This is a genomic window from Hungatella effluvii (assembly GCF_003201875.1).
Taxonomy (GTDB): domain Bacteria; phylum Bacillota; class Clostridia; order Lachnospirales; family Lachnospiraceae; genus Hungatella; species Hungatella effluvii.
This window is the reverse complement of sequence record NZ_QJKD01000026.1, coordinates 1-57671: the sequence shown is the minus strand read 5'-3', so window position 1 is coordinate 57671 and position 57671 is coordinate 1. Positions and strand designations below refer to the sequence as shown.

52 protein-coding genes, 6 tRNA genes and 2 pseudogenes (1 of these 60 running past the window's edge) are annotated in these 57671 nt (G+C 49.5%); 16 read left to right on the top strand and 44 right to left on the bottom strand.

Annotation, left to right across the window (positions count from 1 at the left end; translation table 11 throughout):
- The 4 genes and pseudogenes from DFR60_RS28315 to DFR60_RS31070 all read right to left on the bottom strand — a co-directional run.
- Positions 1-10 carry the 5' portion of a carboxymuconolactone decarboxylase family protein gene (locus DFR60_RS28315; protein WP_110326391.1) on the bottom strand. Its footprint begins 302 nt before the window's first position, so only the first 10 of its 312 coding nucleotides appear in the window; the start codon lies at positions 8-10; its stop codon lies off the left edge, out of view.
- 15 nt (positions 11-25) lie between these two features.
- Positions 26-223 (bottom strand): hypothetical protein, encoded by a 198-nt coding sequence (locus DFR60_RS28310; RefSeq protein WP_110326389.1) that lies wholly within the window; start codon positions 221-223, stop codon positions 26-28.
- Positions 224-284: 61 nt separating this feature from the next.
- Complete coding sequence (locus DFR60_RS28305) at positions 285-1040, bottom strand: RNA polymerase sigma factor (RefSeq protein WP_278321404.1); 756 nt, start codon at positions 1038-1040, stop codon at positions 285-287.
- Between the two features lie 15 nt (positions 1041-1055).
- Positions 1056-1229: pseudogene (locus DFR60_RS31070) on the bottom strand (helix-turn-helix domain-containing protein); the annotation flags it as partial.
- A 171-nt stretch (positions 1230-1400) separates the two neighbouring features.
- On the opposite strand from DFR60_RS31070, the gene DFR60_RS28300 reads away from it, so the two are divergent.
- The 4 genes from DFR60_RS28300 (at position 1401) to DFR60_RS28285 (ending at position 4217) form a co-directional block, all read left to right on the top strand.
- Positions 1401-1760: a helix-turn-helix transcriptional regulator gene (locus tag DFR60_RS28300; RefSeq protein WP_110326387.1), complete on the top strand. Its 360-nt coding sequence runs from the start codon at positions 1401-1403 to the stop codon at positions 1758-1760.
- A 243-nt stretch (positions 1761-2003) separates the two neighbouring features.
- Entirely contained in the window at positions 2004-2333 is a 330-nt protein-coding gene (locus tag DFR60_RS28295) for a plasmid mobilization protein (RefSeq protein ID WP_110326385.1), read from the top strand.
- Positions 2294-3646, top strand: coding sequence for a relaxase/mobilization nuclease domain-containing protein (locus DFR60_RS28290; RefSeq protein ID WP_110326383.1), 1353 nt, complete (start codon positions 2294-2296; stop codon positions 3644-3646). The genes DFR60_RS28295 and DFR60_RS28290 overlap by 40 nt, the downstream gene beginning before the upstream one ends.
- A gap of 97 nt (positions 3647-3743) precedes the next feature.
- Positions 3744-4217 carry an AraC family transcriptional regulator gene (locus DFR60_RS28285; protein ID WP_110326381.1) on the top strand — a complete coding sequence of 158 codons (474 nt, stop codon included), beginning with the start codon at positions 3744-3746 and terminating at the stop codon, positions 4215-4217.
- Positions 4218-4407: 190 nt separating this feature from the next.
- On the opposite strand, the gene DFR60_RS28280 is transcribed toward DFR60_RS28285, so the two are convergent.
- The 26 genes from DFR60_RS28280 to glgB all read right to left on the bottom strand — a co-directional run bounded on the left by DFR60_RS28280 (position 4408) and on the right by glgB (position 33278).
- The gene (locus DFR60_RS28280; RefSeq protein WP_110326379.1) at positions 4408-4794 is read right to left on the bottom strand and encodes a cysteine-rich VLP domain-containing protein; all 387 of its coding nucleotides are present in this window, start codon (positions 4792-4794) and stop codon (positions 4408-4410) included.
- Positions 4791-5003 carry a transposon-transfer assisting family protein gene (locus tag DFR60_RS28275; protein WP_490393327.1) on the bottom strand — a complete coding sequence of 71 codons (213 nt, stop codon included), beginning with the start codon at positions 5001-5003 and terminating at the stop codon, positions 4791-4793. The genes DFR60_RS28280 and DFR60_RS28275 overlap by 4 nt, the downstream gene beginning before the upstream one ends.
- A complete protein-coding gene (locus DFR60_RS28270) occupies positions 5000-5938 on the bottom strand; it encodes a hypothetical protein (protein ID WP_110326375.1) in 939 nt (312 codons plus the stop codon). Before DFR60_RS28270 ends, DFR60_RS28275 begins: the two co-directional genes overlap by 4 nt.
- Before the next feature lie 4 nt (positions 5939-5942).
- On the bottom strand, positions 5943-9803 hold the full coding sequence (locus DFR60_RS28265) for a YodL domain-containing protein (protein ID WP_432764133.1): 3861 nt from the start codon (positions 9801-9803) through the stop codon (positions 5943-5945).
- A 140-nt stretch (positions 9804-9943) separates the two neighbouring features.
- Positions 9944-12028, bottom strand: a complete 2085-nt coding sequence (locus tag DFR60_RS28260) for a DNA topoisomerase 3 (RefSeq protein ID WP_110326373.1) — start codon at positions 12026-12028, stop codon at positions 9944-9946.
- A gap of 15 nt (positions 12029-12043) precedes the next feature.
- Positions 12044-12232: a hypothetical protein gene (locus DFR60_RS31065; RefSeq protein ID WP_054345481.1), complete on the bottom strand. Its 189-nt coding sequence runs from the start codon at positions 12230-12232 to the stop codon at positions 12044-12046.
- Entirely contained in the window at positions 12229-12942 is a 714-nt protein-coding gene (locus tag DFR60_RS28250) for a DUF4366 domain-containing protein (RefSeq protein ID WP_110326371.1), read from the bottom strand. The genes DFR60_RS31065 and DFR60_RS28250 overlap by 4 nt, the downstream gene beginning before the upstream one ends.
- Positions 12932-13189 (bottom strand): DUF4315 family protein, encoded by a 258-nt coding sequence (locus DFR60_RS28245; protein WP_110326368.1) that lies wholly within the window; start codon positions 13187-13189, stop codon positions 12932-12934. The genes DFR60_RS28250 and DFR60_RS28245 overlap by 11 nt, the downstream gene beginning before the upstream one ends.
- Before the next feature lie 32 nt (positions 13190-13221).
- Positions 13222-15267, bottom strand: a complete 2046-nt coding sequence (locus tag DFR60_RS28240) for a C40 family peptidase (protein WP_110326417.1) — start codon at positions 15265-15267, stop codon at positions 13222-13224.
- A 35-nt stretch (positions 15268-15302) separates the two neighbouring features.
- Positions 15303-16127 carry a Mom family adenine methylcarbamoylation protein gene (locus DFR60_RS28235; RefSeq protein WP_110326366.1) on the bottom strand — a complete coding sequence of 275 codons (825 nt, stop codon included), beginning with the start codon at positions 16125-16127 and terminating at the stop codon, positions 15303-15305.
- On the bottom strand, positions 16124-18478 hold the full coding sequence (locus DFR60_RS28230; RefSeq protein ID WP_110326415.1) for a VirB4-like conjugal transfer ATPase, CD1110 family: 2355 nt from the start codon (positions 18476-18478) through the stop codon (positions 16124-16126). The genes DFR60_RS28235 and DFR60_RS28230 overlap by 4 nt, the downstream gene beginning before the upstream one ends.
- Positions 18479-18485: 7 nt before the next feature.
- On the bottom strand, positions 18486-18902 hold the full coding sequence (locus DFR60_RS28225; RefSeq protein WP_110326364.1) for a PrgI family protein: 417 nt from the start codon (positions 18900-18902) through the stop codon (positions 18486-18488).
- A 165-nt stretch (positions 18903-19067) separates the two neighbouring features.
- Entirely contained in the window at positions 19068-19937 is an 870-nt protein-coding gene (locus DFR60_RS28220; protein ID WP_110326362.1) for a VirB6/TrbL-like conjugal transfer protein, CD1112 family, read from the bottom strand.
- 16 nt (positions 19938-19953) lie between these two features.
- Entirely contained in the window at positions 19954-20172 is a 219-nt protein-coding gene (locus tag DFR60_RS28215; RefSeq protein ID WP_110326360.1) for a Maff2 family mobile element protein, read from the bottom strand.
- Positions 20173-20497: 325 nt separating this feature from the next.
- Positions 20498-20692 (bottom strand): hypothetical protein, encoded by a 195-nt coding sequence (locus DFR60_RS28210; RefSeq protein ID WP_110326358.1) that lies wholly within the window; start codon positions 20690-20692, stop codon positions 20498-20500.
- The gene (locus DFR60_RS28205; protein WP_110326356.1) at positions 20685-22475 is read right to left on the bottom strand and encodes a VirD4-like conjugal transfer protein, CD1115 family; all 1791 of its coding nucleotides are present in this window, start codon (positions 22473-22475) and stop codon (positions 20685-20687) included. Before DFR60_RS28205 ends, DFR60_RS28210 begins: the two co-directional genes overlap by 8 nt.
- Positions 22472-22954 carry a PcfB family protein gene (locus DFR60_RS28200; RefSeq protein ID WP_110326354.1) on the bottom strand — a complete coding sequence of 161 codons (483 nt, stop codon included), beginning with the start codon at positions 22952-22954 and terminating at the stop codon, positions 22472-22474. Before DFR60_RS28200 ends, DFR60_RS28205 begins: the two co-directional genes overlap by 4 nt.
- Before the next feature lie 114 nt (positions 22955-23068).
- Positions 23069-23287, bottom strand: coding sequence for a DUF5348 domain-containing protein (locus DFR60_RS28195; protein ID WP_110326352.1), 219 nt, complete (start codon positions 23285-23287; stop codon positions 23069-23071).
- Between the two features lie 14 nt (positions 23288-23301).
- The gene (locus tag DFR60_RS28190; protein WP_110326350.1) at positions 23302-24222 is read right to left on the bottom strand and encodes a DUF6017 domain-containing protein; all 921 of its coding nucleotides are present in this window, start codon (positions 24220-24222) and stop codon (positions 23302-23304) included.
- 370 nt (positions 24223-24592) lie between these two features.
- The gene (locus DFR60_RS28185; protein WP_110326348.1) at positions 24593-25204 is read right to left on the bottom strand and encodes a hypothetical protein; all 612 of its coding nucleotides are present in this window, start codon (positions 25202-25204) and stop codon (positions 24593-24595) included.
- Positions 25205-25225: 21 nt separating this feature from the next.
- Positions 25226-26335 (bottom strand): glycoside hydrolase family 88 protein, encoded by a 1110-nt coding sequence (locus DFR60_RS28180; RefSeq protein ID WP_110326346.1) that lies wholly within the window; start codon positions 26333-26335, stop codon positions 25226-25228.
- Positions 26322-27737 (bottom strand): sulfatase-like hydrolase/transferase, encoded by a 1416-nt coding sequence (locus DFR60_RS28175; RefSeq protein WP_110326344.1) that lies wholly within the window; start codon positions 27735-27737, stop codon positions 26322-26324. Before DFR60_RS28175 ends, DFR60_RS28180 begins: the two co-directional genes overlap by 14 nt.
- On the bottom strand, positions 27734-28591 hold the full coding sequence (locus tag DFR60_RS28170) for a carbohydrate ABC transporter permease (protein WP_110326342.1): 858 nt from the start codon (positions 28589-28591) through the stop codon (positions 27734-27736). Before DFR60_RS28170 ends, DFR60_RS28175 begins: the two co-directional genes overlap by 4 nt.
- Positions 28588-29499, bottom strand: coding sequence for an ABC transporter permease (locus DFR60_RS28165; protein WP_243005205.1), 912 nt, complete (start codon positions 29497-29499; stop codon positions 28588-28590). Before DFR60_RS28165 ends, DFR60_RS28170 begins: the two co-directional genes overlap by 4 nt.
- A 19-nt stretch (positions 29500-29518) precedes the next feature.
- Positions 29519-31081 (bottom strand): extracellular solute-binding protein, encoded by a 1563-nt coding sequence (locus tag DFR60_RS28160; RefSeq protein ID WP_110326340.1) that lies wholly within the window; start codon positions 31079-31081, stop codon positions 29519-29521.
- 364 nt (positions 31082-31445) lie between these two features.
- Positions 31446-33278, bottom strand: a complete 1833-nt coding sequence (gene glgB, locus DFR60_RS28155) for a 1,4-alpha-glucan branching protein GlgB (protein ID WP_110326338.1) — start codon at positions 33276-33278, stop codon at positions 31446-31448.
- A gap of 222 nt (positions 33279-33500) precedes the next feature.
- Here glgB and DFR60_RS28150 point away from each other — a divergent pair, with 222 nt between their 5' ends.
- Both DFR60_RS28150 and DFR60_RS28145 read left to right on the top strand, forming a co-directional pair.
- The gene (locus tag DFR60_RS28150) at positions 33501-34034 is read left to right on the top strand and encodes a TetR/AcrR family transcriptional regulator (RefSeq protein ID WP_110326336.1); all 534 of its coding nucleotides are present in this window, start codon (positions 33501-33503) and stop codon (positions 34032-34034) included.
- A 296-nt stretch (positions 34035-34330) separates the two neighbouring features.
- The gene (locus DFR60_RS28145) at positions 34331-35245 is read left to right on the top strand and encodes a calcium/sodium antiporter (RefSeq protein WP_110326334.1); all 915 of its coding nucleotides are present in this window, start codon (positions 34331-34333) and stop codon (positions 35243-35245) included.
- Between the two features lie 118 nt (positions 35246-35363).
- Here DFR60_RS28145 and DFR60_RS28140 read toward each other — a convergent pair whose 3' ends face one another.
- The 4 genes from DFR60_RS28140 to DFR60_RS28125 are packed head-to-tail and all read right to left on the bottom strand — an operon-like array spanning position 35364 to position 41384.
- The gene (locus DFR60_RS28140; RefSeq protein WP_110326332.1) at positions 35364-38276 is read right to left on the bottom strand and encodes an MGH1-like glycoside hydrolase domain-containing protein; all 2913 of its coding nucleotides are present in this window, start codon (positions 38274-38276) and stop codon (positions 35364-35366) included.
- Positions 38277-38289: 13 nt separating this feature from the next.
- Positions 38290-39120 (bottom strand): carbohydrate ABC transporter permease, encoded by an 831-nt coding sequence (locus DFR60_RS28135; protein ID WP_207659585.1) that lies wholly within the window; start codon positions 39118-39120, stop codon positions 38290-38292.
- Between the two features lie 6 nt (positions 39121-39126).
- Complete coding sequence (locus DFR60_RS28130) at positions 39127-40005, bottom strand: carbohydrate ABC transporter permease (protein ID WP_110326328.1); 879 nt, start codon at positions 40003-40005, stop codon at positions 39127-39129.
- A 53-nt stretch (positions 40006-40058) separates the two neighbouring features.
- Positions 40059-41384, bottom strand: a complete 1326-nt coding sequence (locus DFR60_RS28125) for an ABC transporter substrate-binding protein (RefSeq protein WP_167437751.1) — start codon at positions 41382-41384, stop codon at positions 40059-40061.
- A gap of 265 nt (positions 41385-41649) precedes the next feature.
- On the opposite strand from DFR60_RS28125, the gene DFR60_RS28120 reads away from it, so the two are divergent.
- Positions 41650-42657 carry a LacI family DNA-binding transcriptional regulator gene (locus DFR60_RS28120; protein ID WP_110326324.1) on the top strand — a complete coding sequence of 336 codons (1008 nt, stop codon included), beginning with the start codon at positions 41650-41652 and terminating at the stop codon, positions 42655-42657.
- Positions 42658-42896: 239 nt separating this feature from the next.
- On the opposite strand, the pseudogene rhuM reads toward DFR60_RS28120, so the two are convergent.
- From rhuM to DFR60_RS28085, 7 genes and pseudogenes are all read right to left on the bottom strand, one after another.
- A pseudogene (gene rhuM / locus DFR60_RS31540) lies at positions 42897-43124 on the bottom strand (RhuM family protein); the annotation flags it as partial.
- 77 nt (positions 43125-43201) lie between these two features.
- Complete coding sequence (locus DFR60_RS28110; protein WP_110326320.1) at positions 43202-44653, bottom strand: 4Fe-4S dicluster domain-containing protein; 1452 nt, start codon at positions 44651-44653, stop codon at positions 43202-43204.
- A 61-nt stretch (positions 44654-44714) separates the two neighbouring features.
- On the bottom strand, positions 44715-45896 hold the full coding sequence (locus tag DFR60_RS28105) for a SpoIIE family protein phosphatase (RefSeq protein ID WP_002604582.1): 1182 nt from the start codon (positions 45894-45896) through the stop codon (positions 44715-44717).
- The gene (locus DFR60_RS28100) at positions 45896-47629 is read right to left on the bottom strand and encodes a [Fe-Fe] hydrogenase large subunit C-terminal domain-containing protein (RefSeq protein WP_110326318.1); all 1734 of its coding nucleotides are present in this window, start codon (positions 47627-47629) and stop codon (positions 45896-45898) included. Before DFR60_RS28100 ends, DFR60_RS28105 begins: the two co-directional genes overlap by 1 nt.
- Positions 47630-47631: 2 nt before the next feature.
- Positions 47632-47871, bottom strand: coding sequence for a (2Fe-2S) ferredoxin domain-containing protein (locus DFR60_RS28095; RefSeq protein WP_002604584.1), 240 nt, complete (start codon positions 47869-47871; stop codon positions 47632-47634).
- Between the two features lie 321 nt (positions 47872-48192).
- On the bottom strand, positions 48193-49944 hold the full coding sequence (gene ade / locus DFR60_RS28090; protein ID WP_110326316.1) for an adenine deaminase: 1752 nt from the start codon (positions 49942-49944) through the stop codon (positions 48193-48195).
- Positions 49945-49972: 28 nt separating this feature from the next.
- Entirely contained in the window at positions 49973-50803 is an 831-nt protein-coding gene (locus DFR60_RS28085) for a purine-nucleoside phosphorylase (protein WP_110326314.1), read from the bottom strand.
- Positions 50804-51104: 301 nt separating this feature from the next.
- On the opposite strand from DFR60_RS28085, the gene DFR60_RS28080 reads away from it, so the two are divergent.
- From DFR60_RS28080 to DFR60_RS28070, 3 genes are all read left to right on the top strand, one after another.
- Positions 51105-52202 carry an ABC transporter substrate-binding protein gene (locus DFR60_RS28080; RefSeq protein ID WP_110326312.1) on the top strand — a complete coding sequence of 366 codons (1098 nt, stop codon included), beginning with the start codon at positions 51105-51107 and terminating at the stop codon, positions 52200-52202.
- A gap of 128 nt (positions 52203-52330) precedes the next feature.
- Positions 52331-53098: an ABC transporter permease gene (locus DFR60_RS28075; RefSeq protein WP_110326310.1), complete on the top strand. Its 768-nt coding sequence runs from the start codon at positions 52331-52333 to the stop codon at positions 53096-53098.
- A gap of 10 nt (positions 53099-53108) precedes the next feature.
- Positions 53109-53708 carry an ABC transporter ATP-binding protein gene (locus tag DFR60_RS28070; protein ID WP_110326308.1) on the top strand — a complete coding sequence of 200 codons (600 nt, stop codon included), beginning with the start codon at positions 53109-53111 and terminating at the stop codon, positions 53706-53708.
- Between the two features lie 217 nt (positions 53709-53925).
- On the opposite strand, the gene DFR60_RS28065 is transcribed toward DFR60_RS28070, so the two are convergent.
- The 3 genes from DFR60_RS28065 to DFR60_RS28055 form a co-directional block, all read right to left on the bottom strand.
- Positions 53926-54639: a hypothetical protein gene (locus tag DFR60_RS28065; protein ID WP_110326306.1), complete on the bottom strand. Its 714-nt coding sequence runs from the start codon at positions 54637-54639 to the stop codon at positions 53926-53928.
- A 205-nt stretch (positions 54640-54844) separates the two neighbouring features.
- On the bottom strand, positions 54845-55651 hold the full coding sequence (locus DFR60_RS28060) for a glycosyltransferase family 2 protein (RefSeq protein WP_110326304.1): 807 nt from the start codon (positions 55649-55651) through the stop codon (positions 54845-54847).
- Between the two features lies 1 nt (position 55652).
- Complete coding sequence (locus DFR60_RS28055) at positions 55653-56117, bottom strand: methylated-DNA--[protein]-cysteine S-methyltransferase (RefSeq protein WP_110326302.1); 465 nt, start codon at positions 56115-56117, stop codon at positions 55653-55655.
- Between the two features lie 494 nt (positions 56118-56611).
- On the opposite strand from DFR60_RS28055, the gene DFR60_RS28050 reads away from it, so the two are divergent.
- From DFR60_RS28050 to DFR60_RS28025, 6 genes are all read left to right on the top strand, one after another.
- A tRNA-Pro gene (locus DFR60_RS28050) sits at positions 56612-56686 on the top strand.
- 55 nt (positions 56687-56741) lie between these two features.
- Positions 56742-56812: transfer RNA gene (locus tag DFR60_RS28045), tRNA-Gly, on the top strand.
- Between the two features lie 3 nt (positions 56813-56815).
- Positions 56816-56889: transfer RNA gene (locus DFR60_RS28040), tRNA-Arg, on the top strand.
- A 40-nt stretch (positions 56890-56929) separates the two neighbouring features.
- Positions 56930-57005, top strand: a tRNA-His gene (locus DFR60_RS28035).
- Between the two features lie 46 nt (positions 57006-57051).
- Positions 57052-57123, top strand: a tRNA-Gln gene (locus DFR60_RS28030).
- A gap of 4 nt (positions 57124-57127) precedes the next feature.
- A tRNA-Lys gene (locus DFR60_RS28025) sits at positions 57128-57200 on the top strand.
- The last annotated feature ends 471 nt before the right edge of the window (positions 57201-57671 follow it).

Sequence of the window (57671 nt, the reverse complement as noted above, 5' to 3'; positions counted from 1 at the left end):
CATTTGCCATAATTTGACCTCCGTATTATTTGATTACTACTGGTAAATTCAGACCTATCTTTTTAAAATTCTCTTCTCCTTTTTGGGTCATTATGTAAGTAGTAGAAGTTCCATCTTTCAATTCAATCCATTTTTGCTCAATTAGAAAATTGAAAATGGCAACCCCTAATTTTCCACCCAAATGATCATAACATTTTCTTCCTGTTAATTCATAACTTCGCATGTTTTACCTCCTCATAATATAAGATGCTTACTATTTTCAAAAGTCACGGGTAAGAAATAATTTATTTGTAAAAATTTCTTACAAGCAGTATCACCTTATCAAACCACTCTTGAGATGGCTTTTGACTGGGCATATCGGTATAATAATGCAATATTTTTTGCCTAACTTTCGGGTCGAATACATATCCTGCTTTCTTATAATCAAGAGTTTGTTCCATTACTTCCTGTAACGAATTTCTTGTCTGTAAAAAGTCTATCCATGCTGTACATTTACAGGGATTATTTATATCAAGAAAGCTACAATGCCCTTGAAAAAATGAATCCAAATTCATTCTCGCTCTATATAATAAACCCTTAACCGCTTTAGGGGTTAATTCTAATATTTCTGCGACATCTTTTAATGACATTCCAAACATATCAATCAACGAAAAGGCAAGTCTTTGATTTAATGAAAGTTTTTGTGTCATTGCTAAAAAACAACCATCACGTAATTTACCCACTTCTTCCGTAGTTTGAATTTCATCAAGAGCCAAAGGCTGAACATCTACTAGTAACATACTGTCGCTTTCCAAGTCCTCTATATTTTCTACAAAGCAGACATTTTCGCGCTTTTCTTTTCTTAACATCATACGAAATTCATTAATACAGATTGTGCGTAACCAGTTCTTGATTGCAGAAGTATCGTTTATATCTTGCAGATGTTTCCATGCTTTTATCAAGGTTTCCTGTGCCAAATCCTCGGCATTTTCGGGATTTGCTGACAGTTTCAATGCTAAATTGTAAACATATTGTCCATATTGGCTTACGACACTTTCAATGGTAATAGATTTACTATTAACTTTGTTTTTTAATCTGCCATCTTTGGGTTTTTCAGCGTCCTTTGGTATTAGCCACATACGGCTGATACGGGTAATACCTGGTATCCTATTTTCCTCACAAAGTTTCTGTACTCGCCGTTCTGAAATGCCCCATTTTTTCGCGGCTTCCGGGGTTGAAATATATTCCATTTTGTAACCGTCCTTTCATTTCAAACTCGTATCATAATAAGTATATACGGTCGAACGAATAATAGCAATATAAACGTATAAATAATATGCTCTATTACTATCAATACTATGATATATGTAATCATATCCAAAGCAGAAAGATGAACGGTAAAATGTAATAGGGTGAAAAATATGAAGCAGGACAAAGTGAAGTATGATTTTAAGGCTTTCGGGCAAGCCATAAAAGAAGCAAGAAAGGCAAAGGGCATATCGCGTAACCAGTTAGCGGACAGGCTGAACATTGCGCCGCGCTATATCGCGTCCATTGAGAACAGCGGACAGCACCCAAGCCTACAAATCTTTTATGAGCTTGTCACCTTTTTAGATGTGTCGGTAGACCAGTTCTTTTTTCCGAATGAGGAAACAGACAAATCTACCCAACAGCGGCAGCTCGACAGTCTGCTTGCCGATATGAGCAGCCGGGATTTAATAATTATGACGGCAACTGCAAAGGGAATACAGGAAGCGAACAGCAAGGAAACGGGGGAATAAAATCCTCCGTTTTTTTCATGTGTGCCGCTATTGGAAACGTCGCAAATCGCGGCGTTTTTCTTTTTTTCGGGGAATGTTTGGCAAATCTACATTTTAGGTGTGGAAGTATGTGAAAAGAAGAATAGCAAGCATAGGAAGTGTAGCCACACTTCCGTATTTTGCCCGCCCTCGCCCTGCGGCTTGTCGGCAAAATGCTTGTTGGGAAGTGTCCCAAACCCTCTGAAAACGGAAAGGAGCGATACAATGGCAAACAGGACAAGACCGCTTATACTGCGCGTCCCGGTCAATGAACAGGAACGGGAATTGATAGAGCAGAAAATGAAGCTGATACCCACGAAAAACTTTTCGGCATACGCCCGGAAAATGCTGATTGACGGTTATATCATTCAGATAGACCATAGCGACATTAAGGCTATGACGGCAGAGATACAGAAAATCGGGGTCAACGTCAACCAGATAGCGCGGCGGGCGAACGCCACGGGCAGCGTCTACCAAGAGGACATAGACGAGATTAAGGGGGTGCTTGCGGAGATATGGCGGTTACAAAGATTAAGCCTATTAAAAGCACTCTAAGCAAAGCCCTTGATTATATCCAAAATCCCGAAAAGACAGACGGGAAAATGCTTGTGTCGTCGTTCGGCTGTTCCTATGAAACGGCAGACATTGAATTTGAATATACCTTGTCCCAATCATTGGATAAGGGCAGCAATTTAGCCCACCACCTCATACAGTCCTTTGAGCCGGGGGAAACAACGCCGGAACAAGCCCATGAAATCGGGCGGCAGCTTGCCGACGCTGTAACCAAAGGGCAGCATGAGTATGTTTTGACGACGCACATAGACAAGGGGCATATCCATAACCACATCATTTTCTGTGCTGCTAACTTCGTAGACCACCACAAGTACGTTTCCAACAAACGGACATATTACGGCATACGGAACATGAGCGACAAGCTGTGCCGGGAACATGGCTTGTCCGTCGTCGTTCCGGGCAAAGGCAGCAAGGGGAAAAGCTATGCAGAGTACCAAGCGGAAAAGACGGGGACGAGTTGGAAAGGCAAGCTAAAGATTGCCGTTGACGCGCTCATTCCCCAAGTGGCAGATTTTGAGGAATTATTGCGGCGGTTGGAAGCGTCAGGCTATGAAATCAAGCGGGGCAAATACATATCCTGCCGCGCTCCCGGACAAGAACGGTTTACCCGTTTGAAAACCCTCGGCGCGGACTATACAGAGGAAGCTATCACCGAACGGATAAGCGGCAAGCGCATACGCGCCGCCAAAGCTCCACGGGCAGAGAAAAAGGGCGTGTCCCTGCTGATAGATATTGAAAACAGTATCAAGGCGGGAAAGAGCCGGGGCTATGAGCAATGGGCGAAAATCCACAATCTGAAACAGGCGGCAAAGACGCTCAACTTCCTTACGGAACATCAGATTGAACAGTATTCGGATTTAGTCAGCCGGATTGAGGAAGTCACGGCGGCAAGTGAACAGGCTTCCGACGCACTAAAGAGCATGGAAAAGCGGCTTGCTGATATGGCGTTGCTGATTAAAAATATCACGACATACCAAAAGACAAAGCCCGTTTATGACGCATACCGCAAGGCAAAGAACAAAGGACAGCACCGCGCCGCCTATGAGGGCAGTATCATTCTTCATGAAGCGGCAGCAAAGGCGTTGAAAGCGGCGGGCATATCCGGCAAGCTCCCAAGCGTCGCCGCCCTGCAAGCCGAATATGCAAAGTTCCAAGAACAGCGGGAAACCCTGTACGCTGATTACGGCAAGCTGAAAAAACAGGTCGGGGAATATGACGTTATCAAGAGGAACATTGACAGCATTTTGCGCCAGGACAGAGAGCCGGAACGGGGAAAGGAAGCAGAGCGCGGATAATCGGGACATAGACATTTAGCCTATGGTATGATATGATATTTCCCACAAGATGATTTTACTGTGACATACAAATTAGAAGTTGGAGGAAGAAATAATAATGTCAAATTTAGAAGTGAACATAGAATATATCGAACAACAAACAATATACGGATTGTGGCAAAAGTCAAATGACAGAACTATTTCCAAAGATATAAATGCTCTGTCTAAACAGTATCATGACGTGGTTTCCATGCCGGAGGGAAAGGTGTTACCCTATTTTGTCCTGTCCAGAAATTACAATGAGCAAAGCCACGATTTTGAATTGTTTATTGGCAGTGTGATTGACAAAAGCGGTTTAGAAAGCTACGTCCTTTCAGCCAGCGAGTACGCCAAAATCACAGTAAAGCCTAAATTGGGATTTTTGTGGGGTGCTTCTATTGGAGAGGCAAAACAATATTTCTATACAAAATGGTTGCCCACAAGTTCCTTTGAAGCATTGAATTTGGAATATGAGTATCACACCGAAAAAAGTACAAAAAAGCAACCGACGATTGATATTATCTTTGCCATTCGACGAAAAGCTATCAATTAAAATTAGACAAATTTCAGTTTGTAGAACTGAATAAAACAAAAAGAACCGGGCGCGGCAGCCAATCACTGGCCACCGCGCCCGGTCTTGTTTTGGGTGCTGTTTCCTGCGTCCTGTCACGCGATAGAACGCTGATTTTGAGGGGAAAGGTATCAATCCCTTACCGCTTAATTTTCACACTCGGAAAGCCCCATTATACAAGGGCTTTTTCGCCCCTATTGCGTGACAATAGCCGCTGTTTCCGCTTGCGTTCTGCGGCTTGTCTGCGCTGTATTCGTTTCCGACAGTCCGGGCAGTATTTGACGCTGTTTGAACTTGACGCAAAGGGCGCGCCGCACACTTCACAACGCCGCCTGTCCTCCGGGGCGTAGAGATCTGCATACAGTTCTTTATCAAGGGGCAGGACAGCGGCGCGGAACCACTTGCAGAGCAGGGAAAAGGAAATGGTCTGCGGGCAAACGCACTCGTCGCCGTCGTCCAGAAGAATACAGTTGCCGCAATCATAGTTGCAGCACTCCCGGCGTACAAGGGCGTTCACCCTGCGGCTTTGGGGCGGCGCAAGCCGCCTTACCCCGGTCATACCTCGTCAGCGGCATAAACGGCAAGCTCCGCGTACTCCGCTTCGGTCAGCGCGTCGATTTTGGCAAGGGTGCGGGCGGCAAGCCCCCGCATATCCGGTTCCATGAACGGCAGCGCGGCGTTAATGTTGCCGACAAGTTCCTGTCTGCTGCTGTCGTGGTAGATGTGTAAAAGGTTCATTTCCTCAACGGTAAATCTGTTCATGCTCATACCTCCATATCGTGATGTTTTGATTTTGCCGCCGCCTTTTTCGGGGCGGCTTTGTCTGCGGCAAGCTGCGCCCGGATTGACTGGCGGGGCTTGCGTAAGCCCTTGTCCCGGTTCTCGTCCTTTGGGAGAAAGGCATAAATGCCATGACGTTCTTTCAAGTTGGAAAGGGACAGCTTTTTGAATGGCAGCATGGATAACAGGCGGTCGGTGTCTTTGCTTGACGCAATCGCCGTAAAATACGGCGACAGCTCCACCATGAAATGTGTCTTGTCCGGGCTGTTCGGCTCTTTGAGGTCTTGCAGTTCCGATAAAACGCGCCCGGCTTCCCGCCTTATCCGGCTGTCATGCAGGGCGGCGGTATGTTCCTTAAAGTTCCCCGGCTTCAGCCGTTCCCGGCTGCGCTGCTCCTGCTGAAGCAGGAAGCGCAAAGCGTCGGGGTCATTGGGCTTCGCTTCATAGCGTTCAAACTCCCCAAGCTGCGGGTCGGGATTGCCGTCAAAATACTGCTTCGCGGGCTGTTTCCGTTCCCCCTGTTCATAGATAAGGGTATAGGTGTCTGCGGGCAACGCCTGTTTCATGACGTGCTGAAAATGTTGCCGGAAATCAAGTTCGTAAAGGTTGCCCCTAATTGTCCCGTCCTCTGTGCCGGTAATAGTCACGGCATAGGCAAGGATATGGTCGCGGGTCTGCTCTCCGAAATACCGCCATGTATTGTGCGGGGCGGTGTCTTTCAAAAGAACGTCGCGCTCCCGGCTGCATTGCGTCCCGGACGGGCGGGAAAACCAAAGAAGCGTTTTATCCCCGGCATTTTGGCTTGCCGCTGCTCTTTGTATCATCTCTTTGTCAATCTCAAAATCGCTCTGGTAAAATGCGGTGTTCTCCCGCATGATAGCGTCAAGGGAAGCGATTATATCCACGTTTTCAAACTTGTTCATGCGGTCAGCTCCTTTCCAAGTCCTGTGACTTGTTCTTTGTGGGTTTCTTCTTTGCCCGTTCCTTGTCGGCTTTAAGCTGCGCCCGGATAGAGGGCTTCTTTCCCGGCTCCGCTTCCTTTCCTTTCTCCCGGTCTGTCTTGATAGCGGCGGCAAGGTCGGTTAAGGAAATCTGCTCCCCGGCTTTTACCTTTGCTTCCAGTTCGTCCACGGTGGGCGTGTTGTTTATCTGCCCGTCAATCATGTCATAACTTTGTTCGGTGGTTTGCTCGGCGGTTTTTAAGTAGTTTTCCGGCTGCTCTGCGGCGACTGCAAACGCCTGTGTGCCGTTCCCCATGATGAAATGTTTCCCGTCCTCCGACTGGTGATGAAAGCCATATCCGGCGGCTTCCATTTGCTCCCGGCTCATGGAAGTTAAGCGGAAGCTGCCCCTCGGCGTTGTGACTTTCTCCCCGGTCAGATAGTTGTCGGGGGCAAGTTCTTTCTGCGGCTCCCGCAAAAACTCCGGCACTTGACGGAAGCCCGCTCCACTGTCTACATAGTGGGCGGTGTCCTGCCCGTTCTGATGAAGCACTATCACGTCGGAAATGGATAGGCTGTGTCCCTTAAAGTCTTTCGGGTGGTCGAGATTGAATTTTTCAAATATGCCCTCTAAGTTCATGTCCGGCGTAAGGGGTGCGGTATAGACAAGCTGATAATTTCCCTTGTCCACGGCAAGCCCCGCCGCCTGTAAGCGGTCGTAAGGCTCAAAGCGGAAGTCCCGCGTTTTGTCGCCGCCCGTTAGCTGATAAATGCCGTAGGTGTCATTTTTACCGTAGAACAGCAGGGCTTCTTTTGCCGCTTCGCTTTCATTTAGCCCCTGCCGCATTGCCCTGTATTCCGAAAGGGCGTTCCAGTCATCTTTCTCAACGCCGAAAATGCCGTTTTTTTCTGCATGGCTGTGAAGCTCCACGGCACTTTCAACGGCTGTTTCGCTTCCGTCCTCATACAGACAATAAACCTGCATATCCTCTTTTTCAAAAAGTTCCCATGCAGCAGCTTCCCGTAAGGGCAGCATACCAGTATAGGAATAACCGTATCCCTGCATTTCTTCCATGCTGATAGTCGGGTCTGGCATATCAAAAGCGTGGGCGGTCTGCTCCGGCTCCTGTGCTTTTGCATACAGTTCCTTGATTTGCCCCTGTGTCAGCTCTCCGGTTTCCAGTTTCCCCATTAGCTCACGGCATTTCTCCGGCGTACCCGTAAACAGTACGTCGCCCATTTTTGCCCTGCCGTTTTCCTGCGTCACATAGGCTTGCAGGAGATAACTGTTTTCCCGGCGGTCGCTGTACGGGTCTTTCCGTACCCGGTAAATGGTTTCGGGGGAAAAGGCGGGTTTCTCCGACGCGGCGGCGGTTTCCCGTATGGGCGTTTTCTGCTCCGGGGCGTTCTCCGGCGCGGGTACTTCCTGTCCGGCGGTCTGCTCCCTGTCCTGTGTCTTTTGAAGCTCGGCTAAATGCCCGTCCACGCTGCCTATAATCTCGGCGGCGGTGCGGCGGATTGTTTCAAGGGAATTTTTCAGTTCCGTAAGCTCCTTGCCGCTGCTCCACCCGGCGACGTACCCAAAGGAATAGTCCGACGTGTCAAGCCCGTAGTGCTGGCAGACGGTGTAGGCGATACTTTCCGCTTCGACTTCGCGTGTGCGGCGGTCGGGGCGGTTCGGCTGCTCGTCAAGAGGGATATTCAAGTCAATGCTGTGCAGCTTCGCATGGGCGATTTCATGTATCAAGGTTTTAAGGCTCTGCAACTGGCTTTCGCCCTCGTTCAGCGCAATGCGTTCTTCCTCCAAATGATAATATCCGTGTGCGCCGCCCACGATTTTCTCAAAGCCAACAGGAACAGGGGAAGTCTTTTCAAGGGCGGCGAAAAAGTCCCTGTATTTATCCACGTCGCCCGTCAGCGCGTCCACGGCAAGGTTGGGAAGCTCCCTGCCCTCGGTCTGCGACACGTCAAAGACAGATACCACCTTAAAGGCGGGGATTGTGACTTCCTTTTCCTCGGTGACGGGTTTCCCGTCCCTGCCGATAATGGGGCGCTGTGTTTTCGGGTCGATTTTCTCCATTTGCTTCTTTACCTTGAACGGCGACGGGGCAATGATTTTAATGCCCTTTTCATCTTTTTTAACGTGCCGCCCAATCGCTTTATCTTTCCATGCGTTATAGCCCATAACAAGCGTTGCGTCCGGCTTCTGCATGGCGATCAGCACGGTGTTGTTGAAACTGTAATTATGGAATTTTGACATGACGCTTAGATACTCTTTGTAACGGTCGCTTTCAAAGAGTTCTGAAATGCCCTGCTCCAAACGGTCGGTAATCTCTTTAAGTTTTTCGGCGGGTTTCTCCGCGTTCAGGATAATCGGGGTGACGGGCTTCGGCTCCGGCGGTTCGGCGGTCAGTGCCGCCTGTCCTGCGGGGGCGGCTTCAAGGTCTGCCTTTTCCGGGTCGGGTCGCTGTGGGGGCTGTGGGTAGCTCATAATGCGGTATTCCTCCGGCACGTCCCGCCCGCCGTACCATTCGGTAAAGGTGTTTTCATTTTGATAGATATAGCCCTGTCCGGTGAAAATCCCCTTGTCCCTGCTAACCGCGTCATGCCCGTATTCCTCATACTTGAAATACTTTTTTGCTTCCTCTGGCAGTTCCAGTTCGTCCAGTTCATCAATAAGGTAAACGCCGTAGTCTGCTTCACTGTGGACGGTGGGATATAACCAGTAGCAGTCAAGGTTCTGTGCAAGGTTGATTAAGTCTTTTAAGTTCCCGGCATACGCGCCGTGTGTAACCGCCGCCGTGAATTTCTCCCGGTCGCCGTCGCCCTGCATTTCCAAGAGCTTCCCTAAATAGTTCAGCTCGTCCACGCTTCCGCGCTGTATCACTTCAAGCGGCACATCAAAGGGGCAGTCCTCACTACTCGCAATCCCATTGATGAAAAAATCCTGCGGGTTGTCTGCGGTAACGCCGATGCTTTCCATAGCGTTGTGAAGCTGCCCCGCTGTGGCGGGCATGGGAAGCCACACGCCGCCCGGTTCGCCTGTTTCAAAGCGGGTACGGCTGTCAATCAATATTTCAAAGGGCTTGTTCATTTCCTCACGCTCCTTTCTCTGCCCGGTGTCCGGCTCCGCTGCCTGTTCTGCCGGGGTTGTTTCTGCCTGTCTGGTGTTCTGTCCGGGCTGCTCTGGTTCCTCGCCCTCCACGGTGTAGCCGGGGAGAAGTACCCCGTTCACCCGGAAATGCTGCGCGTACTCCGGCGGGATAGGCGGGGACAGCTCCGTAAACAAATGGCTGTATGCCTTAATGCGCCCGTTCAGATACTTTTCCATAGCTGCCTTGTCCGCAAAGACTTTTTTATCCTGCCCTGCGATTTTCGCCTGATTATATCCGTCCGGGCTGTTGGTGCGGACGCTCCAAGACAGGGTGTAAGAGTAAGGAATGGATTGCCCCGACGCTTTGTCGTACCGGGTATTTTCGGATATGCGGTAATCCATTTTGTAAACCATGTTGCTCCGTACATGGCGGTATTCGTCCGGCTGCTCCCACTGGTTCGCCGTATGCTCGGCGGCGGGTGTCCTCGCGTATTCAATCGCCTTGTCAAGAAACAGGGTCTTTCCTGCCTGTTCCTCCCATGCGGCGGCTTGCGCTTGCAGGTTTTCAAAAATTGCCTGTTCAGCCGCCGCGCTTTCCTCGCGCATTGCCTGTAACTGTTCCACGGTCAAGGCGGTAAATGTGGAAATATCCGTTTTTTTGGCTTCAAAGTATATCGTGCGTTCTATCCTCATGGTGTCGGCGGCTTCCAGTTTGTCGCGGTCGTATCTGGAATATGACATAGGTTTCATCACGTCCTTTCTTCAATCGTTTTGGTTCGGTTTTATAGAGGGTTTGGGAAACTTCCCAACAAGCAAAATCCCCGCATTTCCCAACGGGAAAGTACGGGGGTTTTACGGAAGTGTAGCCACACTTCCTATGCTTGCTGCGTAACTTATTTTTTCTTCGGTATCTCAATGCGGTAATTGACGTACTTCCCGCCTGTGTCGGCTAAAAGCACCGTCCCGTCGTAGGTTTTGCCCGTTTTCGGGGAATAGAGCTTCTTCACGTTCGCCTTGCCGCTTTTCAGCAGGGCGGCGGCAATCTTCGGGGTAAAGGCGGTTTTGCGTTCCTCGAAAAAGCGGTCGTTCTTCCACATGACAAAGGCGCAATCCCGGTTCCCGCAATAGTAGTTTTTCTTGCCCTCGTACACGTCGCCGCCGCAACGGGGACACTTGCCAAGTATGGGCTTTTCCTCCCGGAACAGGTCTTTCTTATCGTCCAGAACGGCAGAGTAGGTTTCCACAAGCACCCGCGTCATTTCTTCAATCCCCTGCATGAAGCCCTCCGGGTCGGCGGCTCCCTTTGCTATCTGCGTCAGGGCGTTTTCCCATTCGGCGGTAAGCTGCGGGGAAGTGAGCGTTTCCGGCAGGACGCATACAAGGTTGTTCCCGTCTTTGGTGGGAAGTAGCTGCTTTCCCCTGCGCTCGGCAAATCCGGCAGACACTAACTTTTCAATGACGGCGGCGCGGGTGGCGGGAGTGCCAAGCCCCCGGCGTTCCGCGTCCGGGTCGGTTTCCGCGTTCCCGGCTCGTTCCATAGCAGATAAAAGACTTGCTTCCGTGTGGGGCTTTGGCGGGGTGGTGTCATGCTCCGTCACCCTTGCGGCAGGGCGTTCAAAGGTCTGCCCCTCCGTAAAGGGCGGCAGGGTGTTTTCTCCGTCCCCGTCCTCCGGGTCTGGCTTTGCTTTCAGCGTTGCCCGGTAGCGTTGTTCAAGGTCTTTCCACCCGGCGCATAGTACCGTCTTTCCCCTTGCGGTAAACTCGGTATCGGCGCATGAAAAAACCGCCGTGACTGCTTCAAAGGTGTGCGGCTCGGCGGCGGCAAAGAGCAGACGCGCCCCGGCAAGGGTGAGGATATTCCTTTCACTTTCCGGCAGCGCGGAAAGGTCGATCTTTGCAAGCTCGGTGGTGGGTATGATTGCGTGGTGGTCTGATACCTTTTTGCTGTCAAGGGTGCGGGCGATCTCCGGGGTAAAGTCCGCGCCCGCCATGAACGGCAGCTTGCCGCAAAGCAGGGCGGCGGTATTCGTCGCCGTGTCGCCCATGTCGTCGGTGAGGAATTGGCTGTCTGTCCGGGGATAGGTCAGCAGCCGTTTTTCATACAGGGCTTGTGCAAGGTCAAGGGTCTGCTTCGCGGTGTAGCCATAAATTTTGTTGGCTTCCCGCTGCAAGCTCGTCAGGTCAAAGAGCTTCGGCGGGGCAACAGTCTTTTTCTCTTTTGCAACGGAAACGCATACCGCCTGTGCGCTTTCACAAGCCGCTTTGAGTGTTTCCGCTTCTTCGGCGGCAGGCAGCTTCCCGCTTGCCGCTTCCGCGCCGTCAAGGGCAAGGCGCACATGGTAGTATTTTTCTTTCTGGAATGAAGTGATTGCCGCGTCCCGGTCGGCAAGCATTTTCAGTGTGGGGGTCTGCACCCGCCCCACATTCAAGGTCTTGCCATACAGGACAGAGAAAAGCCGGGTTGCATTGATACCAATTATCCAGTCAGCCTTTGCCCTGCATAGCGCGGACGCAAAGAGCGCGTCATATTCGTTCCCGTCTTTGAGGGAAGCAAAGCCCTGTCTGATTGCGTCGTCCTCCATTGAGGAAATCCAAAGGCGGCGCATGGGCTTTTCGCACTTCGCCACTTCATAGACAAAGCGGAAAATCAGTTCTCCCTCGCGCCCTGCGTCGCAAGCGTTGACGACTTCGGAAACGTCGCCCCGGTGCATGAGGTCTTTTAGGATTTTGAATTGCTTGCCCTTGTCGGCGGCAACGGTGTACTGCCAGTCATGGGGCAGGATAGGTAAGGCTTCATAGCTCCACTTCTTGTACTGTTCCCCGTAAGCGTCAGCCTGTGCAAGCCCTATCAAATGCCCGACACACCATGATACAAGACAGCCGCCGCCCTCCATATATCCGTCTTTCTTTTCCTTTGCGCCCAACACGGCGGCGATACTCTGGGCGACGCTCGGTTTTTCTGCGATTACTAACTGCATAGAATTGTCCTCCTTTTATCGTTCCGGCTCTGTGTGTTTCGTTTCCTTTAGCTGTTTGATACAGTAGCCCACACAAGGGGCTTGCCCCTTGTAGGGACAGCCCTTGCAAGCCGGGGAATGGGGAACGGGCGGCGCACTGTCACGCCGCCCGTTCGGTCTTTGGGTCATCATTTTTTCATAAACGCTGTCGGTGAACCATGTCATAGGGTGTCCTCCGCTTCGTCCTCCTGTTCGCCGGGGCTTCCGTCGCTGTCGGCTTCCGGCTGCTCGTCCTCACCGTATTCGTCAAAGTCGAAATCTTCAAGGTCAGTGCCGCCCTTGACGCTCTGCTTCGGCTTTAGGATTTTGAAATAATAAAACGCCCCGCCGCCAAGTCCGGCAACGAGAAGCACCACAAGCAGCATACCCGCCGGGCTGCTTTTCTTTTCCGGTTGTTCTTCCTCCGGCTCCGGCTCGACGGGGGCGGCTTCCCTGCCTGTGCAGCCGCTTGTGTCGGTTTTGCAGAGAGGGCAGGAAAGGTTGACTTTCCCGGTTTCGCATTTGTCGGTACAGTTGCAGACAGCGGGCGGCGTTTCGGTCTTGCCGTCCCCGTCCTCCATGAGTGCCATAAGGTCGGCTTCGTCTACCTGATTTAAGAAATGGACGGTGTTTTCGCCCTCGGCGGCGCGGTCTACCAAGATATAAAAGTAGTTGCCGCTTTTGGTGGTGACGGTGATAAGCTGCTTGTTGCCGCCGTAATCGTCAACAAGGGTCGCGTTGCCCTCTGGCGTTAAAGGCGGCGTGTCCGGCTCTGCGGTGGTTTCGGGCGGGGTTTCCTCCGGGGTCTGCGCGTAGGCGGTGACGGAAAAGCCGCCCATGAGGATAAGGGCGGCGCAAAGTACGGTGAGCGTTCTAAAAATCTTCTTATTCTTCATCTTCGGTTTCCTCCTGTCCGTTGTGATCGGCGGGTACGGTGGCAATGCCGGGGATAGGCTCTTTCCCAAGCATGGCGGTAAGCTCCTGCGGGGACAGCCGCATGGAACGCACAAGCTGAACGATTTGCAGGTTTTCCGCTTCGGTTTTCTGCGCTTCAAGCCCTTTCAGCCTGTTCTGGTATTCGGTAATTTTCTCGCGGGTCTTTTGGATTTCCCGGTCGATACGGTCAATTTTCTTGTTTTCCATTCTGTGATACTCCTTTCAGTTTTCAATGCCTGTCAGTTCCAGTTCATCAGCCCGTAGCCCTTGATACAGGCATAGTCAAGGGAATAGCTCTTTACCTTGCAAGCGTCGCCGGAATTGCCCTCGACGGTGTAGACACGGCTCCCGTCTGTGCCTATGACAATCCCTACATGGTCTGCGCTTCCGTCTAAATCCCAGTCAAAAAAGATAGCGTCGCCGGGGGCTATGTTTGGATAGCTGCGGTCGCCCCATTGCCCGTGTGACTGGAACCACGGAATACCCTGCGACTGGCAGGCGGCAAAGCGGGGTTCGCTTTTCCCCATCTGGTTATAGCACCATGACACGAAACAGGCGCACCATTCCACGCGGCTGTTGAAGCCGTACCAGCTCCAATAGGGATAGCCGCCCACGTTGCCGACTTGCGCTTTCGCTATGTCTACAACGGCGGTATTGCCGGGGCGTGTGCCGTTTACAAAGTCCACGCCGCTTAAATCCTCCGACGGGGTTCCGTCTGGAGAGCCGCCGCCGAATATCAGCGGCTTGTTGCCGCTTGTTTCCAGATAGACACGGAACATTTCAAGCTGTTCCGGGGTAAGCAGCTCCGGCGCAAGGGACGATATGGGCTTATTTGTCAGCTTCACATTGAGAATGTAATACTCGTAAGGGACTTCCTCGGTGGTGGTGTTCCCGTCCTCGTCAGTGCTTGTTTCGGTGCGGTAGCGGATTTCCACGGTTTCCGTTATGGTAAGGGTGTACTGCTTATCAAAGACGCGGTTTAGTTCTGCCTGTGCGCTTTCCGGGGTGTAGGTCTGTAAAAGGGCGGTGAGGTAGGACGCTAATTCATGGGGGTTATGCCCGATTGCCGCAAGGTCATAGCGGTACTCGTCATAGCCGGGATAGTCGCGCTCGATATTGTCTATCCGGCTTTGCAGCTCGTTTTCTTTGGAAACATAGGCGTTTTCCACGGCTACAAGGTCGCTGTCCTCCGACGTGTAGGACGTTCCCAACACGCCGTTTAACGTGCCGGAAAACATAGAGGAACAAGAGGACAGCCCCGCAAATACCATGATGAATAAGAGCAACGCGGCAATGGCAATGATTACCCCCGCCGGGTGGCGGGCAACGAACGCTGCCGTCTGCCTTGTTTTTTCAGCGGTTTTCTTTGCCGTCCTGCGGACGTTCTCGGCTGCGCCGCGTATGCCCTTTGCGCCGCCCGCCCTTGCCGCCTTTGCATACTGCCGCTTGATTTGCTGCTTCTGCCATAGGCGGGAAACGGGGTTGCTTGCAAGCTGCGGGTTATTGGTAAGTGCCTTGTGGTACTGGAAATTGACGTTTGCATTTGCCGCCGCTTTTTCCGCTTTCGCCGCCGCCCGGTAGGGTTTCAGCTTGTGGCTGCGGTAGCCCTGTTTGATTTTGCGGGTCGTGTACTTCCCTAAACGCTCGGCGGCTTCCTCGGATTTGTGCGCCCCCTCCACGCCGGAATTATCCTTTTCGACGCTGTGGATTTTGTTGTGTACGAAAATGCCCGCTTCCTGCGCGGGGCGGGACAGCGGGTTTTTGGCGGGCTTTCCGGGCATGGGCTTTTCCTTTTCCTCAAAGTGAAGCCGGGTCTTGCCCCTGCCTGTGGCTTCGTCAAAGGTGCGTTCTGCGGCAAGGGTTTTCTTTTTGGGGATAGCCGCCTTTGCCGCGTCCAGACGGTCGGCGGCTTTGTCGAATTTCTTGATATACGTTTCAAGCTCCGGGGTGGCGCGTTCCTCGTCGGTGAATTGCAGACGGGACGACTTCGTTCGTGCGGTGGCTTCCTGCTGTGCTTTCCGCGCTGCTTTTTTTGCCGCCTTGCGGGTGTGCCGCCCGTCGATATGTTCAAAAACCTGTTCGGCGGTTCCCGTGTCCGGCTTCATGGCAAGCCCCGGCGCATGGGGCGGCGACGTGCCGGACGATAAGGGGTTAAGCTGCACCGCCGCGTCCTGTGCCGCTTGCTGCTCCGGGGTTTTCTGAAAGTCCGCGTCCTGTTCCCGGCGGCTGATACGCTCGGCGGTCTGCTGCGCTTCGTTGACTTCCACCAAGCCGTCGCGGGTCATTTTCTGCGTGATTTTATCGCGGGGTTTGTATTGCTTCAAAAGTTCACACCTCCTTGTGCGCCGCCGCACTTCTGCGGGTTATAACAGCACGCTTCCCGGTTGAAGCGCGGCGGCGGTATTTCTGTGTACTGTCTGCGCCCGGTGCGGACGGCAAAGGAAAGGTCTTTCTCCTTTGGATAGGTCATGTGTCGGTACTGCGGGTAGCTTTGCAGGATTTTCAAGGCTTCCTTTGTCAGCGGGTAGATGTAGCGGAACATTCGCCCGTTGATTTTCTCAATGCCTTTCATGCTGCAAAATTCATGGGTCAGCCAGTGCCGCTTTGCCACGCCGTCAAAGGCGGCGTTTTCCGCCAAAAGCTGCCCTGCGCTGCGGGGGTGTATCTTTTCCCCGGTTGCGGTATGGCGGTAAACGCTTGTGGTGAAGCTCCCAAGATAGCGGAAGTTCGCCGCCTGATAGACATAGCCGCATTTTCCCATTATGCCGTCCGCAAGGGTGTAAAGAAAAAGACAGCCCGTATGCTCCCGTAACCACCCGATAAGGGCAGAGAGGGCAAGGCTGCCGAAATACTGGTTGCCGTTCTCGGACGGCAGGAAGCACATTTTCCCGATTTCCAAGTAGTCAGCGGTCAAAAGGGTGTGGCGCGGGAAAATCTTTTTTATGGTCTGTAACGGCTGCGTCCCCCACCCAAGCGATACCACGCCGGAAAGCTCCCCGCCCCTGTAAAATCCCAAGTAGCAGCGGGTCAGACGGGGCAGCACCTTTGAATAGTGGTATGCCCGGATAAAGGAAACTGCCGTTTCCGGGTCAAGTTCCTTTACCGTAAGACGGGGGCTGCTGTTTGCTCCTTTCCGGCTGCTCATACGCCTGTTTCCTCCGGCTTTGTCGTCATTACCCTGTAAAGCTCCGTGTTGGTCGGGAAGCGGTCTACAAAGGGCAGCACCACGTTACCAAAGAAAATCAAGCCCTCGCCCGCTTCGGTGTGGGTGACATACTTCATCTGCTGCGGCGAAATGGAAAGCTGCTTCGCAAGGATAGCCCGGTCGCCGGCGGCTTGATTGAGCATTAACACAAAGTCGCTGTTTTCAAAGATGTTCTCCACCTCGCGGCTGCTCAATAAGTCTTTGACATTCTGCGTGATTGCTGTCGGAATACCGCCCCATTTACGAAAACGCTTCCAGATTTCCACGCTGTAAGCAGCGGTCTGTTCCTCTTTGAGCAGCAAGTGAAATTCGTCCATGTAGTAGCGGGTCGCCTTTTTCTCGGCGCGGTTGATTGTTACCCGGTTCCAAGTCTGGTCTTGCACGATAAGCATACCTAACTTTTTGAGCTGCTTCCCAAGCTGCTTAATGTCAAAGCAGACAAGGCGGTTTTCAAGCTCCACGTTGGTTCTATGATTAAAGACGTTCAGAGAGCCGGAAACATAAAGCTCCAACGCCGCCGCAATCCGCGCCGCTTCCGGCTCCGGCTGCTTCAACAGCTCGTCGTACAGGTCGCCCAATATCGGCATTTTCGCCGGGTCGGGGTCTGCCAAAAACAGGCGGTACACGTTCCTCACGGCGCGGTCAATGACGGTCTTTTCTACGGGCTGCAAGCCCTCCTTGCCGCCAATCACAAGCTCGCAAAGGGAAAGGATAAAATCGCTTTTCAGAGCAAGGGGGTTGTCGTCCTCGCTGTAATTGAGGTTTATGTCCATAGGGTTTACATACTGTGTGCTTGTGGGCGAAATGCGGATAACCTGTCCGTGTAGCCGCTGCACAAGGGGGTAATACTCGGCTTCCGGGTCACAAATGATAATGTCGTCGTCGGTAATGAGGAACGCATTTGTCATTTCCCGCTTTGCCGCAAAGGATTTACCGCTTCCGGGGGTTCCCAAGATAAGCCCGTTCGGGTTTTTGAGCTGCTTGCGGTCGCATAAAATCATGTTGTTGCTTAAAGCGTTCAGCCCGTAGTAGAGGGCTTCGCCCTGCTGAAAAAGCTCCTGCGTGATAAAAGGAATGAAAATTGCGGTGCTGCTCGTCGTCAAGCCCCTTTGAATGGGGATAAGGTTCTCACCGATAGGGACGCTTGACATAAGCCCCGCTTCCTGCTGATAGTCAAGGCGGGTCAGCGCACAATTATATTTCTGCGCGATACCTGCCGCCGCGAACACGTCATTTTCAAGTTTCTGCTTCGTGTCTGCCATGTTCACCACAAGGAACGTCAAGAGGAACATTCTTTCATTGCGGCTCTGTAAGTCCTGCAAGAGATTTTTTGCTTCTGCGCCGAACGTGGCAAGGTCAGAGGGGATAATATCCATGTCGTACCCGCTGCGGACGGCTTTTTTCTGTTCTTCAATCTTCATCTTGTCAAGGTCGGTTATCTTGCGCTTAATGGTCTTGATTGCTTCGGTCTGGTCGATACTCTTGATATGCAGATTGACAATCACGCCTGTTTCAAGGTCGAGAATGTCCGCAAGCATACGGTCGTTCAGCTCCGGCGCAAGTATCTGTAAGAACGATACCGCGCCGACTTTGCGCCCCATGCGGAACGTGCGCCCCTCGCCAAAGCGGAAAGAGGACGGGGCGATAAAGTCCTTTGTGGTAAGCCCGGACGGGGCAAGCCAAGCCCAATCAAACGTGAACGGTTCGCCCTCCGGGTGGAATACGCCGTGTAGGGTCTGCAAGCGGTCATAGCCCGTCATGGGGCGGGCAGACACGCCAAGCACTTTGAAATTGTTCAGTATGTCGGTTTCAATGCGGGCAAGCCGCGCCTTTGCCGCGTTCAGATTGTCGGCTTCGATAGAAAATGTGATGTATTTGTGCTTTTCAAGCCCGTTGTTGCCCTTTGCAAGCTGATTTTTCAGCATATCCGCGTATTCGGTGCGGATAGAGTTGAAAGCGTCGTCCTGCGGGGCAATGTCAATCGCCTTTTGCGCCTTGTCGTGCTGCGTCCCCTGATTGATGAAAGAGAGCTGCACCGACACGGAAGCGTCAAAGTAATTGAGGAAGTCGCACCAGTTTTCAAAGATAGCCGTTTTATCATCAGCCTGTGCAAGCTGATAGTTAATGTCGTCGTACTCCAAACACTTGCTGTATTTCTTTTCCGACACCTTGCAGATACCGTCCGGGTACATCTGCAAGTAGGGGATAGTCTGCTGCGCGGTGTGCGCCTTTCCGTCGCCCTTTGCTTTTTGGATAAGGGCGGTGATCTGTTTCTTTTCGGCGCGGGTCAGTTTGCGTTTAGCCTTTGCGGGGCTTGCTTCCTGCGCCGCGCCTTGTTTCTTTGTGTGCTGTGCCTTTGACAATCGCTGATACCTCCTTTTCAAGTTTTCGCTGCCGTTCGATAACGGCGTATAGGTTTTCTGTCTGGTAGGGGCGTTCCTTTGGTCGGGCAAACTTTGTCTGAATGATGTTTTTTACCACCACTTCAAGGGGCTGTCCGTGTTTCTCATACATGGCAATGAGGAAACAGGGCAGCATGACAAGTATCATCACGAACGCCGCAAGGCTCGTCCCTGCGCTGTCTTTGAGTAAAAAGAAAAGCGGCAGTCCGATAAGGAGAGCCGCGCTGAAACATATAAGCTGCCGTTTGGTAAGGTTTAATGCAACCTTTGTTTTGACTTTTGTTAAGTCTTTGGGTACGGGTACATACGCCATTGAATACCTCCTTTCGCTGTTGGCTGTTGATAGTTCCCCATAGGGTAATCAAGGGCAACGGTCAAGTGTGCCGTCTGCCCTGTCCATAGGGTGTTTAGGTGTTAGCGCGTCAAGGTCGGGTCGTATTTTGCCCTGCAAAATCTCCACCCTGCCCTTGACACGCGGCTAATGCGCGGAAAATACCGACTTTGCAAGCGCGCCGGATTTGAACAGGGAAAAGCAGAGGATAACGGTATAGGCTGCAAGGGAAAAAATCGCGCTGTGCAGATTGTCCGCTATTATCATGTCATTCACCAGTACCGCATAAATGCCGACGCATATCATAATCAGGAAGCCTTGAAAGCCGAGTGCTATTAAGCCTTTGAGGTAGTTGTTCCCAATCTGCCCCCACTCCCGGTTTGTCATAGTTGCGAACGGGATAGGGGAAACGGAACAGTACAGGTATATTTCTATCATTCTGCCGTACAGGATAACCGTTATCAGCACCGACATGATTTTCATGCAAAGGCTGACAAGGCTTGTTTCCATGACGAGCAGTAAAAGTTCGGGGATTTCCATTGCGTCAAGCCCCTGCTGCATGGCTTCAAGGGCGGCGGCAACGTCTATGTTCGTGTTGCCGCCGATTACCCCCGCCGCGCCCGATACGACGTGCTGCGCCATATCGAACACCGCCATTGTTATATCAAAGGTGTGGGTGACGAGGAATACCGCCACCCACGCCTTGAAAAACCACTTAAAGAACATGGACGTGTCAACGTCGTGCATATTGTTCTTTTCCGTTACCATGCTGATTAGCTCGTAGCATAGGACGTAGGTAATGACAAGCCCCGCAATGGGTACGATTACATTTTCGGAAAGGGTCTGTATCATGGAAAAGATATTACCATTCCACCCCTGCGGGGTCTGCCCTACCTGCCCTGCGATTGTGCCGACTTTCTCGTTTACGTCCCCGAACATAGTTGACAGATTACCGTTTATCGCTCCGATTAGGATTTCTTTTATCCATTCGTTAATCGCGTCAAGTATGCTCTGCATAGGCTGTTACCCGCGCTTATACAGTGAACAGGCCGGACAGCAGCGGTACAAGCACCATGCCGATAAGGGCAACCCCGCCCCCCGCCATGAGCTGTTTCATGCCCTGTGATTTAGCCCCCGGATTGTCGTTGCCGTAGCCCTCCAAAAGATTGATAACGCCCCAGATACCCAAGCCCGCGCCAAGCGCGATTACCAAAGTCTGCAAAACGCCGATTGCCGAAGTAAAAAATGCCATATAGTCCTCACTTTCTGCCGCTGTGCGGCTGTCAAATTGTTTGATTGTGTTTTGGGGTATGAAAAAAGCCGCCGTTTTCTTATCCGGCGGCTGTCCCCGCGCTGCGTCAAGTGCTGCGGCGCGGCGGTATTCAGTTGTATATGTGTAAATGCGGTGTGTGATAGCACTTTGCCGCCCTACCAAGTAGGGGCGCGTACCATGTAACCAATGTTTACAGCTTTGATTTCAAACCACCTCCTTTAAGGTTTTGCTTTTCTAATGACAGGCAGAAAAGGGGCTGTTTCCGTCGTAGCAGGCGTTGTGGGAATGTGGGTAACTGGCTGTCTTATGGAACTGTGGGAAACGCTGTTTGCAGGACGTGGGAAAGCTGTTCCTGCTTTTCCATGTGCTGTGAATGGCGTTTTCCATAGTGCAATAGCCTGTTATCCACATTTCCATGACGCAAGGTTTCTGTGACAAGCTCCCGGATAGTCCATGCAAGCTGCTGTTTCTCTTTTTTCTTTCTGATACGCTTATTCATTTTCGGTGTCCTCCTGCAACTCTGCCGTGTCGATTTCGTAGTAGTCAAATGTTTCGTCCGGCTTCACGATTGCGGGGCGGCGGCGCAAGTGCTTTTCCATGTCAAAGGCGTTCTTCTTGTCAAAGTCGGACAGGTACTTGTATTTCGGGTGCTTCGTTATGTCGTACTTGTCACTGAAAAAGGGGCGTACCCCTCTAAGCTGCATGATACATTTCCCGCCGTCCATGACCGCGATTTCGTCCTGCGTCATTAACTCCTTTCCCAATTTCTGATAGTTCAGCCCGTGGGAAACCTCCCGCCCCCGGTTCTCGCTTGTATTGAAGCTGTCTATCGTTTCTTTCCCCAAGATTTCCGATATTTCTTTGAGGGTGGTTTTCTCCTTGCCGCCCAAGAAAAGGGTCGTGTCGCAATTCCCTACTATGGTGTCGGCGTTGTCCTTGTAAATTGCTTTTAGCTGTGACTGTGATTGCAGAATGATACAGGCTGATATTTCCCGGCTCCGTATGGTGGCTATGAGCTTTTCAAACTTCGGTATCTGCCCGATATTGGCGAACTCGTCAAGCAGACAGCGCACATGGACGGGAAGCCGCCCGCCGTACACGTCGTCGGCTTTGTCGCATAACAGGTTGAAAAGCTGCGTGTAGAGGATTGAAACAACAAAGTTAAAGGTGTCGTCGGTGTCGCTGATAATGACAAACAGGGCGGTCTTTCGGTCGCCTATGGTGTCAAGCTCCATTTCGTCGTTTTCCATTAGCTCCCGCAATTCCCGAATGTCAAAAGGGGCTAACCTTGCGCCGCAACTGACAAGGATTGAGGAACGGGTCTTGCCCGCGCTTAACAGGAATTTTTTATACTGCTTCACGGCAAAGTGTTCCGGGTCTTTTTCCTCCAAGCGTTCAAACATGAGGTCAACAGGGCTTTGAAATTCCGGGTCGTCCTCGCGGGCTTCACTGGCGTTTATCATGTCAAGCAGGGTCGTGAAGTTCTTTTCTTCTTCCGGGGCTTCATACCAGATATAGCCGATTAGGGCGCAATAAAAGAGCCGTTCCGCTTTCACCCAAAAATCCTCGCCGGATTTCTCCCCGTCGCCTTTGGTGTTGGCGATTAGGGTATTGACGAGCTTCAAAATGTCCTTTTCGCTGCGGAGATAGGCAAAGGGGTTGTAGCGCATACTCTTTTTGAAATTGATGGTGTTCAGCACTTTTATCTTGTAGCCGCCCCGCTGTAAGAGCTTGCCGCACTCGACTAAAACCGTCCCTTTGGGGTCGGTCACTACATAGCTGCTGTGCATTTGCATGAGGTTAGGCTTCACGAAAAACCGGGTCTTGCCGCTGCCGGAACCGCCGATCACAAGGACGTTCTTGTTCCTCGCGTACTTTGGCAGCTTCGGGCGGCTGCTCATCATCAGCCGTTCGGTCTGCGTCAAGAGGATATTGTTTTCAAATACCGGGTCTACATAGGGGCGTATATCCTCGGCGTTTCCCCAACGGGCAGAACCGTACTCTACATTCTTGCGGTACTTCTTCGCGTTCTTGCCCTTGAAGTAGACAATCAGCCGGATAAGGACAGCCCCGGCAACGCCGACAAGCATATCCACGGGGTTAAGGCTCGGCGCGAATGAGGAAAAGGCAGCGGTGAAGCCCTCCCCAATGGACAAAACCTTTGCGGAAAAGTCCGCGCCCGGTGCAAGCCGCGCCGCCTGTGCCGCCTTGTCAAAGAGATAGACAAAGAGCAGATAGGGCAGATTGGGAAGTATCAGCTTTTTCAGATTGACGTTGCTCATAATTCGCGCCCCCTGTCCTTGTCCTTCACCTTTTCCCGGCTGGCGTTCAGCAGCTTTGCCTTTTCCTTAAAGGCGGCTAATGCCTTGCGGATTGAGGGCTTTTGCTCCTGCGTCAGCTTCTTTGCGGAAAACTCTTTAAAGGCGGCGGTCAGAACGTCCGCGTCCCTGCCTTTGAAAAACACAAGGTAACGGGGCGGGGTTTCCGTCGCGTCCTTTTTCAGCGCAAAATCAACGCCGTACTTCTTCGCCGTACTCTCAAAGGCTTTGATATTGCTGTCGGTGATTTCGATATTCGACACGCCCGCGTTCTGCTTCATAAGCTGCTTTAGGGTCTGCTTGCCGTGGGGCGTTGCCTGTTTGTCAAGCTGCTTTTTCGCCTGTGCAAGCAGCTTTTTCATGGCAGCTTGTAAGAGTGCCGCCGTCAGTTTGGTTGCCTTTATGGATATAGCAACGGTCTTTTCGTTTACTTCATCTTGCATTTACCGTCCTCCTTTCCCGGTATTGGTCTGCTTTAGGGTGGTACGCCGCTTTGCGGCATGAAAAAAAGACAGCCGCTTTTCTGGCTGTCCCAGTCTGTGCTGCGGCGCATGGGCTTACAGCCGCACCCGTAAGCCGTTCAAGTCCCCGGCGCGTACCCCCACAAGATACCATTCCTGTTCCATGTTCATTTCAATGCGGGTCGGCTTCCATTTGCCGCCAATCATCACGTCGAAACAGTCCCCGCAATGCAAGCCGCCGTAGTAATCGGCAAGGTCAAAGCGAATGTCGTAGCGGTCGGTGGTTTCGTCAAAAATCAAGGCTCCCTGTTTCATGGTCGTATCTCCTTTCAAACTTTTCCGCTTGCCATGTCGTGAGCGACAAGGGCGGTGTAATAGCTGTCAATGGTGGTCGGGGCGTTAAAGAGTACCGCCCGTAAATACTGCTTGATGTTGCGGATTTTGGTGGTGTTCTCCCGCATACAGTCAAACACAAATTGAATGTGTGAGCTGTTCAGCTTCATAAACTTTGCTTTCACAAGCTCGGCGGGGTAGTCGTCCCCGGCAATACGGATTGTCTTTCTTGCGGTGCATACCGTTTCAAGCATGAGGTCTACAATCTCATTCAGGCGGTCGCTGTCAATGCTGCTGTCCTGCAAGAGAAAGTCATACTCGATATTGTCCTTGATGATTTCCTCATAGATTTTGTATGCGTCGTTCTTTCCCGTTCCTTTCCATTCCGGCGGCTCTGCCGCGTCCTGTCCCAAAGGTGAGGGGGCAGGGGAAAGGATAGGAATGGAATGGGTACTTGATAAATCCGTAGTTGATAAATCTGTTTTGGGTAAGTCAGTTCTTTGTATCTCTTTATTTAATTGCATTGGATTTTCCGTCGTCGGTTTATCCGTTGTCGGATTTTCCAATACCGGGTTAGCCGCTGTTGGATTTTCCAATATCGGACAATCCAATTCCGGCGGGGGCTGCGGCTGCTCGTATATGGTGTACTCGATAGCGGTCATTTTGCCTTTGTCGTCGCGTCCCTGCCGCCTTGTGATATATCCGGCTTTTTCAAGCTCCCATATGGCGGTACGGATAGCGTCTATGCTTTCCCGGTTGATGTAGGACAGCCCCGCAAGGGTATAGTCCCAATCCTCCGGCAAGGACAGCATTTGCGACAACAAGCCCTTTGCCTTTAGCGTCAGCTCCTTGTTGCGTAGGTGGTGGTTGCTCATTACGGTATAGCCCTTGTTTCGCTCCACGCGGAAAACTGCCATAGCTTCATCACTCCTTTGCTGTGGGGTTGTCACGCGGTAGAATGGCGTTTTTGAGGGATTAGGTATATTTCCCTTGCCCGGTCAAAACTGCGCCCGCAAAGCCCCATGATACAAGGCTTCCTTTGCCCCTACTGCGTGACATGAGGGCATAAAAAAAGCGGCGTTCCTGTTTTCCCGTGTGGGAATAGGTAACGCCGCCTGTCTGGTGGTGTGTTGTGCTTCTCTATTTGATTGTTGATGTGCCACGCCATTTCCAAACGGCGGTATGGGGTCTATCTTCAAAAGGATTTCGGCGGCATATCAAAGCTAACTCCGTAAGTAGTAAATTGGTAGTAAAATCAGCCTACAATCCTTTGAAAACGCCCGTAAATCAAGGGCTTTCCGAGATAATCATTGAATTTTTAGAAAATAAGTTATCTTTGAGGGCTGCCTGATTGACCGTAAGGATAATACTAAGCTTCTTATTATTCTGAACCGGATTTAATTTCTTGATATACCGCACTTTAATCTCCCCATCCTCTTCCAGAAAAAACAGGGGATCGGTATTTATAAAATTCCGGGATTCCAGCTCACTCAGTGGGAATTTCGTGCGGTTTGTTATCACGATTCCACGGTCATAATCCACTATGCTTATCTCGTCGACAATGCTGTAGTTGGAACAAATCTCCTTCAGGCTCCCAATAATATTCATCATTTTAAGTGAAGAGTAATACTGATTGGAATCTGCCAGAATTAGCCGGATGACATCGTCATCCGCCACTGCCGCATCCGCCACTTCATTGAGCTGCCGGATTTTATCATCCAGAATATCTCTTCTGCCATCGATTATCTTCTGGTTAAAATCTGTTATATTATTTAAAATGAATTTAGAACTGTATTTTGTACAGGTAAAGGAAAGCACGCTGATGAAGCATATCATCAGTGCGATATTGATGATATACATCTTATAAAATGTTTTACTTTTTGGTCTCAGCTTCAGCATGCTTTTTCATTCCCCCGTTTTTTAAAAAACTGTAATCCCGCTTCTCACCCTCATCAATGCTTCTATAAAGAAGTAATCCCCATAGATAATCGGCACATTGATATGTCTCCGGTCAGGATAAGAAACCGTCCCCTTCATCAGAATTCCCTGCTCCCTGTCTGAAAAATCAGTATACTCCTCATACAGACCCTTTAAAATTATCAGTGCATTATCACGATACCTCTTCTTTTCCGCCTCGTTTTCAAGCAGGTCCGAGAGAAGCAGCATTCCGCTGGCTGCGCACGCCGCGGCGGAGGAATCTTTTGCACCGCGTTCCTCACCACAGGCACAGTAGTCCCAGCACGGTACCTTGTCCTCTCCCATAAGCTGTACGACCTTATCTGCGGTTCTTTTGGCTGTCTCTGCATACATCTCGAGCCCTGTTTCCCGGTATCCTGCCGCAAAGCCGTACAGAGCCCACGACTGACCTCTCGCCCACACGGAGTCCGGCGTTTTCCCCTGACCTGCCAGATTTTCAATCTTTGCACCGCTTTCAGGATCGAAAGATACAATATGAGGAAACGTGCAGTCCTGCCGCATGAAATGTTTCAGGACCGTGTCCGAGTGTCTGACCGCTATATTTTTAAATCTCGCGTCACCAGTCTCATTTGAAGCCCAATAAAGTAACGGTAGATTCATCAAACAGTCGATAATCGCCCATCCCTGAGAATCCGGTTTAATACTGTCGTTCCATGCCCGTATAAAATTTCCCGCGGGATTAAAACGACCTGCCAGAAGGCTGGCGGCTTTCAATCCCCTTAACCGTGACTGGAGATTTCCGTCCGCTTTATAGTGCATTACCGCGGTTGGCAGCCACATGAAACCTACATCGTGGTGAAGATTTTCAAATTCCTCCATCACCTGATCCAATCGTTTCTCCAGCTTACCTGCCAGGCCAACAGATTTCTCATCCCCCGTATTTAGATAGCGGAGCCACAAAATCCCCGGCCAGAAACCAGCGGTCCAGAAACCGGGCTCCTCATGATTATAAACTCCCCCAATTGAAACGTGTGGAAAATGCTCTCCGATCAGTTCAATATTCTTCTCTACTTTCTCCATGCACTGAAGAAGCGCCTGGTCAAACCACTCCATTCCCAACTCTCCTCTCTTCTGCTTTTTCCCATTGGAAATAATCGCCGCGTGCCTGATGATACGATTTGCACATTTCATGCAGCCGTTTTGTCTCTTTCCTGTAAATAGGATCGCCGGCCAGATTCTTCCTCTCGCACGGATCTTCATCCAGACGGTAATACTCCTCCTGTCCATATTCGTCGAACACGTATTTTTTTGTTTCCGTAATCACCGCCCTGCGGATAAAACCGTAGCCGTAGGTGCCGGAATACTGTGAGAACACCGCATGCCGGTCTATGCTTCGCCCTGGCTTTAAAAATTCATACAGCGAGATCCCCTCCAGTCCGCTGCACTGCACACCGGCTATCTGACATACGGTGGGAACAATATCCAGGTGAGAGACCAGTTCTTTTATGGTTCCGCTCCCCTGTCCCGGCAAATGCAGAATAAGTGGAATATGAATACACTCCTCGTACATCTCCATTTTCTGATACATCCGGTGCTGTCCTAAATTATCCCCGTGGTCAGCGGTAAAGATGACAGCTGTCTCTTCCTTTACCCCCATCTCCTCTATTTTTTCCATAAGTTTTCCTATCACATCGTCGGCCAGCGAGGTCAGCCCTAAGTAAGCGGCCCATACCCGCTTCCAGTGCTCCTCAGGCACCCCTTCCGCCAGCTGTGCGGCGGGGCCGAGCCGTCTCGACTGAGGTTCTCTCCACGCAGGAACCCCGATATGATCCGGAAGGACCAGTTCATCGGGATTATACATCTCCGAATACGGTTTGGGAACCTTAAGCGGCGGATGAGGCGCCCACAAATAGACAAACAGTGCAAACGGCCGTTCTTCCTCCGCCTGTTCCAGGAACTGAACAGCCTGCTTCAGAAAACAAATATCTTTAAATTCCTCTGTCGGATAGGCCCATTCACTGACACGGACACCGCTGTAGCCTTGTGTTCCCATAATATCATCACATTTTTCCTGTACATATGTAATATCTTCCCTGTCTTTTAAAATCAGACCTTTTTCTTTTGCCTCCTGCTCGTATTCCCGGTCGCTGTAAAAACAGTCATACCCCCGGTCCTTTAACGGCGGCAGTACTTTAATGTGATCAACTCCAATATGTCCCACCCTATAACCGTTCTGTTTTAAAATATCATGGATCGTAGCCATGGGTTTCGCAGTTCGGTCTTCCCAGTCGTTGTATACGACACCGCTGGCCGTCGGATATACTCCGGAAGCCAGAGCGGTTCTTGCCGGTACACAGAGCGGACATGTCGTATAGGCCCTTTCACAGCTGATCCCCGAGCGGGCCATTTTATTTAGATTCGGAGTCACCTCACGCCCTGACTGTATCATGTCAATTGTATCATAACGCTGATGATCCGTCATAAGAAATAACAGGTTTTTCCTCTGTGTACTCATCCTTTCACCGCCCCCAGCATCACTCCCTGTGTAAAATGCTTCTGCAAAAACGGATAGACACAGATTATTGGAAGTACCGTAATTACAATTGCAGCCATTTTGAAATTTTCCGGATTCATAAACAGTGTTTCTCCACCGCTCAAGTCGGCAGAAACCATCTGTATAATGTTTCGCAGCACAACCTGAAGCGGCCAGCGGCTGTCCGTATTGATGTAGATTGTAGCCTCCAGAAAACCATTCCAATGCTGTACCGCGTAAAAAAGCGAAATAGTAGCCAGCGCCGCCTTTGACAGAGGAAGTACGATCCTGGTCAGGATCCGCAGTTCCCCGCATCCGTCAATTCTGGCGGCTTCAATCAGCGACTGGGGTATGCCTTTAAAAAACTTACACAGGATCAGAAGATTATACACATTTACCAGTGATACAAACACCAGAGACCATAGAGAATCGATTAATCCAAGCTGCTTAACGACGAGGTACGTCGGAATCATCCCTCCTCCGAAAAGCATTGGGAAGATAATAAAGGCATGAACGTATTTCTTCCCTGGAAATTCCTCCTGGGAGAGCGGGTAGGCCAGCAGGATTGAAAAAGCCATATCCAGCCCGGTTCCTACGACCGCTAAAAACACGGTGTTTCTGAAGCCAGTCAGCAGCGTACTCTTCTGCAGCGCAAATTTATAGGTTTCAAAGGACAGCCCATTGGGAATTAAGTATAAATCAGATAAGGAGGTGCGGGAGGGATCACTGACTGAATACATAACCACATACCAAAATGGATACAGCATCACCAATCCTAAAATTACAAAGAATGTGTAGTTAAAAACAGAAAACTTTGATACTCTTTTCTTTCTCAAAAGATCCCCTCCCCTCCAACTTTTTTGCTGAATTTATCCGCGCATGTGACCATAATAAATGCGACAACTGATTTAAACATATCCACGGTCGATGAAAAACTGTATTTTCCGCGTCCCAGCCCCTCACGGTACACGTATGTATCAAAAATATCAATGCACTCTCTCGTAACGGAATTCTGCAGAACCAGAATCTGTTCAAATCCCGCGTTCATAATCTTTCCGATCCGCAGAATAAGCATTAAGATAATTACCCCGGATATTGCCGGTATTGTGATATAAATCATCTGTTTCAGACGGTTGGCTCCATCAATCTTTGCGGCTTCGTATAAGCTTCCATCCACCTGGGTCAATGCGGCCAAAAAGATGATTGTACTCCAGCCGCACTCTTTCCAGACATCGGAAAGAATGACAACGCCAAAAATGGTATTCTTCTGAGCCATAATGTTCACCGGATCAAGGCCAAAGGTTCTGAAAAACGTTCCTGCAAGTCCAAATACCGGAGAAAACAGGTTTAACATGATTCCGCCGATAACAACCCACGACAGGAAATGCGGCAGATACAGAAGCGTTTGTATAATCTTCTTAAATCTTAAGCTTCTCATCTCATTCAACATAATTGCCAGAAGAATCGGAATTGGAAATCCAACGATAATCTTGACAAAACTTATTTTTAAAGTATTCGATAACACATTCCAGAAATCATCTGAAAAAAACAGCTTTTTAAAATTTTCCGAGCCCACCCAGTCACTGGCCCAGATGCCTTTAAAGATATCGTAATCTTTAAAGGCAATCACAAGACCAAACATTGGCAGGTACCGGAATATGATAAAATATAATATCCCTGGAAGCATCATGAAGTAAAAGCAGATATAGCACTTTCTTTTAGCGACCGTTCTGTGTCCCGCCATCGTAAATTCCTCCAATCATCTATTTCCACTCTTTGCAGGCTTTATTGATGGCTTCTTCCAGTTCTGTTCCGCCCTTGGCGTACCACTCCTGGACAAATTTATCGAAACCGGTCTCGACAGGGACCTCGCCTATGATCATTTCGACAAACCTCGTAACCGTCAGGTCCTGCAGATCAGGGTAGATATCGCTCAACTCGTCTATGAAGATTCCATCCACCGGATTCGGTGTGGCGACTCCCTCTCCCTTTAAAAATTCCATCGCATCGAACAGTTCATCGGAAGAATGTAAAAACAGTGTTTTCTGCGCAATATAGAATTTTTCAAGATCCAGCTCCTGGGCTTTGGCATTATCAATCAGACGTACAACTTTGTCTCCTTCCCATTTATAGTGCTCCCCCTCTTTTCCATACATGATGAAGAGATTTCCTTCTTCCGACATCAGATAGTCAATCAACCGCAGCGCTGCCTCCACATTGGGAGAATCTTTATAAACAAACGTTCTGACCCAGCCTCTCCGGCTGTCCATCCTCTCGCCGACAGGAGCGTCACATCCGCCCTTCAAGACAGGACCATAGACCATCTTTCCTTCCGGATTACTCTGGATAAATGGCTGGTAATAGTTTCTCCAGTTGTTCTTGTCAAATATCTGTAGCTTCGTCGGTCCTGCGCCAAATACGCCTGACTTCACCTTCGACTGCCAGCGATAAGCATCATCCGTCACAAATTCCGGATCAATCAGACCTTCCGAGTACATTTTATTCAAATATACCAGCGCGTCTTTTGCTCCCGGGAGCACCGCGCCGTCAACGATCTTTCCGTCAACCTCCATCCAGTAATTCGGCAGTACTCCGTATGCCCCGAATATATGATCCAGCCATTTAAAGAGTAGCGGCTGATAAGCGCCAAACGCGAACGTATCGTCAATCCCATTTCCATCCGGGTCTTCTTTCGCGGCTTTTTTTGCAAATTCATAGTACTCGTCCAGCGTTTCCGGTACATCCATATTAAATTTCTCCAGCCAGTCCCCTCTGTAAGCCATAATCTCCAGCGGATTCTGACCATCGACGCCAATGCTGTAGATATTGCCATCCTTGTACTTCATCAGTTCCCAGATTTCTTCATCACGCCCGTTTTTTATATTTGGATAATTATCCCAGTATTCATTGATGGGTAAAAGGATATCGGAGGACAGCAGCTTTCCTTCCATGGTCGTCGTCTCACACTGGAAGATATCTGGTATGTTTCCTGAAGCAAGCATGATATTCAGCTTATTATCCATCTCATCCGGTGTTGCCTGGATTATGTTTAATTTCGTATTTGTAATTCTCTCGATCTCCGTTTTCACATAGGAACCGTCCGTAATGTTCATATTATCCAGAAACAATGTCAGTTCAACTGGCTCCCCCGACTCACCGGCCGTCGTTTCACCATTCCCGTTATCCGCGGCTGACGTAGTCTTTTCTTCTGCGGATGTAGCTGGTGAATCTGCATTTCCAGGACTGCATGCCGACAGAAGTGACACTGCCATTGTTACGGAAGCAGCCATGCATAACCCCTTTTTTAACATATTGTTTTTCTTCATAAATCTTCTCCTTGTTTTTAGTTAACATCAAAATCCGGCCGAATTTTTGTCGATGTGTTATAACCTGATACTATTGTAATTATCATTATTTCACAAGAGTAAATTTATCATAATATGATGATATTTTAATCTTTTTCAGCATAATCTATGTTTTTTACTATTATATTGTCTTTATAGACAGGGATAAATGATCAAATATTCATGTTCCCACCGACAAAAAATTCAAAAAAAGAAGCAGCCCGGCGAATACTGAATCCGTCTACTGCTCCTTTTGTGTCGTTGCATGTTGCGTCTCTGCTTTTTGTATTTCTGTATGTTGTACTGCTGTGTGTTGTTCCTCTGCCAGCTCAGTCGTCTTATTTTCTCAAATCTCCACCGCATAATACCGTCCGGAGTATGGCGGCATTGCCAGCACTACCGCTCCTTCCACAACCGGTAGGACTTCTGCCTCTGATTGCCCGCCTCCGTATCTCGCTGTCTCGCTCGACAGAAGCAGTGATAAACGGTCTGCGTCTTCCACCCTCAGTTCATACTCCTCCTGTTCCTCCTCCGAAAAATTGAAGACGGCTACAATCCGCTGTTTTTCGCTTCGTCGTTCAAACGCATAGATCAGCCGCTCCTCCTGATGACAGTCCAGCCATTTAAAGCCGTCCGGTTCATAATCCCGCTCATACAGAGCCGGACTGTTTAAATACAAGCGGTTTAAATCCTCCATGAAGCGGTGAAACGCATCGTGGACCGGATAACGTAATATCTCCCAGTCCTGCTGCCTCTTTTCCTCCCACTCGCGGAGCTGGCCAAACTCATTCCCCATAAAATTCAGTTTTTTTCCGGGATGGGCATACATATAAAGGTAAAGCGCGCGGGCCTGAGGAAATTTCCCCTCATACGCCCCGTACATTTTCTGCAGGATGGTCGCTTTTCCATGGACTACCTCGTCATGGGACAAGGGAAGCAGGTAATGTTCATGATAAAAATACTGCATGGAGAATGTGAGCTGATGATACCTCTCTTTCCTCTCCGACGGAGGTGCCTGTAAGTATGACAGGGTATCGTTCATCCAGCCCATATCCCACTTATAATCGAAGCCGAGACCGCCGTGTTCCACCGGTTTTGTGACGCCCGGATAGACGGAAGAATCCTCAGCAATCAGAAGCGCCTCCGGATGCAGACTTTTAAGGCCTTTGTTCATCTCTTGAAGAAACTGAATTCCATTTCTGTTTTCCCCTCTTGCGGTATCGCCCTGCCAGTAGATTAAATTGCTCACTGCGTCCATGCGCAGACCGTCAAAATGAAATTCCTTCAGCCAGTAATTTCCCGCAGACTGAAGGAAGCTTCTGACCTCCCCACGGGAATGCATGAAATTGCAGCTTCCCCACTCGCTTCTTCCCACATCACTGTGGGGATACTCGTAAAGCGCGGTACCGTCATAGTTCCAGAGCGCATAATCATCCACTGCAAAATGTACCGGCACAAAATCCATAATCACCCCGATCTCATGAGAGTGGCACTGATCGACAAACGCTTTTAACTCATCCGGGGTTCCGTACCGAGAGGTCGGGCTGAAAAAGCCGGTATTCTGATAGCCCCACGACTCATCGGATGGGTGCTCCGACAGCGGCATCAGTTCCACATAATTATAGCTGTTTTCCTCCAGATACGGGATTAGTAAATCCGCCAGCTCAGTATAGGAATACCAGCCATTTACCAGCCCCCCTTCCACATCATTTTCTCCGTCCTTTTCCACACCGTCCACCCGCTCTTTTCTCCGCCAGGAACCGGCATGTATTTCGTAAATATTGAGTGGTTTATCCTGCCCTGTTCTGTGCTTCTTCTGCCATTTGGAATCACGGAACTCATATCCGCTTAAGCTGATGATGACAGAGGCCGAGTGCGGCCGCAGTTCCATAAAGAAGCCATAGGGATCGCAGTGATCAATAAAAGAGCCATCACGCCTGTATATTCTGTACTTGTACATCATCCCGGCTTTTGCCCCTGACACCGTACACTCCCAAAAATTCCCGTCATACACCTTATCCATAGGCGTTTCCTGCCAATCATTAAACTCACCGATTACGGAAATCCGTACCGCATTCGGCGCAAATGTTCGGAACACAGTCCCGCTTTCCAGTACGTGTGCCCCCAAATATTCATAGGCCGAAAACTCTTTCCCCGTATAAAACCCATAGTAATCCATGATGATACCTCCTGCAAATTAGTAATTAGTCCTGATCGTAATTACTCTTAAAAGATAAGCCGTGCATACAAACAGCTGAGTTTACCGTCTAAGATAATAGACAACCGTCTGATTTCCTACTATAATTGATTATATAAAATTTAGTACCTATAATCCATCACCATTTCTGTAAAACAGTTGGATAAACGACTTTTTTGTAAAATCGTCGGAAAGGAGTATCTTGTGGACTTAAGAATAGAAAAAACCAGACAGAGTATTGTCAATGCCTTCCTCGCTCTGCGCTCCGGGAAGCCCCTGGAGAAGATCACGGTTAAGGAGCTGTGTGAAAAGGCCATGATCAATAAGTCAACTTTCTATTTCCATTACGCGGACATCTATGAGCTGTCCGACTCTCTGGAGACGGAAATCGTGACTTCCATCATCAATTCACTGGATCATCCCGAGTATATAATTGAACATCCCGGCGCTTTTACCCAAGAGCTCTTCCTCGCCTATCTTTCCAGAGATGCGTTGATCCAGACACTGTTTTCAGGAAGCCGGAGCGGGTGCCTGATCCAGAAGATTGAGGCCGGTATCAAAGAGCTGATCTTTGAACGACTGCCGGAATACCGGAATGATCCGATCAGAAATATAATCCTGAGCTATCAGATTTATGGCGCATACTATGCATTTTCCGAGAATCGGAATGAAAATACATCCGAGGTTATTGCCGTGCTGGGAAGAATATCGGAGGAGCTGCAGAAGCTGCTACATTAGGTTGTAGAAGCTGCTGCATGAAAAGCCGCTTGACTTTTCCCCGAAAACTGGATATACTAATACCCGGTAAAAGGGAGTAGCTTGCACGTTAATTCGTGTCCTGTGTAGCCGACATTCCCGTTTCCGCAAAAGCTCTGTTCCACCGGGAACAAAATTTTGCCGGAAACCGGTGCACATATAAAAAGCGAGACTTTTATTGCATGATCTTAGTTTATCGTGCAATAAAAGTCTCGCTTTTTTTTGGCCTTCTTCCTTTTAAGCAAGAGCACTTAACAAACGAAAGAGGGAAATTATTTATGATGTACGTATTTCTGATTCTGGGTTTCCTGCTGCTGATCAAGGGAGCCGATTACTTTGTGGAGGCCAGTTCCTCTGTCGCCAGAGCACTGCGCATTCCCAGCATCATCATTGGACTCACCATCGTGGCATTTGGAACCAGTGCGCCGGAATTATCGGTCAGCATATCCGCTTCCATCGCAGGAAATAATGATATCGCGGTTGGAAATGTGATCGGTTCCAACCTGTTTAATCTCCTGGTCGTACTGGGAGCCTGCGGTGCGATCCGCCCGTTTGCCGTCAAGCTTCGCTGGGACTATGCGGCCTCGGCAGCTGTAGCGGTTGTCCTGTTCGCAATGATCTTATTCGATCAGACCGTCGGCCGCGTGGATGGCATCCTCCTTCTGGTCCTGTTTGCGGCATTTGTCGGGCTGACCGTCCGCGACGCCCTGGTCAACCGGATCGTCACCACCGAGGAGGTCAAAACGCTTCCGCCGCTGCGCTGCGCCGTCTACATCGTGGGCGGACTGGCCGCCATCGTCTGGGGCGGTGACTTAGTCGTGGAAAATGCCAGCGCCATTGCCGCGTCTTTCGGTTTAAGCCAGAACCTGATCGGACTGACCATCGTCGCCCTGGGCACATCTCTCCCCGAGCTCGTCACCTCCATCGTCGCCTCCCGAAAAGGCGAGAATGGCCTCGCCCTGGGAAATGTCATCGGCTCCAATATCTTTAATATTTTAATGGTTCTCGGCGCCTCCGCCGCGATCCACCCGCTCCTTGTCAACCCGTTCTCGGTTTATGATATAGGATTCTTAATCATTGCCAGCGCCATTACATGGATCCTCTGCCGCAGCCGGAACCGTATCAGCCGTATGGAGGGGGCTTTCATGCTGGCGATGTATCTGGTGTATTTGATTTATGTGATTGTGAGATAGTTGATTGTAAGATAATGTGATTGTGTATCAGCAGGAAGAAGCATGAATGCATAAATAATGAAAAGCTCCGGGAACGACGTTCTCCCGGAGTTTTTTCTTTCTCTGCCTGTTCTTTGTATCAGAAAATCCTCAAGATTCCATCCATCCGTTCTTCAGCCAAAGAGATTTCCAGGGTTCCTTTCGTACGCTCCTTAAATTCCGCCCGGCTCTCCACAAGACCGAAATCATCGGTAAAGTAAACCGAATATCCTTCTTTACGCGCTGCCATGGAAACCAGGATCACGCAGGATCGATGGGAATATTTCCGAAATTTCAGGCAGCATTCCTCTGTGGTATCATTAAATCTTATAAACTCTATCCACAGATCAAACCCTGTGCTGACATTCCCCGGACGGTAATAGGCTGACGCCCATACAGAGACCGGAGAGGAAAGTCCGCTGAAATGATGAAACCAGCCGCCGCGTCCCGTCTCTATATTTATCTGCTCAAATGTATAATAGCTTCGGTCAACCTCCTGTTTCCAGACTTCCAGTGCCCGATGCGCAATTTCATAGGCAAATTCTCCTTCTCCCATATCCAGCATTGTCTTCCAGATAAACCACTGATGCGGAAACCACACATTTCCATTCCAATAACCATCTTTTATAAAATAACTCGCTGACTGATCCACAGAACTGATGCCTGCTCTGGAAAATAACTCCTCCGGATTCTTGAGATGCGCCAGAAGCCGTTCCTCCTGTTCCCCGGAACACGCTCCCGCAATCAGAGGATAGATCCCTTCCACCGTCTTGTTATAATTTTCTCCGTCTTCTGTTCTGAGGATATGATCCGCTCTCCCCTCTTCGTCGTGAACCAGATAGCCGAAGTATCCGCTTTCCTCATCCCAGGCCTGTGAAAGCGCATCGGTCAGCCTGTTCATATCCTGTTCGTACTGTCTCACGTCTTCCCCGTATCCCAGATGTTCCGCAGCCATAAGAAGTATTTTTGCAGTTCTGATCACCTGACAGGTGGAAATAACCGGTGCGATTCCTCCGGCCGCCGCGTGCTCCTTTACGTACATCTGCGGCGGCAGATCGTCCATACCGCTGCAATTAAAAAAGTAATCGAAGGTCGTCGTCAGACTGCTCTGAAACCTGGCCGTTACGGACCCGTCGCCCCTTCCAGCCAAAAACTCATAATACCGTTTGGCTCTGTCATAATACGCCAGGAGGTGGTCTTTCTCCTCCGTATGATTCAGCATCTCCTGATAAAGATACAGGTGAGTCGGAATCGGGGTTCCATGGTGGACAAATGCGTAATTTTTGTTATCCAATTCCGCAAGATACGTGTCCAGAATGTATTCTGCCAGTCCCTGGTTCATATCACGCAGCCCCATGGCGATCATCCCGGAATCCCATGTATACAGGCTGTCCCATCGTTTTCCCGGCGTATGGTGCTTGATAAATCCATCATCTAAATGGATTGGATACACCACATTTGTAAGCTCTGTCGCTCCCAGAATGCGGGTACTGAGTTCATATGGCCTGCCGTCTTCCTTTAACTGAAAAGAAAATGCATCTGCCCGGCACTCCCGATAGATCCGTTCACAATCCTCTATCGAAATCTCCCACCGCTCATCTCCAATTACTGCATATTCAACGCGGCTCTCTCCTGGCTTAATAAAAATGGATGGGATCATAGAATTATGATAATATCCCGGACTGCTGTGTTTTCTGGGAAATGCATTTCCAAACGGTGCAAGCACATCGTCAAAGGTCTCATCTCCGTTGGAAAGTCTCGATATCCATGCATCTTCCAGGACCCCTGACTCAATGTTCCGAAACTTAACTAATGGGCTGAGCAGAGCAAAACATATTTTTGTATCACACGCGCCGTATTCGTAAGTCAGAGTCCCCTCCTCATGACTGATTGCAGGATGAACCTCGTACTCCTTGCGTTCCGCCCGGACAACCGACCGGTCCTCCCATTCTGTCAGGGCAAAGCAGTCCAGCTCCAAGGCCGAATTCCCATGGGAAATCAGAGATATCGTATGCAGTCCTTCCGGTAATCTCCCAATTGGAATTTCATACAATATGGGACAGCCCTGCTCCGCAGCCCTTGTCCTGGCCCGTGCCGCCTCATCCGAGGCGGCAGAACAATCCTTTTTTTCTCTGACTGCACGCCGGCATTCAGAGTCCGCCGCCACTGTTTTCCTGTCCGCGCCGCCTCCGGTATCATTGCTATCAACGATAACACTGCCGTCTTTCCGGAATACCACATTTTTCCGAAAATTCAACCGGTTCCTCTCGTCGTCCCGGATCTCCAGCAAATAGAAAGCATCTTCTCTATCCTCTTTGATCAGCGCCCGTATATACAGCACTCCACTCACATAATCTTTTGCAGTATTTCTACGGTACCTGACAAAATCACCCTCATCTGCCCCAAAGGAACGGAAATCCCAGTGGCGGATTTCAAAGACGAAATCTTTATTGACCCGGTCTCCCAGTCCATGATGACCAATAAAATCGGGATCGTAAAACTCTCCCTTTTTCGTTCCATCGGGATTTAAACAGTCCCATGGTCTGGGTCTGGCATACTCATACGCATCATAAGATACCGCGTCCCAAAACTCGCACTTATCAGGCAATGCGAGATAATACTCATATGGATAAGGATATTCCATAGCTGCAAAATAATTCAGGCAGCCATACTGAGCTTCCTTCGTCCTGTTGACAAACTCGGTCCTGATTACCACCTTCCCTGCTTCCATTTGGGAAAATGATACCTCCGCGTAACACTGATCCTTCCACTCCAAATCGTATCGATAACTGTAATAACGCAGATCGGCCGCGGCCTGCCACGGATGGTAATTGCTTGGAACGGTCACATTGGGTACCGGCACACCACTGTTGGCCAGTGTCGGAAATACCACCAGATCAAACCTGGCTCCGGGAATCTGTCCGTCTTCGCAGGCCCGGGATACCCCCATGTATTTCTTGGAATACGGTCCCCAGTCAGGAAGATACTCCTTATATATCTCCAGATTTCTCATTTACCTTCTCCCCCTAGCCCTTCACTCCGCCATCCATAATTCCGGAAATAATTTTTTTCTGAAGCAGCAATACTACGATCACCAGCGGAAGTGTCACCACCACGGCGGCGGCTGAGATCAGGTGCCACGGCACCATCGTTTCCGTAGAATAAAGAGTTAATGCCACGGTCACGGTACGAGCCTTCGGTAATGGATTGAAGACTGACGGAAAGATATAATTATTCCACGCATTAATAAACGTCATGATGCTGATTGTAAAAATCCCCGGTCCTATCAGAGGAAGGATGATACTGGTAAATGTCTTTAGAATCCCCGCGCCGTCGATCATTGCACTTTCTTCCATATCGATAGGCACAGTCTGGAAGAAGCTGGTTAAGAACCATACTGCAGTGGGCAGCTCTACCACAGTCAGAACCAATGATAGCCCGATCAGACTGTTCAGCAGCTTCATATTGCTGAGCATATAATACAGAGGATTCAGCAGTGTAACCGGAGGAAGCAGCGATACAGAAAGAAGCAGAATCAGTATCAGCTTTTTGCCCTTTATCTTGGTTCTCGCCAGAGAGTAGGCCGTCATGGAGGCTACAACAATAATGAGAACCGTCGTTAAGGCCGCCACAACAACACTGTTAAAAATATACCTTGCAAATGGCTGTTCCTCAAACGCCTGCCTGAAATTGTCTAAACTCCATACCTCAGGAAATATCTTAACCGGAATAGCCGAAAGCTCTCTCATATTTTTAAAGGATCCCAAGATCAGCCAGAGAAACGGAAGTATCATCATGGAAAGAAACACAATCTGAAACACGGCCAGACCAAACCGGCACAATTTTTTCTTATTCATTGCCATTTACACCTCCAGTTTTGATTTCATACCATCATAAAAGAACATGGCAATTATCAGGGATACAGCAAATGTGAGAACCGCAAGCGCCGCGCCATATCCTAAGTCTCCGAATGTAAAATACTGTTTCATTGTATACATAGTCAGGCTCTGCGTTGCGCTGTTAGGACCGCCGTCCGTAAGGACTTTGACGAGATCGTAAATACGAAAACTCTGTATGGTCCGGAACATGACAGAGACCAGAACTACCGGTTTGATAACCGGAAGTGTAATAAAAAAGAACTGCTGTATCTTTCCAGCACCATCTATGGCGGCTGCTTCATAGATATCTCCCGGAACGGTCTTTAATCCGGAAAGAAGCAGCAGCGACATATAGGGACTTGTTTTCCACACGTCGGCTATGATCATGGAAGAAAATGCACCTTTTGCCCCGGTTACCCACATGACCGGCGAAAGTCCAATCGCCTTTAAAGCCTGATTGATTACTCCAAAGGATTCCGAGAACATATAGGACCACATAAGACCAGATACAATGGTGGGAATACACCACGGAATCAGGATCATCGCTCTCACAAAGCCCTGTCCCTTAAAAGTGCGGTTCATGATCAGCGCACACGCCATGCCCAGCACCGTTTCCAGTATTACGGAAACGACTGTAAATCCCACCGTAAACACCAGCGAAGTTAACATGGTCTTATCCTGAGCCAGTTTTATAAAATTCTGAAATCCCACAAATTTACCGCCCTGACTGAGCGTCTGAATCCGCAGGGAATAAAGACTGGTTTTTAAAGTATTGAGCACGGGATACGCCACAAACAGCAGGAACAGCACCATGGCCGGTATTAAAAACAAATAGGCAACCCGCTGACGTTTTTTCTGATACATAGAAAAGCCTCCTGTAAAATCCGGGGCGTCTTAAGGTCAGACGCCCCTCTGAGTTATCTGGACATAATTTCATCAATTGTCTTCTGCATTTCTTCCAGCATGGGATCCAGCTCGACATTACCCGCCAGATAATTGCCAACTCCGTTCTGGAATGCCGCAGATACTTCCTCGTAATAAGGTGAGGAAGGGCGATTCTTACATTTTGCCGTCATGTCGGCAAGTTCTGCCATATATGGCCGCGCTTCTAATACCTTCTCACTCTTCAGCACTTCCAGATTGGTCGGAATATCACCGTTCATCGAGGTCTGCGTCACGTTCGCATCATAGCCGCAGGCGTATGCTGCAAATAATTCCGCTTCCTCTTTGTGTTCCGAAAATGCAGATACTCCCATATTCCATCCGCCGGAACAGTTGTAGTTCGTATCCTGGTCCTTTCCTCCCGGAAGAGGTGCAATTCCAACCTGATCCGCGATGCCGGACTGTTTCTCGTCAGTTGCTCCGACATAACCGGTCGCCCAGTCCCTTGCATACACTACATTACCGGCATAAAACGGAGCCCTCATATCGGCAGAGGTAAATCCGGTGATTCCTTCAACGGTGATTCCTTCATCAACCAGACGCTTCATCATCTTTAATCCCGCTTTCGTCTCATTGGAATTAATAATGCATGTCCCCTTTTCATCAAGGACGTCTCCGCCAAAAGCCCATACGTATTCGAGTCCCGTACATGTCAGGGATTCATTTTGCTTCCAGGCCGCCGTGAAACCAGACATATTTTCTTCTCCGGCTGTAATTACCCTGCACTGTTCAATCAGCTCATCCCAGGTTTTTGCCGGTTCAAATCCGTATTTATCCAGGATATCTTTTCTATAGAGAAGTGAGCTGACATTTAAATAGAACGGGAGGGCATAAAGCTCATCTCCCAGATAACATCCGGAAATGGCCCCATCCACATACGTTCCTAACTGTTCATCCGTAATTTTTCCTGTTAACGGTTCCAGCCATCCCGCACTCATAAAATTAGTTGTCCACGTTCCATCCATAACCATAACATCAATGGAAGAATCTTTTGCCTGGAGAATGGTGCTGATGGTGGAAAGCTTCTGCGCCGTATCATTAGGCAAGTCTACCAATTCCACAGTAATCCACGGATACTCCTTTTGAAAATCTGAAATAATCTGTTCATTTGCTCCATTGCTGTTGGCATGGCCAAAGTAATGAATCGTCACCGGATCCGTTTTCATGCTTCCGTTTTCTGCAGGCACGGCTGCTTCCGTTTTCTCTGCACCAGTGGATTCCTGACCTGCCGGTGCTTTACAGGCTGTTGTGGATATGGCTGTTGCTGCTGCCAGCAGTACTGCTATAATTCTCTTTTTCATGTTACCCCTTACCTCTCTCATAGATTTATAATCATTGTGAAACTCTTGGTTACAGATTTTAAATCGTTTGTCGTATCTTAAGTTAACGTTAACTGTTTATAACTTACTACTGTGTTCCATATTTGTCAAGTGTATTTAGTAATATTTTAAAATTAATTTTGAATAGATCTGGATAATATTGCATTTTTTCTTTTTTTATATTATAATAAATGCATGCTCAAAGATATATCGTTAACTTTAAATACGCAGTAAGGAGGGCATCATTATGGTAACACTGAAAGATGTCGCCAAAGCCGCCGGTGTCAGTGCCATGACTGTATCAAGAGTCATTCACGGCAACACCTCAGGCGTTTCCCAGGAAACACGTGCAAAAATACAGGAAATTATAGATACAATGGGATACGTTCCCAATGCCTCCGCCAGAAGCCTCGTGGGCAGTTCTTCTCACATCATAACGGTTCTGGTTTCCAAACGTCATTATGAAAACCCGTTGGAATCTCCCTATAATGCGGAGCTTCTCGGAGTTATCGCTAACGCAGTCCAGCAGGAGGGGTACTGCCTTATGGTTCGCCTTGTGGATACTTTTCAGGACATTACCCCCAGCCTTCGATCCTGGCATTCGGAGGGAGCTATTTTTTTAGGGGTATTTGACAGCGAGATGCTTCAGATTCAGAATGACAACAAGATTCCTCTTGTCTTTACGGACAGCTACAGCAGCATGAGGCAGATCATCAACGTCGGAATTGATGATTTTAAGGGGGGCAGCCTGGCGGCGGCTCATCTGGCAGGGCTGGGACACAGGCAATTTGCCTTTATCGGCCCATCCATTCAGGAAAACGGGGTTATTCGTCACCGCTACGAAGGATTCTGTCTCGGTCTCAACGATTTGGGAATCCCCAGCGAGGCAATTACAGCTTATACCAGTGACACCGAAGAACACATGGCCCTGGCACTGGAAGATATTCGCCGGCGTCATGGTGAATTGACGGCCATATTTGCGGCCAGCGATGTCATTGCTGCAAATCTTATTCAGGATCTGCACCACGCCGGTTTCCAGATCCCTGCCGATTATTCGATCATGGGCTTTGATAACCAGCCCATCGGCAGATTCCTGACACCACAGTTGACCACAATTTCACAGGATGTACACCGAAAGGCAGAATTAGCCGTCGAAATCCTTTTCCGCCACATCAAAGATGCAGGAGCCCCTGCAGAAAACATTGTACTGGATGTACAGTTAGTTGAGAGGGCCTCCACTGCTTCGCGGGTTTAGGTACAAAATACGAGTTGCGGAAAACTCCGGGAAATATATTCCCGGAGTTATAAAAAACATATATCAATATTCAAACCAGACACTTCATCACCAGATTAACCATCATTTTCCTTTCCTCCGAACGTCTGATGCTTGCCCCAATACTGGACCGGAACGATTACGTGTAAAACCTGTCTCGTATCCAGACATTCATCCACTCTTTTCATGATTCTGATGATCCCTCCTAACTGGTCCATGCAGCCTTGGTTGACCGCGCAACCGCGAATTATGTAGTCTTTCAGGACATGATCGCCTCGCCTGCGGAATTCTACTCCGCGTTTTGATTTAACCCGGTATCCCACATATATAATGACATCCAGGCTGTAACTGGCAACCGGTTTGTCTGAATTAGCAATTTGCAAAAGGTGCAAATCACTTTTCTTCTCGACTTCTTCCTGAAAGACATTTTTAATATGTCTCGAGATCACAGAAATATAATCAAAATAAAAATGGAACCCCCGGTCTGATTCACTCAGCCGCCGGGGCTTCCATTTCTGCCATCTCACTAATGCCGGTGCATTGCCACCTGCTCTGCGCCCTGCATCTTTAAGTTCTCATGAACTTCTCTCTTATCCGCCTGGCCGATCAGTAAATCCCTGGCTTTCTTGGCTTCGGTCTCACTCTTGTGCTTGCTGGGGCCGCCGACACAGCCGCCCACACAGACCATGCCTTCCACGAAATCATCGGGCAGCTTGCCTATCTTAAGCAGCATCAGGGCCTTCTTGCATTCTGCGGCTCCGTTGCACTTCATGACGTTGATATCGGCATTTTCGCCGGTCTCCTTTAAGCATTCCAGAACTGCTGCCGTTACGCCGCCGCCGTTGCCGAAACGCTTTCCGAATACGGAGCCCTGCTGAAGTGTATTCTCTTCCGGCTCTAAATCCACGCCCTTTGCCACCATCATGGCGTGTGCCTCGCCCAGCGTCATGGCATAGTCCGCATTGTCTTTAATATTTAAATCCAGAGTCTCGCTCTTCTTTGCGATACACGGCCCGATGAAGACGGTGATGGTCTCCGGATCCTCTTCCTTTAACATTCTGGATACGGCGCACATCGGGGATACTGTCGTTGACATGTTATCGAGCAGCATCGGATAGTGCTGCTTAATCATGTTGACAAAAGCCGGACAGCAGGAAGTCGTCATCTTCTTCCCCTCTTTATACGCCTCCGCCCACTCTGCCGCTTCCGCAGCCGCGGTTAAATCGCCGCCCAGGGCAACCTCTACCATGTCTGCAAAGCCGATCTTCTTAAGCGCAGTCCTCCAGCTGGCCATGGTAATCTCCGGTCCGTACTGGCCTTCTGTTGCCGGCGCCACCATGGCAACTACCTTCTTGCCTGCCTTGATCAAGTTGATGACATCCACCAGGAATGTCTTGGAACCGATCGCTCCGAACGGACAGCTGTGGATACAGGCGCCGCACTGGATGCATTTGCTCTCGTCGATTACAACGATACCGTCCTCATCCATAGTGATGGCGTCCACCGGACAGCTTCTCTTACACGGACGGGTCAGGTCTGCAATTGCGTTATATGGACATGCCTGGGAACATTTGCCGCACTCCTTACATTTCTCAGGATCGATATAGGCACGGTCATGGCCCATGGAAATGGCTCCGAAGTTACAGGAATTCTGACATGCCTTTCCCATACACTTCTGGCAGTTGTCGGTTACGACGTAGCGGGCAATGGGACATCCCTCACAGGCGGAGCTGATAACCTGTACAATGTTCTTCGTATCTTTTCCACTGGGGCATAAGCCCTCTGCAAGGCGAACACGTTCTCTGATGATCTCACGTTCCCTGTAGATACAGCAGCGGAACTGTGCTTTCGGGCCCGGAAGCATCTTGTAGGGAATCTCTTCCCTGTGCTGCTCCAGACAACCTTCCCACGCCATTTTCGCCACCTCGTACAATACCTGATGTTTTATGCGAAGTAATGTTGCATCGTTTGTTACCATAATTTTCCTCCTCGTAACTTCCATCTGCCGGAAGCAGAATGGATATCTATAGCAAATTTCATTAATAATAAGTTACCGTAACTTTTTTTCCCATCTCTTCCACCGTGTGTTTTAACTGCTCCACCAGATTCTGGCGAATACCGAGATCAAATGGAAGACCAGGGTTCTGATATGCGCTGTTGATGGCTTTTCCAACGTACAGCTTCAGTTCCGTACAGTCCTCGATCAGCATCTTCGCCACCATGGACGCACCGTTTGGTTTATCCAGTTCCAGGAAAAATTCTTCTGTGACCGCCTCGTTCTTCACATAACGCCTCAGCAGCTGAAGAACGCGGTTTAAGGTGAGAACGCCTTCCGTGACAAGCTCAATGCCATCGATGTAGGCGATCGGCGGGATATCGGGATCATTGTAATCCAGCGAGACATCCAGGCTCTTCTTCGTGGTTCTGGCCACAATATTGGCGCTGGTTCCGCCGCAGACCACCCGCTTGGTAAATTCATCTCCCGACATGAAATCAGCCACCATGGCGGTGTCATCCTCCGGGTTCCTGGCGGGTCCCGTCATCAGATGCACCGGTTTCCTGTCAATGATACGCATGACAGCCACCGTCGTGTCATCTCCCGGACGGAACTGGTACAGTTCGTCGCAGGCCCGGCTGAGCGCCGTAGCCAGACGGATCGCAGAGATCGTGATCCGGTACTGTTTCAGCGCATAGGCGGCGATGTCTTCCCAGAGCCAGCCAAAGTTTAATAGCTGCCCCACTCCGGCATGGATGGTGCCGTCGCTCATCAGAACTAAAGCATCTCCTTTTTTTACCCGGAAACGGTACTCGTTGATCTTTTTGTTCTGAATCACGCGGATATTCTGGGGAATCGGAACCAGCTCTCCGGCGCGGATAAAGATACAGCTCGGATTGTCAAATTCCACCAGATAGGCGTCTCCGTTATGGAATACCTGCAGAATGCTGAAAGTGGAATATGCCACCTGCCGCACCTGGCAGACCGGAAGCGTCTCCACAATTGTCTCCACGCATTCCTCCAGAGTCGCTCCGTTTAAAAACATGGTTCCTAATATCTTCGAGGTCAGGGTCGCCAGAATATTAGCCTTGACTCCGCTTCCCATGCCGTCGGCGAGAATCATGATGTTGGAATTCTCCGTCTGGAGCAGTTCCACCTTATCGCCGCACAGAACCTCGTTGAACTTATTCAGGCTTTTGTATGCAACGTCTACTGTTACTCCCATCACTTGACCTCGCTTTCACTTCCTTCATCCAGCAGGGACCGGCAGAGCTTTGTAAGCGTAGTCTTTGTTTCCGCTGTCGTTTCACCCAGCAGACCGGCAATTTCCTGGGCTACCATCATCTGCTTATGGATTACCCGCTGCGCCAGATCGATGGTCTCCAGCTTCTTTTCATACTCCTGCTTCGCCAGCTCCTCTTCCTTCGTGATATCGATAAATGTGGCGAGCACCACGTCCTCTTTTTCAATATAAACGATATTCTGGAGCATGGAGAAATTATATTCGCTATAGGTCACCTTTTTTCCATGAATATTCTGGTGGGAATCGTAGACCCACTGGAAATCCGACGGATCGATGAATTCATACAAATACATATTTAAGGCTTCCTGCCTCGTCTTCCCGAAATACTTCTCTCCTACCGCAGAATACTCCAGAACCTTCATGTCTTTATCTACTATTAGAACGATATTCGGTGATGTCTCCATAACCAGGTTCGATAAGGATTCGGCCTTTTCATGCATAAACGGAATACACATGCCCAGTTCGGCTTTCTTCTGGAATACGGCGATGGCTTTTTCGCGGCAGGTGGAATAACCGCAGGCGCCGCAGTTTAACTCGTCCTCCGGTTTCGTCTTACCCGTCTTCTTAAGGATCTCCTGGATCTGGGCCTCTGTTGGCATCGGTTCTCTCGGAGAACGGTCCATGAAGATCTTGTTGAAGGAGATTTTATTGACGATCTCCTCAACCTCGCTCTTTTTTGCAGGATCTTTTTCGATGGTCTCTTCCATATCCAGCTTCACCTTGAATCTGGATATGCTCTCGTCCTCTACGGTCGGTCCCTTGATGCAGCCGCCGGAGCACATGTTCATCTCGATGAAACAGCCTTTTATCTCACCGCGTACCATGCTTTCACATAGATCGATGCAGTTCCTGGCGCCGTGAACGTAGAATTTGCGATAGCCATCCTTCTTCTCCTCTGTGGCAAGAACGGAATTCACGACTCCGTTGGTGACCGGATAGAGGCGGTTGACCTTGGGATCCAGATGGCGGAACGGAATGTCTTCACAGTCCTCGATAGTGATCTCTTCCTCATTCAGCCAGCGGTTAATATCGTTGAAGTTTAAGACCGCGTCGATACAGGAATCGTGGCGGTCATCGCCCGCTTCTTTCTTCTTGGCGATACACGGGCCTAAGAATACGACCTTTACATTCGATCCCAGCTCTTCCTTCAGCATCTTGCCGTGTGCAATCATCGGCGAAACCACCGGCGCCATGTAAGGAACCAGCTGTGGATAATAGATTTCAATTAAGTCATTGACGCTCGGACAGCAGGTGGTTATGATCGTTTCCATCTCCCCCTCTTCCAGAAGCCGCGCATATTCAGCCGTCACCATGGCTGCTCCTTCCGACGTCTCACGGACGTCTGTGAAACCGAGCTTGCGTAGAGCGGCATTGATCTGGCCGATGGTCTTGTATTTTAATAATCCCATATAGGATGGGGCGATGGATACGACGGTTGGGATGTGATTCGCTATGTAACCTTTTACAGTGTTTAAATCGCTTACCAGCGTTTTCGCTGACTGTGGACAGACCTGCATGCATTTTCCGCATAAAATGCATTTGTCCGGCATAATCTCGGCCCGCTCATCTTTAATCATGATTGCCTTGACTTCACAGTTGCGGACACATTTGTAACAGTGCTTGCATTTCGTAGCCTTGAAATCAATAATCGCCATGATTACAGCCTCCCTACGATTTCTTTATCGAAAAACTCCTTTGTGTCTTCTGGTTTTAAAGAGAATAATTGGCCGTCTACGGTTACACAAACCCCGTTGACACAGTTTCCGCTGCAGAAGGAACCATTTAAGTCTACTTTGCTTTCTAAATGATTCTCCTTTACCAACTGCTGGAGCTGGGCGATGATTTCTCTGGAACCTTTTAAATGACATGCGCTTCCTATACAGATTGTAACTCTCATGAAAATCTCCCTCCAATATCTTGTGTTTGGTTGTGGTGGTGATGGTGATGGGTGTGGTGTAAGTAAATAAAATACTTAGTTTGAATGGTCGCTCATAGTGGCGGGGGTGCGGGCAGAGCCCTGAAATGCCTCCGGCATTCCAGGGTCGCTTCGCTCGCCATACAGATACACCCGAAGCCGGCACGGAATATGAAAGGCAAAAACGGCTTTTCATATTCCGCGCCGGCTTCGGGTGTATCTGCCTGGCTCTGCCCTTTGCGTACATTATCTCACATTGACATATTATTATCAATCAAAAAACTTCATCTGTGCTGTACTTTTTCACATACATCCAACCATGACATCCACGATCTCCTGCTTTTCTGCGTCTATCAGTCCATATGTGTTTAACCTCAGCTTCGGAATTACCGGAAGACTGGCGAATGCCAGCGTCATAAACGGGTCGATCGAATTCGAGATTCCCAGTTTCCCAGCTTCTTCTTTTAACTTCTCCAGCTTTTCATCTACTTCTTCCGCCGCCTCTTCACTCATTAATCCGGCAATGGGCAGGGCCAGCTCGCCCAGGACTTTTCCATTCGCTACTACCGCCAGGCCTCCGCGGTTCTTTCGTACCGTGTTTCCAGCCAGAACCATGTCGGCATCGTTGGTTCCCGCAATGATTAAATTATGGGAATCGTGGGCAATGCTGGTCGCTACCGCACCGTTTTTCAGTCCATAGCCGCCCAGGAAGCCCAGCCCTATGTGACCGGTGTCGTGGTGGCGCTCAAATACTGCCATTTTTACGATGTCCTGATCCACGTCCACACCTGGGGCGTATCCCTCTTTTTCGGTCCATGATACCAGACGTTCCGTAGTGGTCAGCTCGCCTGGCGTTAAACATAATACCCGCACCTGATCACTCTTTTTTTCTATATGGAGCTGCTCCGGCACGATCTCCTTTAAATGAAAGGAATCTCCGACCCTTACGGGCGTGTCTATGTGCTTTATCTCCGCAGCCAGGATTCCTTCTTTCATGGAACCATTTTCCGCTACCAGCTTTCCATTTTTATATACCTGCTCCACACGGAAATTCTCAAGATCCGATACTACGATAAGATTCGCCTTGTATCCCGGCGCAACCGCTCCCCTGTCTTTTAATCCGAAATACTGAGCCGCGTTGTAGGAACCCATAATCACGGCGTGAACCGGATCAGCGCCAAGGCTTATGGCTCTCCGGATGATATAATCGATGTGGCCAAGGCGGAGTAAATCACCCGGATGCTTGTCGTCCGTCACCAGCATGCACCGGTGGTAATATGGCTCCTGAAACAGCGGAATCAGCGCCTCTAGGTTCCTCGCAGCCGTGCCCTCCCGAATCATGATCCATTGGCCGCGGCTCAGCTTCTCGATCGCTTCGGAAGCATCGGAACACTCGTGATCCGATTGCACTCCGGCTGTCACGTAGGCGTTCAGTTCCTTGCCGGAAAGGCCGGGGGCGTGGCCGTCCACCAGCTTATTTCTGTCGAGAGCGCCCGAAAGCTTGTCGAGAATCCCACGGTCCGCCCTCGTGGTGCCGTAGGAATTCATCAGCTCCGCAAGACCCAGCACACGCTCTTCTTTATAAAATGGTTCCAGCTTATCTGCGGACAACACGGCTCCAGACTCATCCAGACCGGTAGCCGGCACACAGGATGGGAGCATAAAGAAGACATCCAGCGTCAGCCCCTCCGTCCGCTCCATCATAAACTGGATTCCCTGGGTGCCCGCCACGTTGGCGATCTCATGGGGATCGGTGATGACGGCCTGGGTGCCGTGGGGAATGACAGTGCGCTCAAATTCTCCCGGCGCCACCATGGAGCTCTCCAGATGAATGTGGCCGTCTATCAGGCTGGGACAGACGACTGCTCCCTTTAAATCTATTTCCGTTACCCCTTCATAATCCCCCAGTCCCACGATACAGCCGTCCTCGATGGCGATATCCGCCTGTTCCAGTCCGGCGGTAAATACATTTACAACGGTTCCATGCTTCAGTACCAGAGACGCCTTCTTCGCTCCGGCAGAAGCCAGAATCCGCTCTGACAGTTTCTTATCCATAAGATCAATATTCCCCTTTCTGTACTGACTATCTGCCTGCCAGCTTTGTGACAGAAGCCGTAATCAGACGCTTAAACAGAGGCGCCACACGTTCTGCTGTCTCCTGGACCTCGGTATGGCTCAGAGGCTCCTTACTGATGCCGCACGCCATGTTGGTGATGCAGGAAATACCGCAGACAGCCATTCCCATGTGGTTTGCCGCCACAGCCTCACAGGCCGTGCTCATACCGACCGCATCCGCTCCCAGCATCCTGCACATGGATACCTCGGAAGGGGATTCATAGCTGGGGCCGGTAAGCTGTAAATACACGCCCTCTTTTAACTCAATGCCCTCTTCCTTCGCCGTCTCTTTTATGATGTCACGCAGCTCTCTTCTGTAGATATCGCTCATGTCAGGGAATCTCGGTCCCAATTCGTCGATGTTGGCGCCAATCAGAGGTGACGGCACAAAGGAGGCGATATGGTCGCGTATCAGCATGAAATCGCCTGCGTGGAATGTGCTGTTAATTCCACCGGAGGCGTTGGTCAGAAACAGGATCTTCGCCCCCATAAGTCCCATAAGCCGTGCGGGAAGTACCACATCGCTCATCGGATACCCCTCGTAGAAGTGAACGCGGCCCTGCATGATCACAACCGGAACGCCGTTTACATAGCCGAAGATAAACCTGCCCTTGTGTCCCGGCACCGTAGACACCGGAAACCCTTCGATATCTTTGTAATCAATGGCCGCGGCAACCTCAATCTCCTCCGCGTATTCTCCCAGACCGGAGCCTAAAACCAGTGCAATCTCCGGCTTAAAATCTGTCTTTTCCCGCACACTCTTTAAACAGCCCTGCAGTTTCTCATATACTTCGTTCATCTTGTCTTTATCCTCCTTCATTTCCTTTCTGTGATATAAGTATAAGTAATTACAGTATATCACAATTTTTAATAGATCTGAACAGGAAAAATGGAAACCAGTAACATTTTGACAAAACCTGCCAGGTAATGGTATACTGGAATTGTTCGTTCTAACCCGAAAGGATTACCTGACGGAGAAGGCGAGGAGAAATCATCGATCGCGGGATTCCCCATGCCTTTTTGGTGTGGTTTTTTTATTTCATAGTCAAGTGACTATGCCGCCGGGTTATTGAAACGGACAGAAAGCGAGGATGATAATTATGAAAAAAGTATTACCTGTACTCATGGCTCTTGCCATGACGGCGGCGGCTCTTACCGGCTGTGCAAAGAACGGCGGTGAGACAGCGGCAGAAACCACAACAGCGGCTGCCACAGAGACTGCTGCCGAGACAACGGAAGAAGAAATCACAACAGCTCCTGAAACGGAAGCAGGGACGGAAAGCGCCGGCGCTGCGTCTTCTGACTTTACGCTCCGTGTCGGTTCCTTAAAAGGGCCTACCTCCATGGGACTGGTCGAGCTGATGGATCAGGCGTCAAAGGGTGAGGCAAAAGGTTCCTATGAATTCACCATGGTGACCGCAGCCGATGAACTGCTTGGAAAGATCGTAAGCGGAGATCTCGATATCGCTCTGGTGCCTTCCAACATGGCCTCCATCATTTTCAACAAGACCAACCACGGCGTTAATGTTTTAAATATCAATACTCTGGGAGTTCTGTACGTAATATCGTCCGATGACTCCATCAAATCCATCGCGGATTTAAAAGGAAAAACCGTTTACTTAACCGGCAAGGGAACGACACCGGATTACGCACTTCAGTACTTATTGAAGGCAAATGGCATGACCACGGATGACGTCACTCTCGAATACAAATCAGAGCCGACCGAGGTTGCCGCTCTCTTAAAAGAAAAGCCGGATGCCATCGGACTTCTTCCGCAGCCATTCGTCACAGTGGCCATGGCCCAGAATGACGCCCTCAAAATGGTGCTCGATCTGACCAGGGAATGGGAAGCCGTATCCGGTGAGGACGGCGGAAGCCTCGTAACGGGCGTAACCATCTGCCGCGGCGAATTATTCGAAGAACATTCCGATGCAGTCAAAACATTTATGGAAGAACAGAAAGCATCTGCCGCATTTGCCAATGAGAACGTAGCTGAGACAGCCAAACTCGTAGCAGCCGCGGGCATCATCGAAAAGGCCCCGGTTGCAGAAAAAGCGATTCCATACTGCAGCATCACCTATATTGACGGCAGCGACATGAAAAACATGCTCTACGGGTATCTTTCCGCTCTGTATGAAATGGACCCGACCACAGTGGGCGGTGAGCTTCCTACGAAAGACTTCTTTTATATGCCATAAATAATGAATAGGTAAGTATGTATCCGGCGGCCGGTCTCCGGCCGCTGAATTTTTGCAGTAAGCTGGTTGGTAAATTTAGTACGGTTAAGTTAAAACAGTTACATTTGCACAGCAAGGAGGGACACACCATGAAACCATCAGGTCTGGGGCGAAAAGCCGGCATCATCTGTTTCTGGCTGGTGCTCTGGCAGTTTATCAGTATTGCCGTTCACAATTCCATCATCCTGGTCGGCCCCGCAGAGGTTGCGGGAGCGCTGATTGCACAGATCTCCACGGTGGAATTCTGGAGGACGATCGGTCTTACTTTCGGCAAAATCAGCACCGGATTCTTAGGCGCGTTCCTGGCCGGCATCCTGACGGGAAGCGCTGCCTGCCGTTTTCCATTCTTAAAGGATTTGCTGGAACCTGTCATGGTTCTGGTCAAATCGGTACCGGTGGCTTCCTTTGTCATTCTGGCGCTGATCTGGATCGGTTCCAGAAACCTTTCGGTCTTTATCGCATTTCTGGTGGTATTTCCCATGATCTACATCAATACCATCGCCGGGCTTCACAGCGCGGAGCCCCAGCTTCTGGAGATGGCCAGGGTCTTTCATATGTCGGGCTGGAAGAAATTCCGTTACATTTACTGGCCGGCCCTGCTTCCCTATCTCATAAGCGGCGCCAATATCAGTCTGGGCATGAGCTTTAAATCCGGCATCGCAGCCGAGGTCATCGGTGTGCCCGACCACTCTATCGGTGAAAAACTCTACATGGCGAAAATCTATTTGAGCACAGCGGATTTATTCGCCTGGACTCTGGTAATCATTGTCATCAGCGGCCTGTTTGAAAAGGTCTTCATCGAGCTTCTAAAGGCGGCAGAACGACAGAACAGAGCGAAAAGAAAGCGGGGTGCGTGAGCCAATCACTATGGAAATTACAGTAATGAATCTCTCTAAATCATTTGACGGGCGAAAAGTCTTCAGCCAGGTCAGCCAGACATTCCGGACCGGAGACATTTACTGCCTCATGGGCACTTCCGGCTCGGGAAAGACCACCTTCTTCCGGATTCTCCTCGGACTCGACCAGCCTGACAGCGGAACCGTATCCGGGACAGAGGGTGCCTTTCTCTCGGCGGTCTTCCAGGAGAACCGCCTGTGTGAATCTTTCTCTTCTCTCGATAATGTGCTGATGGTCTTCCCGAAGGTAACAAAGGAAATACGGGAGGCCGTAAAGGAAGATTTATGTAAACTTCTCCCTGAAGAATCCATCTACCGGCCGGTCTCCACCTTAAGCGGCGGAATGAAACGGCGTGTCGCCGTCTGCAGGGCGCTGGCGGTGCCATTTGATGCGGTCCTCATGGATGAGCCGTTTACCGGTCTGGATGAAGACACGCGAAGAAAGGTCATAGAATTTGTCAAACAGAAGACAGCCAAAAAGCTGGCAATTATCAGTACTCATCAGGAGGAGGATGTCCCCCTTCTTGGCGGCAGTCTGATCCGCCTTACGGCAGAAGAAAAAGGGATATGACCCCATCACTCCGGGTCATATCCCTTTTCTCTTACTAGTATGACCCACACTAAATGCCTGGTTCGGTGAGGATGTTTTTTCGAGAGTACAGGCGCAAAAACGTAGGCGTAATGGGGTTACGTTGAGGCTTTTGCGTCTGTGCTATCGGAAAATCAGACCAGCGAAACAGTAAGGTATTTGGTGTGGGTTATACTAGTTCCAATCCGTCAAAACCGGATTATTTAATCTTAAATGATTTTACTGCCTCTTCGACCTGCTTGGAAACAGCCTCATCGGTTGACATAACCGTTCCTGTCGCACAGGAGTAGGTCTGCTTTGCCGCGTCATAGGAACCTGATTCAGCAAGGTAGTGAATCCCGTCGTTAGGATTCGTGTATTTCATGGAGTACTGGAAAGTCTGGCTTCCGTCATCTTTCGTCTTCACATCATAGGAAAGAATCTCCATGTCATCGCCGCGGCTCACCATGTTCTTGTATTCTTCTGCTGTATCCGGATAAATCTCACGGATAGAATCTGCGGAACTGCCGCTGATCGTCATGATTTCCAGCATGTCGTCACCGCTTGCGGAAAGGAAGGTTACATATTCATCGTCGCTTCCCTCATCGATGGTCCAGCCAGCCGGAACTTTGATCTCAAACTTGCCATTGGCTGCCTTAAATACGCCGTCGGAACCGATCTCGCCCGCTGCAGATGCGGTAGTCTCTTCTGCGGCCTCATCGGCCTCATCCATCTCTTCCTCTTCTGCCTGGTCTTCTTCCTCTGTACTTTCAGCTTCTGATGCTGTCGTCTCTGTCCCGGTAGTGGTTACTGCCTCTGTCGTTGTCTCTGTGGAAGCGGTTGTCTCTGTCTTATCTTTTGATCCGCACGCAGTTACTGCCATCATAACGGCTGCCGCCACTGCCAGCGTAATGATCCTGCTGTTCTTTCTCATAATAATCTCTCCTCATAATCTGTCTTAACTTGTTGCGACGAAGAGGATTATAACATGTTCAGATTCTTTTGTATAGTGTATTAAAAGAACCGAAAGAATCACAAACAATTCTTAATAAACTTTATGTTCTGTTTATCATGTTCTCATTATTTTCCTTTTGTTACCGGCCGGAATCCGCGCCATGCGGGGCCGGAAAACGGGCCTCTCAATGGCCGTCCGAAGCGATGGAGATCAGGAATCGATTGATCTTCCCCTTATTTTCCTCGTAGAGGTCAATATTTTCATAAAGTTCTTTATAATAGGTAAAAATAAACTTTTTCGTCTGTATCGTATTCTTCATCGTGGCTTCCTTCGCCACCAGGCTGTTCTTTGTTTTCACGTAATAGTAGGTGGGATACGGCAGCGCACAGATGCGCTCCGCGTAACAGAGGTACTGAAGGTTGAACAGAAAATCTTCACACCAGTTCAGCTCCCTGCTGCATCGAAGCATATGTGTGTTCAAAATGTCCCGGCGGTACAGTTTATTCCACATGACTCCGTAGTAAAAATTGGCCGGTTTTTCCATCATGTGCTCCGCAAAGCCTTCCCTGGTCATAACCTCGTATTCCTTGATATGGCCTTTTCTTCTTATTTTATCACGGTTGACACGGAAAAAATGGGTGATGACCATATCGCAGGAGCTATGCTCTGCCGCGGATACCATCATCCTCGTGGCATCCGGGGTGACCCAGTCATCACTGTCCACAAACTGCAGGTATTTCCCCTCCGCCTGGTCCATTGCCAGATTGCGGGCGTCAGATACCCCGGACTGCTCCTTGCGGATTACTTTGATCCTGACGTCCTGCTTTGCATACTCACGGCATATTGCCAGACTCCCGTCTTCACTTCCGTCATCTACCAGAAATACCTCCAGCTCCCGGTAATCCTGCTTTAAAATACTGTCAACACACCGCTTCAGTGTCTTCGCCGAATTGTGAATTGGAACGATTATACTCACCAATGGCAGCTGCACGTTACTCTCCTCCCCGCTCTGTTTCCAGCAGCTTTATTTTAATAGGAAGTCCGCCCCCATACCCGGTCATGCTCCCATCCGCACCGATTACCCGGTGGCACGGAATCAGAATCGGGATGGGATTGCGGTTGTTGGCCATACCCACCGCCCGGAATCCTTTCGGGCTTCCGGCAAGCCCCGCAATGTCTTTGTAGCTTCTCGTCTCCCCATAAGGAATGGTCAGAAGCGCTTCCCAAACTCTTTTCTGAAATGGTGTTCCCTCCGGTCTCAACGGCAGATCAAATGCCGTGCGCTCGCCGGCCAGATACTCCGCAATCTCTTTGGCGGCCTGGAGCGTTAAGTCTGTTTCCTTTTGAACGCCCTCCTTCAGAGGGATTCTGCCGAAGCTGATACTGCTCACCGCTCCGTCCGTATCTCCTATGGTGAGCGGACCCAGTGCGGATTCGTAAAATTCATAATAAAGCATGGGGATTTTCCTTTCTATGGATTTTCCTTTCTATGGATATTCCGTTCTATGGATATCATCTGTGGTTCTCTTCGATCGCAGTCCGCGATCGATGTCATCTACCGGCTAGTATACCATAAACAGGCGGTTTCGGCACCCGTTTGGCGGCTTCCCGCCAGATTTTATATTTCTTCTCCCATTTTTCAAGATTTCCTCATATTTCTTTAAGTTTTTTTATGAAATGTTTATGGTGCGGACAAATTTATGACACAATTTTCTCCTATACTAAATAGTGTAAAGGAACCCCACCCTTTTAACATTGACTTTTTATTTTTCATACTCGGCCGGCAGTAACTCGATGGTTACTGCCGGCCCCTCCCATTTATGGGGGGGATTTTTTATTTTCTTTTATTTTTTATTTTTTTCAAATAATGGTTGACAAGTATTGTCGTATCGTATATAATAACTCTTGCGTCGCGAGACGGTGGATAAAAATTACAGAGAAATTCTGTTTACGGGGTGTGGCTCAGCTTGGCTAGAGCGCCTGGTTTGGGACCAGGAGGTCGCAGGTTCGAATCCTGTCACCCCGATGATAGTAATAAAGATAACATTTGTTATTTTAACTACTGTCTCTCATGTTTATCTGCGGGTGTAGTTCAATGGTAGAACACTAGCCTTCCAAGCTAGATACGTGGGTTCGATTCCCATCACCCGCTTGTGAGTCTGTAGCTCAGTTGGATAGAGCAACGGCCTTCTAAGCCGTGGGTCGGGGGTTCAAATCCCTTCAGGCTCGTTTCACATCAATTAACCAGCGATGTGTGCGATTTGTTTATGGTGGGTATGGCGAAGTTGGTTATCGCGCCAGATTGTGGCTCTGGAGGCCGAGGGTTCGAATCCCTCTACTCACCTTTCCCTTATAGGGAATTTTTTTTTATCTGGAATTATCATACGATATTGGGCCATCGCCAAGCGGTAAGGCACAGGACTTTGACTCCTGCAGTCGCCAGTTCGAATCTGGCTGGCCCAGCTTTGGGATACTAGCTCAGGTGGTAGAGCACTTGACTTTTAATCAAGTTGTCCGGGGTTCGAGTCCCCGGTGTCTCAGTAATGATATGGTATGTAAAGACCATCAAAAAAAGTCGTCGAGTACGACTTTTTTTTGTGGGGTAAAGCTTCCACTTTTTATGTCCTCAATTGACATTATTTTATCACTCTATGTAACACAATATGCGGCATCTAAAAAATTTTTAGGCCTACTAAAAATTTTTGTATATTCTGTATTCTATCTGGTATTTTCCTAAATATTTTTTAGATACTATGCGGATTGCCCTTTTCCCTCCTCGTGTATATAATAATGGTATCAAAGAAAGAGAGGTGTTACATATGACATATTTGGCCTATATCGTAGTATTCTCACTGCTGGCATTGGAAATCTATCCGATTATCCGCAAAGGTGTTCACAAAGCTTAATTATAAATTCTGTCAATCATTTTTGAAAATGTCCTTAAAAAGTTTAATGATGAGCACCGGTTCTGCCGGTGCTTATTCTAATGATAAACTTATATTTGGGTATTA

Bases quoted from the DNA above. Each gene is read 5' to 3' on its own strand.
- DFR60_RS28215 (WP_110326360.1), bottom strand. From the start codon at position 20,172: ATGGCATTTTTTACTTCGGCAATCGGCGTTTTGCAGACTTTGGTAATC.
- DFR60_RS28200 (WP_110326354.1), bottom strand. From the start codon at position 22,954: ATGCAAGATGAAGTAAACGAAAAGACCGTTGCTATATCCATAAAGGCA.
- DFR60_RS28070 (WP_110326308.1), top strand. From the start codon at position 53,109: ATGGAAATTACAGTAATGAATCTCTCTAAATCATTTGACGGGCGAAAA.
- DFR60_RS28220 (WP_110326362.1), bottom strand. From the start codon at position 19,937: ATGCAGAGCATACTTGACGCGATTAACGAATGGATAAAAGAAATCCTA.
- DFR60_RS28245 (WP_110326368.1), bottom strand. From the start codon at position 13,189: ATGGAAAACAAGAAAATTGACCGTATCGACCGGGAAATCCAAAAGACC.
- DFR60_RS28120 (WP_110326324.1), top strand. From the start codon at position 41,650: ATGGTAACACTGAAAGATGTCGCCAAAGCCGCCGGTGTCAGTGCCATG.
- DFR60_RS28180 (WP_110326346.1), bottom strand. From the start codon at position 26,335: ATGGAGTGGTTTGACCAGGCGCTTCTTCAGTGCATGGAGAAAGTAGAG.
- DFR60_RS28205 (WP_110326356.1), bottom strand. From the start codon at position 22,475: ATGAGCAACGTCAATCTGAAAAAGCTGATACTTCCCAATCTGCCCTAT.
- DFR60_RS28280 (WP_110326379.1), bottom strand. From the start codon at position 4,794: ATGACCGGGGTAAGGCGGCTTGCGCCGCCCCAAAGCCGCAGGGTGAAC.
- DFR60_RS28105 (WP_002604582.1), bottom strand. From the start codon at position 45,896: ATGGGAGTAACAGTAGACGTTGCATACAAAAGCCTGAATAAGTTCAAC.
- DFR60_RS28145 (WP_110326334.1), top strand. From the start codon at position 34,331: ATGATGTACGTATTTCTGATTCTGGGTTTCCTGCTGCTGATCAAGGGA.
- DFR60_RS28225 (WP_110326364.1), bottom strand. From the start codon at position 18,902: ATGGCGTATGTACCCGTACCCAAAGACTTAACAAAAGTCAAAACAAAG.
- DFR60_RS28275 (WP_490393327.1), bottom strand. From the start codon at position 5,003: ATGAGCATGAACAGATTTACCGTTGAGGAAATGAACCTTTTACACATC.
- DFR60_RS28160 (WP_110326340.1), bottom strand. From the start codon at position 31,081: ATGAAGAAAAACAATATGTTAAAAAAGGGGTTATGCATGGCTGCTTCC.
- DFR60_RS28285 (WP_110326381.1), top strand. From the start codon at position 3,744: ATGTCAAATTTAGAAGTGAACATAGAATATATCGAACAACAAACAATA.
- DFR60_RS28125 (WP_167437751.1), bottom strand. From the start codon at position 41,384: ATGAAAAAGAGAATTATAGCAGTACTGCTGGCAGCAGCAACAGCCATA.
- DFR60_RS28270 (WP_110326375.1), bottom strand. From the start codon at position 5,938: ATGAACAAGTTTGAAAACGTGGATATAATCGCTTCCCTTGACGCTATC.
- DFR60_RS28290 (WP_110326383.1), top strand. From the start codon at position 2,294: ATGGCGGTTACAAAGATTAAGCCTATTAAAAGCACTCTAAGCAAAGCC.
- DFR60_RS28295 (WP_110326385.1), top strand. From the start codon at position 2,004: ATGGCAAACAGGACAAGACCGCTTATACTGCGCGTCCCGGTCAATGAA.
- DFR60_RS28130 (WP_110326328.1), bottom strand. From the start codon at position 40,005: ATGTATCAGAAAAAACGTCAGCGGGTTGCCTATTTGTTTTTAATACCG.
- DFR60_RS28065 (WP_110326306.1), bottom strand. From the start codon at position 54,639: ATGAGAAAGAACAGCAGGATCATTACGCTGGCAGTGGCGGCAGCCGTT.
- DFR60_RS28110 (WP_110326320.1), bottom strand. From the start codon at position 44,653: ATGGTAACAAACGATGCAACATTACTTCGCATAAAACATCAGGTATTG.
- DFR60_RS28085 (WP_110326314.1), bottom strand. From the start codon at position 50,803: ATGAACGAAGTATATGAGAAACTGCAGGGCTGTTTAAAGAGTGTGCGG.
- DFR60_RS28260 (WP_110326373.1), bottom strand. From the start codon at position 12,028: ATGCAGTTAGTAATCGCAGAAAAACCGAGCGTCGCCCAGAGTATCGCC.
- ade (WP_110326316.1), bottom strand. From the start codon at position 49,944: ATGGATAAGAAACTGTCAGAGCGGATTCTGGCTTCTGCCGGAGCGAAG.
- DFR60_RS28240 (WP_110326417.1), bottom strand. From the start codon at position 15,267: ATGACCCGCGACGGCTTGGTGGAAGTCAACGAAGCGCAGCAGACCGCC.
- DFR60_RS28300 (WP_110326387.1), top strand. From the start codon at position 1,401: ATGAAGCAGGACAAAGTGAAGTATGATTTTAAGGCTTTCGGGCAAGCC.
- DFR60_RS28075 (WP_110326310.1), top strand. From the start codon at position 52,331: ATGAAACCATCAGGTCTGGGGCGAAAAGCCGGCATCATCTGTTTCTGG.
- DFR60_RS28080 (WP_110326312.1), top strand. From the start codon at position 51,105: ATGAAAAAAGTATTACCTGTACTCATGGCTCTTGCCATGACGGCGGCG.
- DFR60_RS28140 (WP_110326332.1), bottom strand. From the start codon at position 38,276: ATGAGAAATCTGGAGATATATAAGGAGTATCTTCCTGACTGGGGACCG.
- DFR60_RS28210 (WP_110326358.1), bottom strand. From the start codon at position 20,692: ATGAATAAGCGTATCAGAAAGAAAAAAGAGAAACAGCAGCTTGCATGG.
- DFR60_RS28185 (WP_110326348.1), bottom strand. From the start codon at position 25,204: ATGCTGAAGCTGAGACCAAAAAGTAAAACATTTTATAAGATGTATATC.
- DFR60_RS28095 (WP_002604584.1), bottom strand. From the start codon at position 47,871: ATGAGAGTTACAATCTGTATAGGAAGCGCATGTCATTTAAAAGGTTCC.
- DFR60_RS31065 (WP_054345481.1), bottom strand. From the start codon at position 12,232: ATGACATGGTTCACCGACAGCGTTTATGAAAAAATGATGACCCAAAGA.
- DFR60_RS28165 (WP_243005205.1), bottom strand. From the start codon at position 29,499: ATGGCGGGACACAGAACGGTCGCTAAAAGAAAGTGCTATATCTGCTTT.
- DFR60_RS28310 (WP_110326389.1), bottom strand. From the start codon at position 223: ATGCGAAGTTATGAATTAACAGGAAGAAAATGTTATGATCATTTGGGT.
- glgB (WP_110326338.1), bottom strand. From the start codon at position 33,278: ATGGATTACTATGGGTTTTATACGGGGAAAGAGTTTTCGGCCTATGAA.
- DFR60_RS28250 (WP_110326371.1), bottom strand. From the start codon at position 12,942: ATGAAGAATAAGAAGATTTTTAGAACGCTCACCGTACTTTGCGCCGCC.
- DFR60_RS28100 (WP_110326318.1), bottom strand. From the start codon at position 47,629: ATGGCGATTATTGATTTCAAGGCTACGAAATGCAAGCACTGTTACAAA.
- DFR60_RS28190 (WP_110326350.1), bottom strand. From the start codon at position 24,222: ATGGCAGTTTTCCGCGTGGAGCGAAACAAGGGCTATACCGTAATGAGC.
- DFR60_RS28175 (WP_110326344.1), bottom strand. From the start codon at position 27,737: ATGAGTACACAGAGGAAAAACCTGTTATTTCTTATGACGGATCATCAG.
- DFR60_RS28195 (WP_110326352.1), bottom strand. From the start codon at position 23,287: ATGAAACAGGGAGCCTTGATTTTTGACGAAACCACCGACCGCTACGAC.
- DFR60_RS28235 (WP_110326366.1), bottom strand. From the start codon at position 16,127: ATGAGCAGCCGGAAAGGAGCAAACAGCAGCCCCCGTCTTACGGTAAAG.
- DFR60_RS28135 (WP_207659585.1), bottom strand. From the start codon at position 39,120: ATGAATAAGAAAAAATTGTGCCGGTTTGGTCTGGCCGTGTTTCAGATT.
- DFR60_RS28055 (WP_110326302.1), bottom strand. From the start codon at position 56,117: ATGCTTTATTATGAATTTTACGAATCCGCACTGGGTCCGCTCACCATA.